The 56836-nt window shown below is 69.1% G+C and carries 50 protein-coding genes (2 of these 50 only partly in view); 16 read left to right on the forward strand and 34 right to left on the reverse strand.

Annotated features, from left to right (window positions below; genetic code table 11):
- Together AC0685_RS32660 and AC0685_RS32665 are read right to left on the reverse strand one after the other, a co-directional pair.
- Positions 1 to 51: the 5' end (the start) of a BTAD domain-containing putative transcriptional regulator gene (locus tag AC0685_RS32660; RefSeq protein ID WP_478229022.1), read on the reverse strand. Its footprint begins 2322 nt before the window's first position; only the first 51 of its 2373 coding nucleotides appear in the window; its start codon is at positions 49 to 51; its stop codon lies off the left edge, out of view.
- A 208-nt stretch (positions 52 to 259) separates the two neighbouring features.
- Positions 260 to 3043 (reverse strand): AAA family ATPase, encoded by a 2784-nt coding sequence (locus tag AC0685_RS32665; protein WP_478229023.1) that lies wholly within the window; start codon positions 3041 to 3043, stop codon positions 260 to 262.
- A gap of 173 nt (positions 3044 to 3216) precedes the next feature.
- Between AC0685_RS32665 and AC0685_RS32670 the strand changes: the two genes are divergently transcribed.
- Positions 3217 to 3834, forward strand: coding sequence for a TetR/AcrR family transcriptional regulator (locus tag AC0685_RS32670; RefSeq protein ID WP_192745156.1), 618 nt, complete (start codon positions 3217 to 3219; stop codon positions 3832 to 3834).
- A gap of 3 nt (positions 3835 to 3837) precedes the next feature.
- Here AC0685_RS32670 and AC0685_RS32675 read toward each other — a convergent pair whose 3' ends face one another.
- The 15 genes from AC0685_RS32675 to AC0685_RS32745 all read right to left on the reverse strand — a co-directional run bounded on the left by AC0685_RS32675 (position 3838) and on the right by AC0685_RS32745 (position 21483).
- Positions 3838 to 4224, reverse strand: coding sequence for a DUF7715 family protein (locus AC0685_RS32675; RefSeq protein WP_478229024.1), 387 nt, complete (start codon positions 4222 to 4224; stop codon positions 3838 to 3840).
- Positions 4225 to 4306: 82 nt separating this feature from the next.
- A complete protein-coding gene (locus AC0685_RS32680) occupies positions 4307 to 5422 on the reverse strand; it encodes an acyl-CoA dehydrogenase family protein (protein WP_478229025.1) in 1116 nt (371 codons plus the stop codon).
- Positions 5419 to 6600, reverse strand: coding sequence for an acyl-CoA dehydrogenase family protein (locus tag AC0685_RS32685; RefSeq protein ID WP_478229026.1), 1182 nt, complete (start codon positions 6598 to 6600; stop codon positions 5419 to 5421). Before AC0685_RS32685 ends, AC0685_RS32680 begins: the two co-directional genes overlap by 4 nt.
- An 11-nt stretch (positions 6601 to 6611) precedes the next feature.
- Positions 6612 to 7835: an acyl-CoA dehydrogenase family protein gene (locus AC0685_RS32690; protein WP_478229027.1), complete on the reverse strand. Its 1224-nt coding sequence runs from the start codon at positions 7833 to 7835 to the stop codon at positions 6612 to 6614.
- Between the two features lie 136 nt (positions 7836 to 7971).
- Positions 7972 to 8994, reverse strand: a complete 1023-nt coding sequence (locus AC0685_RS32695; protein WP_478229028.1) for a phosphotransferase family protein — start codon at positions 8992 to 8994, stop codon at positions 7972 to 7974.
- Between the two features lie 92 nt (positions 8995 to 9086).
- Positions 9087 to 9539 carry a MaoC family dehydratase gene (locus AC0685_RS32700; RefSeq protein WP_478229029.1) on the reverse strand — a complete coding sequence of 151 codons (453 nt, stop codon included), beginning with the start codon at positions 9537 to 9539 and terminating at the stop codon, positions 9087 to 9089.
- A 3-nt stretch (positions 9540 to 9542) separates the two neighbouring features.
- Positions 9543 to 10304, reverse strand: a complete 762-nt coding sequence (gene fabG, locus AC0685_RS32705; protein WP_340683010.1) for a 3-oxoacyl-ACP reductase FabG — start codon at positions 10302 to 10304, stop codon at positions 9543 to 9545.
- Positions 10305 to 10794: 490 nt separating this feature from the next.
- Positions 10795 to 12216 (reverse strand): nitrosuccinate lyase, encoded by a 1422-nt coding sequence (locus tag AC0685_RS32710; RefSeq protein WP_478229030.1) that lies wholly within the window; start codon positions 12214 to 12216, stop codon positions 10795 to 10797.
- Entirely contained in the window at positions 12213 to 13871 is a 1659-nt protein-coding gene (locus AC0685_RS32715) for an FAD-dependent monooxygenase (protein WP_478229031.1), read from the reverse strand. The genes AC0685_RS32710 and AC0685_RS32715 overlap by 4 nt, the downstream gene beginning before the upstream one ends.
- 12 nt (positions 13872 to 13883) lie before the next feature.
- A complete protein-coding gene (locus AC0685_RS32720) occupies positions 13884 to 14690 on the reverse strand; it encodes an SDR family NAD(P)-dependent oxidoreductase (RefSeq protein ID WP_478229032.1) in 807 nt (268 codons plus the stop codon).
- Positions 14675 to 16654 (reverse strand): FAD/NAD(P)-binding protein, encoded by a 1980-nt coding sequence (locus tag AC0685_RS32725; protein WP_478229033.1) that lies wholly within the window; start codon positions 16652 to 16654, stop codon positions 14675 to 14677. The genes AC0685_RS32720 and AC0685_RS32725 overlap by 16 nt, the downstream gene beginning before the upstream one ends.
- 7 nt (positions 16655 to 16661) lie before the next feature.
- Complete coding sequence (locus AC0685_RS32730; RefSeq protein WP_478229034.1) at positions 16662 to 17723, reverse strand: methyltransferase; 1062 nt, start codon at positions 17721 to 17723, stop codon at positions 16662 to 16664.
- Positions 17720 to 19372, reverse strand: coding sequence for a class I adenylate-forming enzyme family protein (locus AC0685_RS32735; protein ID WP_478229035.1), 1653 nt, complete (start codon positions 19370 to 19372; stop codon positions 17720 to 17722). Before AC0685_RS32735 ends, AC0685_RS32730 begins: the two co-directional genes overlap by 4 nt.
- A gap of 15 nt (positions 19373 to 19387) precedes the next feature.
- Entirely contained in the window at positions 19388 to 20974 is a 1587-nt protein-coding gene (locus AC0685_RS32740) for a 4-hydroxyphenylacetate 3-hydroxylase family protein (RefSeq protein WP_478229036.1), read from the reverse strand.
- Positions 20971 to 21483, reverse strand: coding sequence for a flavin reductase family protein (locus AC0685_RS32745; protein WP_478229037.1), 513 nt, complete (start codon positions 21481 to 21483; stop codon positions 20971 to 20973). The genes AC0685_RS32740 and AC0685_RS32745 overlap by 4 nt, the downstream gene beginning before the upstream one ends.
- Positions 21484 to 21778: 295 nt before the next feature.
- Between AC0685_RS32745 and AC0685_RS32750 the strand changes: the two genes are divergently transcribed.
- Positions 21779 to 23224, forward strand: coding sequence for an MFS transporter (locus tag AC0685_RS32750; RefSeq protein WP_478229038.1), 1446 nt, complete (start codon positions 21779 to 21781; stop codon positions 23222 to 23224).
- 56 nt (positions 23225 to 23280) lie between these two features.
- Positions 23281 to 24075 (forward strand): AfsR/SARP family transcriptional regulator, encoded by a 795-nt coding sequence (locus AC0685_RS32755; protein ID WP_478229039.1) that lies wholly within the window; start codon positions 23281 to 23283, stop codon positions 24073 to 24075.
- Here the strand turns inward: AC0685_RS32755 and AC0685_RS32760 are convergent, their stop codons facing one another.
- From AC0685_RS32760 to AC0685_RS32800, 9 genes are all read right to left on the reverse strand, one after another.
- Positions 24076 to 25419 carry a class I adenylate-forming enzyme family protein gene (locus AC0685_RS32760; RefSeq protein ID WP_478229040.1) on the reverse strand — a complete coding sequence of 448 codons (1344 nt, stop codon included), beginning with the start codon at positions 25417 to 25419 and terminating at the stop codon, positions 24076 to 24078.
- A gap of 61 nt (positions 25420 to 25480) precedes the next feature.
- Positions 25481 to 26584 (reverse strand): 3-dehydroquinate synthase II family protein, encoded by a 1104-nt coding sequence (locus AC0685_RS32765; RefSeq protein ID WP_478229041.1) that lies wholly within the window; start codon positions 26582 to 26584, stop codon positions 25481 to 25483.
- Positions 26581 to 27390, reverse strand: a complete 810-nt coding sequence (locus AC0685_RS32770; protein WP_478229042.1) for a 2-amino-3,7-dideoxy-D-threo-hept-6-ulosonate synthase — start codon at positions 27388 to 27390, stop codon at positions 26581 to 26583. Before AC0685_RS32770 ends, AC0685_RS32765 begins: the two co-directional genes overlap by 4 nt.
- A 137-nt stretch (positions 27391 to 27527) precedes the next feature.
- Entirely contained in the window at positions 27528 to 28403 is an 876-nt protein-coding gene (locus AC0685_RS32775; RefSeq protein ID WP_340682996.1) for a helix-turn-helix transcriptional regulator, read from the reverse strand.
- 710 nt (positions 28404 to 29113) lie between these two features.
- Complete coding sequence (locus tag AC0685_RS32780; protein WP_478229043.1) at positions 29114 to 29983, reverse strand: AfsR/SARP family transcriptional regulator; 870 nt, start codon at positions 29981 to 29983, stop codon at positions 29114 to 29116.
- Between the two features lie 308 nt (positions 29984 to 30291).
- Positions 30292 to 31374, reverse strand: coding sequence for a thiamine-phosphate kinase (locus AC0685_RS32785; RefSeq protein WP_478229044.1), 1083 nt, complete (start codon positions 31372 to 31374; stop codon positions 30292 to 30294).
- Positions 31358 to 31954 (reverse strand): dCTP deaminase, encoded by a 597-nt coding sequence (gene dcd / locus AC0685_RS32790; protein WP_340682993.1) that lies wholly within the window; start codon positions 31952 to 31954, stop codon positions 31358 to 31360. The genes AC0685_RS32785 and dcd overlap by 17 nt, the downstream gene beginning before the upstream one ends.
- A complete protein-coding gene (locus tag AC0685_RS32795; RefSeq protein ID WP_478229045.1) occupies positions 31945 to 32682 on the reverse strand; it encodes a hypothetical protein in 738 nt (245 codons plus the stop codon). Before AC0685_RS32795 ends, dcd begins: the two co-directional genes overlap by 10 nt.
- On the reverse strand, positions 32679 to 33968 hold the full coding sequence (locus AC0685_RS32800) for a helix-turn-helix transcriptional regulator (protein WP_478229046.1): 1290 nt from the start codon (positions 33966 to 33968) through the stop codon (positions 32679 to 32681). Before AC0685_RS32800 ends, AC0685_RS32795 begins: the two co-directional genes overlap by 4 nt.
- 362 nt (positions 33969 to 34330) lie before the next feature.
- On the opposite strand from AC0685_RS32800, the gene AC0685_RS32805 reads away from it, so the two are divergent.
- Positions 34331 to 34663, forward strand: coding sequence for a hypothetical protein (locus AC0685_RS32805; protein ID WP_478229047.1), 333 nt, complete (start codon positions 34331 to 34333; stop codon positions 34661 to 34663).
- Positions 34660 to 35310: a hypothetical protein gene (locus tag AC0685_RS32810; protein WP_478229048.1), complete on the forward strand. Its 651-nt coding sequence runs from the start codon at positions 34660 to 34662 to the stop codon at positions 35308 to 35310. Before AC0685_RS32805 ends, AC0685_RS32810 begins: the two co-directional genes overlap by 4 nt.
- On the opposite strand, the gene AC0685_RS32815 is transcribed toward AC0685_RS32810, so the two are convergent.
- Positions 35204 to 35881: a class I SAM-dependent methyltransferase gene (locus AC0685_RS32815; protein ID WP_478229049.1), complete on the reverse strand. Its 678-nt coding sequence runs from the start codon at positions 35879 to 35881 to the stop codon at positions 35204 to 35206. The two genes, AC0685_RS32810 and AC0685_RS32815, sit on opposite strands and share 107 nt — an antisense overlap.
- Positions 35882 to 35973: 92 nt before the next feature.
- Positions 35974 to 36663, reverse strand: a complete 690-nt coding sequence (locus AC0685_RS32820) for a DUF998 domain-containing protein (RefSeq protein WP_478229050.1) — start codon at positions 36661 to 36663, stop codon at positions 35974 to 35976.
- Between the two features lie 235 nt (positions 36664 to 36898).
- On the opposite strand from AC0685_RS32820, the gene AC0685_RS32825 reads away from it, so the two are divergent.
- Positions 36899 to 39397 (forward strand): M14 family zinc carboxypeptidase, encoded by a 2499-nt coding sequence (locus tag AC0685_RS32825; protein ID WP_478229051.1) that lies wholly within the window; start codon positions 36899 to 36901, stop codon positions 39395 to 39397.
- A 155-nt stretch (positions 39398 to 39552) separates the two neighbouring features.
- On the opposite strand, the gene AC0685_RS32830 is transcribed toward AC0685_RS32825, so the two are convergent.
- Positions 39553 to 40632 carry a J domain-containing protein gene (locus tag AC0685_RS32830; protein WP_478229052.1) on the reverse strand — a complete coding sequence of 360 codons (1080 nt, stop codon included), beginning with the start codon at positions 40630 to 40632 and terminating at the stop codon, positions 39553 to 39555.
- A 184-nt stretch (positions 40633 to 40816) separates the two neighbouring features.
- On the opposite strand from AC0685_RS32830, the gene AC0685_RS32835 reads away from it, so the two are divergent.
- The 6 genes from AC0685_RS32835 (at position 40817) to AC0685_RS32860 (ending at position 47054) form a co-directional block, all read left to right on the forward strand.
- Positions 40817 to 41650, forward strand: a complete 834-nt coding sequence (locus tag AC0685_RS32835; protein ID WP_478229053.1) for an alpha/beta hydrolase family protein — start codon at positions 40817 to 40819, stop codon at positions 41648 to 41650.
- 573 nt (positions 41651 to 42223) lie between these two features.
- The gene (locus AC0685_RS32840; RefSeq protein ID WP_478229054.1) at positions 42224 to 43633 is read left to right on the forward strand and encodes an APC family permease; all 1410 of its coding nucleotides are present in this window, start codon (positions 42224 to 42226) and stop codon (positions 43631 to 43633) included.
- Positions 43630 to 44529 (forward strand): ROK family protein, encoded by a 900-nt coding sequence (locus AC0685_RS32845; RefSeq protein WP_478229055.1) that lies wholly within the window; start codon positions 43630 to 43632, stop codon positions 44527 to 44529. The genes AC0685_RS32840 and AC0685_RS32845 overlap by 4 nt, the downstream gene beginning before the upstream one ends.
- A 101-nt stretch (positions 44530 to 44630) precedes the next feature.
- On the forward strand, positions 44631 to 45203 hold the full coding sequence (locus AC0685_RS32850) for an NADPH-dependent FMN reductase (protein ID WP_478229056.1): 573 nt from the start codon (positions 44631 to 44633) through the stop codon (positions 45201 to 45203).
- A 22-nt stretch (positions 45204 to 45225) separates the two neighbouring features.
- Positions 45226 to 46206 carry an ATP-binding cassette domain-containing protein gene (locus AC0685_RS32855; RefSeq protein WP_340682980.1) on the forward strand — a complete coding sequence of 327 codons (981 nt, stop codon included), beginning with the start codon at positions 45226 to 45228 and terminating at the stop codon, positions 46204 to 46206.
- The gene (locus tag AC0685_RS32860; RefSeq protein ID WP_340682979.1) at positions 46203 to 47054 is read left to right on the forward strand and encodes an ABC transporter permease; all 852 of its coding nucleotides are present in this window, start codon (positions 46203 to 46205) and stop codon (positions 47052 to 47054) included. Before AC0685_RS32855 ends, AC0685_RS32860 begins: the two co-directional genes overlap by 4 nt.
- 374 nt (positions 47055 to 47428) lie before the next feature.
- Here the strand turns inward: AC0685_RS32860 and AC0685_RS32865 are convergent, their stop codons facing one another.
- Entirely contained in the window at positions 47429 to 50554 is a 3126-nt protein-coding gene (locus tag AC0685_RS32865) for an ATP-binding protein (protein WP_478229057.1), read from the reverse strand.
- Between the two features lie 250 nt (positions 50555 to 50804).
- Between AC0685_RS32865 and AC0685_RS32870 the strand changes: the two genes are divergently transcribed.
- The gene (locus AC0685_RS32870; RefSeq protein WP_478229058.1) at positions 50805 to 52079 is read left to right on the forward strand and encodes a cytochrome P450; all 1275 of its coding nucleotides are present in this window, start codon (positions 50805 to 50807) and stop codon (positions 52077 to 52079) included.
- A 2-nt stretch (positions 52080 to 52081) separates the two neighbouring features.
- Here the strand turns inward: AC0685_RS32870 and AC0685_RS32875 are convergent, their stop codons facing one another.
- The gene (locus AC0685_RS32875; protein ID WP_478229059.1) at positions 52082 to 52708 is read right to left on the reverse strand and encodes an alpha-ketoglutarate-dependent dioxygenase AlkB; all 627 of its coding nucleotides are present in this window, start codon (positions 52706 to 52708) and stop codon (positions 52082 to 52084) included.
- A gap of 66 nt (positions 52709 to 52774) precedes the next feature.
- Between AC0685_RS32875 and AC0685_RS32880 the strand changes: the two genes are divergently transcribed.
- The gene (locus tag AC0685_RS32880) at positions 52775 to 53554 is read left to right on the forward strand and encodes an alpha/beta fold hydrolase (protein WP_478229060.1); all 780 of its coding nucleotides are present in this window, start codon (positions 52775 to 52777) and stop codon (positions 53552 to 53554) included.
- Here AC0685_RS32880 and AC0685_RS32885 read toward each other — a convergent pair.
- Positions 53526 to 54113 (reverse strand): ASCH domain-containing protein, encoded by a 588-nt coding sequence (locus AC0685_RS32885; protein WP_478229061.1) that lies wholly within the window; start codon positions 54111 to 54113, stop codon positions 53526 to 53528. The two genes, AC0685_RS32880 and AC0685_RS32885, sit on opposite strands and share 29 nt — an antisense overlap.
- 126 nt (positions 54114 to 54239) lie before the next feature.
- Between AC0685_RS32885 and AC0685_RS32890 the strand changes: the two genes are divergently transcribed.
- Positions 54240 to 54845: a hypothetical protein gene (locus tag AC0685_RS32890; protein ID WP_478229062.1), complete on the forward strand. Its 606-nt coding sequence runs from the start codon at positions 54240 to 54242 to the stop codon at positions 54843 to 54845.
- A 64-nt stretch (positions 54846 to 54909) separates the two neighbouring features.
- Here the strand turns inward: AC0685_RS32890 and AC0685_RS32895 are convergent, their stop codons facing one another.
- Together AC0685_RS32895 and AC0685_RS32900 are read right to left on the reverse strand one after the other, a co-directional pair.
- Positions 54910 to 55851 carry an RluA family pseudouridine synthase gene (locus tag AC0685_RS32895; RefSeq protein ID WP_478229063.1) on the reverse strand — a complete coding sequence of 314 codons (942 nt, stop codon included), beginning with the start codon at positions 55849 to 55851 and terminating at the stop codon, positions 54910 to 54912.
- 143 nt (positions 55852 to 55994) lie between these two features.
- Complete coding sequence (locus AC0685_RS32900) at positions 55995 to 56387, reverse strand: DUF5313 domain-containing protein (protein ID WP_478229064.1); 393 nt, start codon at positions 56385 to 56387, stop codon at positions 55995 to 55997.
- Between the two features lie 104 nt (positions 56388 to 56491).
- On the opposite strand from AC0685_RS32900, the gene AC0685_RS32905 reads away from it, so the two are divergent.
- Positions 56492 to 56836, forward strand: partial view of a MarR family winged helix-turn-helix transcriptional regulator gene (locus AC0685_RS32905; RefSeq protein WP_073847073.1) — the 5' portion only. Its footprint extends 99 nt past the window's final position; the window shows 345 of its 444 coding nt (coding positions 1–345); its start codon is at positions 56492 to 56494; its stop codon lies off the right edge, out of view.

Consider the following 56836-nt stretch of genomic DNA (forward strand, 5'->3'; position numbering starts at 1 on the left):
CGGACGTCCGTCGTGCACGACGTTGAAGGGGCCGAGGAGGTCGAAACGCACAGGGTCACCACCTTGTTCGGGACTTGCGAAGACGATCTCCACCGTGGCCCCGCACCCCGCCCACGGACAACGCCGCGGCGCGGATACTGGCTCGGTGCCAGTGGCACCCGAGAACGATGCCAGTTACCGCCCGATGTGTTGACTGTGGACGTTCGCACCTGCTAGACGCGCGCACCACTCTCGCAATCAGTCCTCTGAATGCGTCGGGTCAGGTCAGGTAGTCGCCGGTCAGGATCGCCGCCGCGAGTTCCACCCGGGACGTGTACCCGGTCCGTGAGAAAAGCCTGCTGAGCCTGCCTTCCACGCTTTTCTCACTGGTTTCGAGGACGACCGCCAGTTGCCGGTTGGTGAGGCCCTCGGCGACGAGGATCGCCAGCAGGCGTTCGTTCTCGGCGGTCGTCTCCGTCCGGCCGGGTCCGGCGAAGCCATTGTCGCGCAACAACTTCCGAACGCGGCCGCGCCAGTACCAGGCACCGACCTCGCCGAACAGTTCGTACGCCTCAGTCCATGACCGCTCCGGCCGGTGCCCGGCGAGCCCTGCCCGCAGGAGGGTCATCGCCGACTCGTAGGGAACCTCCCGGCGTTCGCGCGCGATGGCCGCGGCGCGCCGGGCCGAGGCGGGTTCGCGATGGACCGCCGCGCGGGCGAGGTAGTGGTTCTGGTGCGCGCGGGCGGTGTCGAGCTGGGTCGCCGTGCGCGCGGAGCGCCGTACCCAATGTTCACCTTCGCGTTGCTTGTTCCGCGCCAGCGCGGAGCGCGCCAGGTCGGCCCAGAGGTCTTCGGTGCCCAGGAGGTAGCCGCCCGCGTCGGCGCTGCGTGCGGCGGAGTACAGCAACGCGTCGGCGCCCTCGGTGTCACCGAGTTCGCCGAGCACGGTGGATTCGGCGTGGTCGATCGTGTGCTGTATCCCGGCCGGGCGGCTGTCGGCGGCCAGCGCCCTGGCCCTGGCGAGCCGGCCCTGCGCGCCGAGGAGCCGGATCGCGCAGTGCGTCAGCAGGCAATGCAGCGGCCGAGCCGGATCGGTGCCGCCCAGCATCGTCCGCCGGGCCAGTTCCATCGCCTCGGCCCAGTCACCGCCGAGGTAGTTCAGCGCGAACAGGTTGGGTCCCGGCAACTGGTCCAAGGGCATCCCGGCGTCGGTGATCAGCCGCCGCGCCTGCCGGAGTTCTCCCAACTGCAGCAGCATCTCCACTTCGAACCGGCGCTGTTCGATGTTGTACTGCGGAAGATGCCCGGAACGCCACAGTTCCGGATGCGCGATGAGCGTGTGCAGCTGGGACGTGTCGCCGAGCACGACGCCGCAGGCCGCGAGGAACATCGTGCCGAAGTCGGCGGTGATGTGGTTGCTGCCGGTCCACACCGCGCGCGCCCGCTCCAGGAGGTCGCGCGCCTCGATCCAGCGATGGCTCAGTACCAGGGCATACGCGCGGTTGATCACCATCAGTGCCGGGTCGTCCGGCAGCACCGGCGACGCGCCCGCGGCGATTTCGGCGAGTTCACCGAGGTCACCGCGGGCGGCGAGCCCGGAGATGAACAGGACCGAAAGTTCCTGTGCCTCCGCGGGTTCGAGGTGGCCGAGATGCTTGCAGAGCACCTGCCGCGCGCAGTCCCCGGCCTCGGCCGCCCGGTAGTGCAACGCCTTCGCCGCGCTCAACAGCATCAGCACGACCGTCCGCGCCGGCGGTTCGGTCACCCAGGACAGCGTCGCGTGGAGCCAGCGTTCCGCCTTCGCGCCGTCGGTGAACAGGACCCGCTTGCCGTTTTCGAGGAGTTCGTCCGCCGCGCGGCGCGTGTCGACGAGCGACCCGGCCTGGGTGATCCAGTCGAGCACCAGATCCGGATCCGAGACGGACGCGGAGCCGGACCACACCGCCTGGACCGCTTGAGCGGCCAGGCTGCGCGAGGCGTACGGCCCGATCTTGGTCAGCAAGGCGTCACGCACGGCGGGGACCCGGAACCGATGCCCGCCGTCGTGCCGCCGCACCAGGACACGTTCGGCGACAAGCCTGTCGAGCACCGCCCGCAGATCGTCTTCACGCCATCCGAGCGCGGTCGCGGCCAGGCCGGGTGCGGCGGTGCCGAGCGGGCAGAGCATCGCCATCGTCTCGGCCACCTCCCTGACGCCGCCACCGGCCTCGGCCACCGCCAGCAGGAGCGGATGGTCCTCGGTGGCCACCGGCCGGTCGACCCGCTCGACGCGGTACGCGGTGCGGTCGATGATCCGCAGCGCTCCGGCCTTCCGGTAGCCGTGCACGAGCGCGGTCAGGGCGGCGGGATTGCCCCGGGCGGCGGTGTGCAGCTCGCTCACCAGGCCATCGTTCGGCAGGGCCGAGACCAGTCCCGTCAGCAGTGACCGCGATTGCGCACGCGAAAGCGGCCGGAGTAACCGCGACTTCGCGCGCCCGCTCGCCCGGAGCCGCGCGAAGGCTCCTCTCAGCGCGGGGCTCTCGGACAGGTCGTCTCCCGCGCCTGTCCGCACTGTCGCGACCACGCTGATCGATGTCTCCGCCGTGCAACGGTGCAGCAGCGCGCTCACCAGCCGGGCGGTGTGCTCGTCGAGCCACTGCGCGTCGTCGACCAGGACCACCAACGGGGTCTGGACGCGGAGAAGCGCGAACACGGCGGTCGCGATCTTCGCGACGGTCTCCGGGGTCGGCGTGGTCTCGCCCGCCCTGGCGAGCATGGCCAGCACCGAGCGCCGCGCGGGTTCCTCCTCGGCCCGGTCCCCGCCGAGAAGGACGAGAAGCCGGAACATCGCCCCGTACGGGAGTGTCCGGTCGAGCTTGGCCAGCCGCAGCACCAGCACTTTGGCCGACGGGGTGAGCTCCTCGGCGAGCCTGTCCAGTACCGTGCCGCGGCCGCAACCCGGCTCCCCGGCGAGCACCGTCAGCGGGGTCGTGCCCAGAGCGACTCCGTCTCGCAGGGCTCCGACCTCCTCGACGCGGACGTCCGCCCGCGATCCCGTCCCGGTGCCCGGGTGCCTGGTGCTCATATGCCCAGTTCACCAGGACGGGGCCCGGCTGGCCGTCACCCAACCGTATGAACCGGGCGGTCGAGGCCCTCCCAGGCGCCCAGTGGCCGGTAATCCTTCCCGGGAACCGGCGCTTCTCCGGCCGTCGACAAACCGGCCGGTATGCTGAGTGTCCGCACGAGAAGGGGCCGGCCATGACACGAGCGACCACCAGGAAGGCCGAGGCCGGCGGTGAGGACCAGGCCGCCGTCCCGCGCCGTCTGCTGTCGCACGCCACGAAGCTCTTCGCCAAGAAGGGTTTCGACCGCACCTCCGTGCAGGAGATCGTCGAGGCGGCCGGGGTCACCAAGGGCGCTATGTACCACTACTTCGGCTCCAAGGACGACCTCCTTTACGAGATCTACGCCCGGGTGCTGCGCGCGCAGACCGAGCAACTGGAAAAAGTGGTCTCGAGCGAGGCTCCGCTGCGGGAACGGCTGCGTTCCGCCGCCTCCGACGTCGTCGTCAGCACGATCGACAACCTCGACGACAACACGATCTTCATGCAGTCCATGCACCAGCTCAGCGTGGAGAAGCAGAAGGCCGTCCGCGCGGAACGCCGCAAGTACCACGAGCGGTTCCGCACGCTGATCGAGGAAGGCCAGGAGTCCGGCGAGTTCCGCGCGGACAAACCGGCCGACGTGATCGTCGACTTCTTCTTCGGGTCGGTGCACCACCTCGGATCGTGGTACCGGCGCGGCGGCGCGCTCTCGGCCCGCCAGATCGGCGACCACTTCGCCGATCTCCTGCTGGCCGCGCTGCGACCCGAGTAGTGCTCAGCCCGCGGGCACGAGCCGCTCGGCGAAACAGTCGTTGCGGCGTTCGAGCACCGTTCCCACCTCCCATCCGGAGGCGAAGGCGAGCAAGCCCGCCGCCAGCTCTTCGGCGGCTTCGGGTGGCCAGCCTTGGGCGGCCAGACTCGACCGCAACGCTTCGGCGTAGTCGGAATAGGTGAAGCCGGGCAGTTCCGCGACGAGCGCCGTCGTCGTCCCGCGATGCGAACTCAGGCCGCCGAACGCCCTTCCACAGCCGCAATCGGAATCGGGCGAGCTCTCGCCGTCGTCACAGCACGGGGCGATCCAGAGCAGCTCGCCCTCGACGCAGTGGTCGAAGTCGTTTTTCCGGGTGCCCTGGGTCTTCGAGGTGGCCACGAGCAGTTTCATGATGACTCCCTGTTCGATCTGATGTTCGAACAGGTCTACCGGCGGGGTCCGACACTTTCCGGGACGGACCCCGCCGGGGAGATCAGGCCGGCAGGTCGATCAGCGGCGCGAGGGCGGCGCGATGCCGCCCAGGAGTGCCGAACGCGATCTCGTCGCTCTTCGCGCGCTTCAGGTACAGGTGCGCGGGGTGCTCCCAGGTCATGCCGATCCCGCCGTGCAGCTGGATCGCTTCTTCGGCGGCGTGGACGGCGATGGGGGAGTTGCGGGCCTGCGCGACCGCGACGGCGATCGCGATGTCGTCGCCGGAGGCCAGGCAGTCGGCGGCGTAGCGCGCGGTCGCCCTGGCGTTGACCAGATCCGTGTACAGGTTCGCCAACCGGTGCTTCAGCGACTGGAACGAACCGACCTGACGGCCGAACTGGTAGCGCTCCTTGAGATAGCGCACCGTTTCGGTCAGCGCCCATTCGGCGATCCCGAGTTGTTCCGAGGCGAGCAGCCCCGCCGCGGTCACGAGTGCCGTGTCCAGCGCGGACGCCGCCACCGAGGGGCCGGCGACACGCTTCGCAGCAACCTTCTCCAAGGTGACGTCGGCGATGCGCCGGGTGAGGTCGAGGGAAATCGCCTCGGCGACCGTCACTCCCGCCGCCGAAGCGTCGACCGTGTACAGGCCGGGGCCGTCGGGTCCCACCGCCGGAACGACGATCAGTTCGGCCACCGAAGCGTCGGCGACGCTGCGGACCCGGCCGCTGACCGTGCCGTCGGCGGCCGCGGTGACCGTCGAGGGGAACTCGGCGCCGGGCGCGGCCGACAGCGGGACGGCCAGGGCGCCGATGAGCGTGCCCGCGGCCAGTTTCCCGAGCGTTTCGGCCACTTCCGCCTGTGACGTGTCGGCCGCCAGCAGGGCCGACGTCGCCAGGACGGCGCTGCCGAGGTACGGGACCGGGGCGACGCTGCGCCCGAGTTCCTCCATCACGACGGCGACTTCCCGCGCCGAAGCGCCGTGCCCGCCCAGCGCCTCCGGGACGGCGAGGCCCGCCGCGCCGAGGTCGGCGGCGAGCGTGCGCCACAACTTCAGGTCGTACGGTTCCGCCGTCTCGGTCCTGGCGATCAGGGCCGCCGGTTCCGCGCGGTCGGAGAACAGAGCCCGGACGCTGGCGCGAAGGTCCTCTTCGACCTCGGAATACAGCAGGTCGGTCATCGGGGCAGGTCCTTCCAGGCGACGTCCTTGTCGATCCGCGGCTCGGACGGCAGCCCCAGCACGCGCTCGGCGATGATGTTGCGCAGGATCTCCGAGGTGCCACCCTCGATGGAGTTGCCCTTCGCGCGCAGGTAGCGGTAACCGGACTCGCGGCCGAGGAAGTTCACGCCGTCGGGACGACGCATCGTCCAGTCGTCGTAACGCAGGCCCTCGTCGCCGAGCAACTCGATCTCCAGCCCGGACGCGGCCTGGTTCAGTTCGGAGAACGCGACCTTGACCGCGGAACCTTCCGGTCCCGGCGCGCCCGCGGCGAGCTGCTGCCGCAGCCGCGAACTCACCAGGCGCAGGCTTTCCCCCTCCACCCACAGTTTCAGCAGCCTGTCGTGCAGTTCGGACGTGCGCAGCTCCGGGCGCTCCCGCCAGGTTTCCGCGACGACGCCGACCATGCCGCCGTCGCGCGGGAACTCGGTGCCGCCGATCGCGACCCGTTCGTTCATCAGCGTGGTCTGCGCGACCTTCCAGCCCTCGCCGACCGCGCCGAGGCGGTGCGCGTCGGGGATGCGGACCTCGCTGAGGAAGACCTCGTTGAACTCGGCCTCCCCGGTGATCTGGCGCAGCGGCCGGACTTCGACGCCCGGAGCGGTCATGTCGCACAGGAAGTACGTCATGCCACGGTGTTTCGGCACGTCGGGATCGGTGCGGGTGACCAGGATGGCCCACTGGGACTTGTGCGCGCCCGACGTCCAGACCTTCTGCCCGGTGACCACCCAGTCGTCGCCGTCGCGTACCGCGCGGGTGCCCAGCGCGGCCAGGTCGGATCCGGCGCCGGGCTCGCTGAACAGCTGGCACCACACCTCGCGCTCGGTCCACAGTGGACGTAGGAAGCGCTGGTGCTGTTCGGGTGTGCCGAAGGCGAGAATGGTCGGCGCGGCCATGCCGAGACCGATTCCGATCCGCCGCTTGTCGTTGTCCGGTGCGCCCGCCGCGGCGAGCTCCTTGTCCACGACGGACTGGAGCGAACGCGGTGCGTTCAGGCCGCCGAGACCTTCGGGGAAGTGGATCCACGCCAGTCCGGCGTCGAACCGCGCGTCGAGGAAGTCTTGACGCGGCGTGCTTTCCGGCGGATACGCGGCCAGCAGATCGGCCACGTGCCGCTTGAGATCGTCCACAGTGGTCATGTTCTTGAATGTCACCGTGAGGCCTCCCCGCGATATTTCTTCAGTTCACGGTGCGCCAGCGAGCGCTTGTGCACCTCGTCCGGGCCGTCGGCGAGCCGCAGCGTCCGCACCTGCGCCCACATCTCGGCGATCGGGAAGTCCTGGCTGACGCCGCCCGCGCCGAACAGCTGCACGGCCTTGTCGAGGATCCACTCGACGGTGATCGGCGTGGAGATCTTGATCGCCTGGATCTCGGTGTGCGCGCCCTGGTTGCCGACGGTGTCCATCAGCCACGCGGTCTTGAGCACCAGCAAGCGCTGCTGCTCGATCTTGACCCTGGCCTCGGCGATCCAGTCCTGCACCACGCCCTGTTCGGCGATCGGCTTGCCGAAGGTCTCGCGCGAAAGCGCCCGGCGGCACATCAGTTCCAGCGCGCGTTCGGCCATGCCGATGGCACGCATGCAGTGGTGGATCCGGCCGGGACCGAGGCGGGCCTGCGCGATGGCGAACCCGTCACCCTCGCCGGCGATGAGGTTCTCCGCGGGCACGCGGACGTCCTCGAAGACCACTTCGGCGTGGCCGCCGTGATCGCCGTCGGTGTAGCCGAACACGTGCATACCGCGTTTCACGGTCATGCCTGGAGTGTCGCGGGGGACCAGGATCATGCTCTGCTGCTTGTGCGGCGGGCCGTCCGGATCGGTCTTGCCCATCACGATGAAGATCCTGCAGTTCGGGTTCATCGCGCCGGAGATGTACCACTTCCGGCCGTTGATGACGTACTCGTCGCCGTCGCGGCGGATGCTGGTGGCGATGTTGCGCGCGTCGGAGGAGGCGACGTCGGGCTCGGTCATCGCGAACGCGGACCTGATCTCGCCGTCCAGCAGCGGCTGGAGCCACTGCTTCTGCTGCTGGTCGGTGCCGAACATGGTGAGGACTTCCATGTTCCCGGTGTCCGGCGCCGCGCAGTTCAGCGCGGTCGGCGCGAGCCGGAGGCTGCGGCCGGTGATCTCGGCCAGCGGCGCGTACTGCAGGTTCGTCAGCCCCGCGCCGTGGTCACCGGGGAGGAAGAAGTTCCACAGCCCGCGCTCGCGGGCCTCGGCCTTCAGCTCTTCGACGATCGGCGGCTGCGACCATTCGCTGTCGCGCTCGGCCAGCTGCCGCTCGAAGACGGCCTCGGCCGGGTAGATGTGCGAGTCCATGAACTCGAGGAGCTTTCTCCGCAGTTCCTCGGTTTTCGCGTCGAAGGCGAAGTCCATCTCTATCCCTCTTCCTTGTTTTCAGGGGCGCGTCGACGAATGCGTAGCCGGGCTGCGGCTTCCGATGACTTCTCTCGTTCGCGACGAGAGCGGCGCGCCGCTTGGCCACCTTTCGAGCAAGTCATCGCACGTCCCGTCATTCGGCCTTGAGAGTCTCGTTGCCGTGCGCGATCAACGGGACGACGCCCGAGCCGATGCCGTCGAAGCCGGCGCCGACGGTCTGTCCCTTGCTGTAGCGGAGGTGGATGCCTTCCAGGATCACCGCGAGTTTGAAGAACGCGAAGCTCACATACCAGTTGAGCCGGGAGACGTCGCGGCCGGAACGTTCGGCGTACCGCGCGATGACCTCGTCGTTGCGTGGGTAGCCCGGCGCCGAGCTGGCGTTGGACACGAACTGCAGCGAGACCTTGTCGCGTTCGGCGTAGGCCACCAGCAGCGCGAGGTCGGTCAGCGGGTCGCCGAGGGTGGACATCTCCCAGTCCAGCACCGCGGTGATCCGGTCGTCCGCGTTCACCAGCACGTTGTCCAGGCGGTAGTCGCCGTGCACGATCGACGGCCTGCCCGATTCGGGGACCGACGAGGCGAGCCGGTCGTGGAGTTCGTCGACGCCGGGGAGGTCGCGGCTGCGGTTGCCGTCGAGTTGCTTCTTCCAGCGCCGCAGCTGGCGTTCGAGGAAGCCCTCCGGGCGGCCGAAGTCGCCCAGCCCCACCGATTCCGGATCGACGGCGTGCAATTCGACCAGGGTGTCGACCAGTTCCTCCGCGATCGCCCTGGTCCGGGCCGGGCCGAGCGCGGCGAGTTCGGTGTCCGAGCGGAAGGGGGTGCCCTCCACGAACTCCATCACGTAGAACCGCGAGCCGATGACGTCGGTGTCTTCACACAGCAGCACGGTTTCCGGCACCGGGACCGCCGTGCCGTGCAGTCCGGAGATCACCCGGAATTCGCGGCTCATGTCGTGCGCGGTCGGCAGGACGTGGCCCAGCGGCGGGCGGCGGACCACCCAGCGGGACCGGCCGTCGCCCACGATGTAGGTCAGGTTGGACCGGCCCCCTTCCACGACCTGGCCGCTCAGGTCGCCCTGGACGAGACCCGGCCGGTGCTCGTCCAGATGGGCCTTGAGCCTGGCCAGGTCGAGGCCCGGCAGGTCGGACTGGTTCATGGTGCCTCCAGCGGCTCGCTTTCCGGTTACAGTACCGACCAGTCGGTATGTCGGGTAGGGGTGGTCCGGCGAGGTGCCGGACGTCACCCTTCTCAGGCGATCAGCCGGACGACCATCTCCGCGACGCACGCCGGTTTGGGCTCGCCGTCGATCTCGATCGTCCACCGGACGACGGCCTGCTTGCCGCCTGCCACGTCGGTGACCTCGACCAGCTCGGCGCCCGCCCGGATCTTCGCGCCGACCTTGACCGGCTGGGGGAACCGGACCTTGTTCAGCCCGTAGTTGATGCCCATTTTGAGCCCGTTGACGCGGTAGAGCTTCCCGACGAAGCCCGAAATGAGCGACAGCGTCAGGAAACCGTGGGCGATCGGGGCGCCGAACGGCCCTTCGGCCGCCTTCTCGACGTCGACGTGGATCCACTGGTGGTCGTCGGTGGCGTCGGCGAACAGGTTCACCCGGTCCTGGGTGAGCGTCAGCCAGTCGCTGTGGCCGAAGTGCTCGCCGACGGCGTCCTCGAACTCCTGCAGAGAGGCGAATTCGCGCATGGCTCAGTCCTTCGGTCCGCCGGCGACGTAGATGACCTGGCCGGAGATGAAGCCGGCGCCGTCGCTCACCAGGAACGACGCGAGGTTGGCGATGTCCTCGGGCGTGCCGACGCGCTGCACCGGGATCTGCGACGCGGCCGCCGCCTTGAAGTCCTCGAACGACATGCCGATCCGCTCGGCGGTCGCCGCGGTCATGTCGGTGGCGATGAACCCGGGGGCGATGGCGTTCGCGGTGACGTTGAACTTGCCCAGTTCGATCGCGAGGGTCTTGGTGAAGCCCTGCATGCCCGCCTTGGCCGCGGAGTAGTTGGCCTGGCCGCGGTTGCCCAGCGCCGAGGTGCTGGAGAGGTTGACGATGCGGCCCCACTTCTCCTGCGTCTGGTACTTCTGCACCTCGCGGGTCATCAGGAACGACCCCTTCAGGTGCACGCCCAGCACCGAGTCCCAGTCCTGTTCGGTCATCTTGAACAGCAGGTTGTCGCGGGTGATGCCGGCGTTGTTGATCAGCACGGTCGGCGCGCCGAGCTCCTCGGCCACCCGCGTCACCGCGGCTTCGACCTGTGCGGCGTCATTGACGTCCAGCGCGACACCGACGGCCTTGCCGCCCTCGGCGACGATCGCTTCGGCCCCCTGCTTGACGCCTGCCTCGTCGAGATCCAGCAGTCCGACGGCGAACCCGTCGGAAGCGAGGCGTTCGGCCACGGCCGCGCCGATGCCGCGGCCGGCGCCGGTGACGATCGCTACACGGGAGGGGTGTTCGGTCACGGGTGACTCCTCGTCGTCGAGTTGAAGTGACGTCGAGTCTGCCGTACTGAGCGGTCGGTTTGTAGGGATGCCGGGCATGGAGTCTCGCTGTGATCGTCATCACTGTGGATGCCGCCGGTGTCCGAACGGATACTCCGGACAACCTGATCGTCCCGACGTCCAGCGCTTCGACCTGCACTTCCGAAAGCCTCGGCGCGCCGATATGAGCGCAAACGGAGGTGCCACACGCGCCGAAGAGGCCATGCCCTGACCGGTCTGCTCGGAGCGTCCGGCAGGTCACCGCCGAAGCGTCGTTCGGCGGCGGCGGTTTCGCGTGACTGACCGGACGACACGCGTGATCCGGCGGACGACACGCGTGACTGGATGGACGACACGACCGCGGCCGGGTTCTGTCGCGAGTCGTTCGCGACATGAGAACCAGGGCCCAGGCGGAAGAACGCGCACCGCTGAGGTGCCGGCCCCGGCACCTTTGCCGCATCCCTCGATAACGTCACTCACGAAGACTCGATCGGCGCTGCCGGTAGTCGGCCAGCGCCCGGTCCACCAGCCGGGCGGCCGCGCCGGTGTACCGCTCCGGAGCCAAGAGCCCGGCCAGATCCTCGCCGTCGAAGCGGGCGGCGAGGGGCGGGCCGGCCAGCAGTGTCTCGCGGAGCGAACGGCCCGTGCGCGTGGCTTCGGCCGCCACTTCGGTCATCAAGGCTTTCGCCGCGACCCGTCCCAACGACGGTGTCAGCACCGCGGCCAGCCGCTCGGTCACCAGCAGGCCGCCGGTGCGGTCCAGGTTCTCCCGCATCCGGTCCGGATGCACCACCAGGCCTTCCACGAGTTCGGCGGCGGTGGTGGCCGCACCTCCGGCCAGCCGGAGGCAGTCTCGCAACGGCAGCCACTCGGCGTGCCACGCGCCGCCTGGCCGCTCGTCTTCGGCGAGCATGGACTGGGCCAGGATCAGGGCGAGCGGCGGCACCTGGAGCGCGGCCGCTCGGATCAGGGTGGACAGTACCGGATTTCGTTTGTGCGGCATCGCCGAAGACACGCCCCGCGCGGCGCCCGCGGGTTCCGATACCTCGCCGATTTCCGTGCGGGACAGCGTCTGGACGTCGATGGCCAGTTTGCCGAGCGCCCCGGAGACCACCGCCAGCGACGAACCCAGCTCCGCCAGCGGGGCGCGGGCGGTATGCCATGGCAGCACCGGCGTGGCGAGGCCCAGCGCGTCGGCGAACCCGGCGAGGAGGTCTTCGGGATAGCGTTCGACGCGCGCGGCGCCGGTGTCCTCGCCGAACCGCAGACGGGCGAACTCGACGTAGCCGGCGAGTGTGCCCGCGGCGCCGCCGAGCTGAGCGGGAAGCGTGTCCCTCACCCGGCGGAGTCCGTCCGCGGCGGCCGCTACCGACTGAAGCCAGCCTGCCGCTTTCAGGCCGAAGGTCACCGGTACCGCCTGCAACGCCAGTGTGCGCCCCGGCATGACGAGGTTCCGGTGTTCCTCCGCGAGCCTGGCCAGTCCCTCGGTCACTCGCTCCAGTTCGGCCAGCAGCAGGCCGGTGGCCCGGTGTGCGAACAGCATCGCGGCACTGTCGGCGATGTCCTGGCTGGTCGACCCCCGGTGGACGTACTCGGCGGCCTCCGGATCGCTCTCGGCGACCAGCGCGCTCAGGTCGGCGACCAGCGCCACCACGGGGTTCGCGGATTCACGGCTCCGCCTCGCCAGACTCACCAGGTCGACGGCCTCCGCCCGGGCGATCTCGCCGATCCGTTCGGCGGCTTCTTCGGGGACGACGCCGAGTCCGGCCTGGACACGGGCCAGACAGACCTCCGCGTCCAAGAGCGCCTGGAGCCAGGCTTCGTCGGACGTCGCCGCTTCCACCGGTGTCCCGGCCCGCGCCGGGGCGAGCAGTCCGGAGTCGAGGGCGTTCATCGTCCGCCCGTCACGGTGGTGAGGAGCCGGTCGGGGCGGTCGAGACCGTTGCCTCGCCACGCCACATGCTGGTCGGGACGGATCAGCACCAGATCCCTTTCGTAGAGGTCGCGGGCCAGCGGATCGGGCAGGTCGAGCACCTTGAGGGGGATGTTCCGCCGTGCCGCCTCGGCGCGCAGACCGTTGGCGGGCGGCGCCTTCGGCCCCAGCCGGAGCAGGGTGAAGCCGACGCCGAAGTGGTCGAAGAGCGAGCTGCCGCTGACGCGTGTGTCGTCCAGCCACAGATGCGGTGCCCGCCCGCCCGGCACACTGCTCGGGGTGTAGGTGTCGGGAGAGTCCGCGGGTGGGGTGTCCTGGCCGTCGACGATCGGGGAACCGTCATACCGCGCGCCGAGCTGGACACCGAGGGTGTCGAGCGTCCGGTCGCCGTAGTCCGCCAGCATCCGGCCGAGCCGACGGCGTTCCGCCCTGCCTTCGGCGGTGTCCTGCTCCACGCAGTGGGGCCGTGCGACGTTCGCCAGACCCAGATTGAGTTCACGCGCGGCGCCGGTGTTGCGGATCGCGACCGGCCGTCGTTCGTGGTGGTAGGACGCGAGCAGCCCTGGTCCGCCCCAGCCCTGTACCGCGGCGGCCAGCTTCCAGGCCAGGTTCGCCGCGTCGTCCAGTCCGGTGTTCATCCCGAACCCGCCGTTCGGCGTGAACAGGTGTGCCGCGTCTCCGGCGAGGAACACCCGGTCGGTGCCGAAGTTGTCGGCGACGAGCGCCATCCCCGACGTCCACGGCCGTCTGGCGAGCACGGTGACCGGGATCGGCGCGCCCGCCGCCCGCCGTACCGCCGAGACCAGCGCGTCGTCGGGTGCCGAGTCCGGGTCGACCGAGCTGGTGAGCAGAAAGAACTCGTCCTTGCCGTTGAGCGCGATGAGGTTCAGCACCAGATCGGTGTTCACCGCCCAGTGACTCCACGCCCCGCCGTCGACGAGGAAGTCCCGGTACAGCGTGGGGATCCGCAGATGCGCAGCGACCGTGCGGCCGCCGAGGACCTCCTGCTCGACGCGGTCCGCTCCGGCGTACCGAGCGCCGAGGTGGCCCCGTACGACGCCGCGGGCACCGTCACACCCCGCGACATAGCCCGCCCGCCAGGCCTGGACCCGGCCGCCGGCGTCCTCGGCGAGGATGTCGGCACCGCCGGGGTCGGCGGCGATCCCGGTCACCCGCCAGCCGAACCGCAGCTCGATGTTCGCCGCGGCGCGAGCCCGGCGGAAGAGCAGCCGTTCGACGTACATCTGGTTGGCGCGGTGCATGGGCTCGGGCACCTGCGCCGTGCGGGGCCCCGAGGCGACCTGGCGCAGCAGGTCCCGCACGGCCGGGCGGCGATTGCGGGCGAGCCGGAACCCGTTGTAGCGGGTGTAGAACGCGATGTCCGTCGAGTGGTCCCAAGGCAGGCCGAGTTCGCGGACCTCACCCGCCAGGCCGAGCCGCCGGTAGTGCTCCATGCTGCGGGCGCTGTGCGTGCTGCCGCGGGGCTGGTCCGAAGTGGACTCGGCGAGTTCGAACACCACCGACCGGACGCCGTGCCGGTCGAGGAACAAGGCGAGCAACAGGCCCACCGGTCCGCCGCCCACGATGGCGACCGGGGTCCTCACCGGAGAGTTCATGGGCGTTCCGCCTCAGATGGTCTTGACGAATCCGGAATCCACCGCGAACTCCGCCCCGGTGGTGTTGGCGGAAAGGGGCGAGGCCAGCAGCGCGACCAGGGCGGCGACCTCGCCCGGGTCGGCGATCCGGCCGGTCGCCAGCCGCATCATCTCCGGGACGACCTCGGTCATCACGGTTTCGGGGTCCGTCCCGGTCTTGGCCGCGAAGAGGTCCGCGACGCCGCCCTCCTCGGTCCACCACGCCGTGCGGACCGGACCGGGGGAGACCACGTTCACCCGGATGCCCTGCGGACCGAACTCCTCGGAGAGCACCTTGCTCACGTTGTTCATGCCCGCCTTGGCGGCGCCGTAGTCGACGTTGATGGGGGAGGGCTGCCGCGCGTTGCACGAGGAGATGTTGACGATCGATCCGCCACCACGCTCGATCATCAGCGGCAGCGCGGCCCGGATGGCGCGGACCGCGGAGAACAGGTTGAACTCGAACATCTTCCGCCATTCCTCGTCCGTCGCGTCCAGGAACGAGGAGCGCGGAAGGATCACCCCCGGTGGTGGCCCGCCCGCGTTGTTCACCAGGATGTCGAGGCCGCCGTAGAGGTCCGCCGCCCGCGCCACGACGTCCGCGGGCGCGTCGGGATCCATCAGGTCGGCCGCGACGTGGGTCAGCCCGGCCCCGGCGAGCAGGTCGAGTTCGGGGCTGCTCTTCCGTGACACCGCGACGACACGGGCGCCTTCCTCGCGCAGTGTCCGGGCGATCGCGAGTCCGATTCCCTTGGAAGCACCGGTGACCACCGCGACACGGCCGGTCAGCTGTAGATCCATGATTCTCCTGATTCCTTCGGTCGGGATGACGGTGAGTTCGGCAGCGCGATCTGCAGAGCGGCTCTGGCCACTGCGTCGGCGTCGGTCAGGATGACCGAGTTGACGCCGGGCCGGATTCCCGCCGCCGTCACCCAGTGGACGGTCTCGGTGGGTACCCCGAAGGCGAACCGGCGGGCGTGCGGCCTCCCGCTGAGGTCCACCAGGCGATACGGGCGGCGGGTGACGGCGAGGCCGCCGGTCGGATAGGAACCGCCGTGGGTGATCGGGATCCGGTGAAGGCGGCATTCGCCTCGTGCCAGCAGGTTCCGCAGCAGCAGGTCCTGGGTCCGCCGCAGGTCGGCCTCGGGCAGGCGGGCCTCGATCAAGGTGGTGGCGATCTCGGTGACATCGGGTACCCGCGCCGAATTCGCGATGAATCGGCGGGCGTCCGGCGAGGCCCGCACGCGCAGTTGCGGACCGAGGACGCTCAGCACGCCGCTGTCGATCAACGCCGCCATCTCCTCGACGCGTCGCACCGGCGGACCGATCGAGAGGAACGCGTTCAGCGGCGTGTACCAGCGCTGGAGGTCGTCACGGTAGGAGTCGCCGGAGAGGCCGCCGTGATCGACCACGAGCCGGATCTCGTTGCGCAGGTCCCGGAGCACGTCGAGTGCGGCCTTGAGCGGGCTGGACACATTGCCGCGCTTCGCTTCCGCGATGTCTTCGTCCAGATAGGACCGTAGCCATCGCCGGAACCGGCAGGTGCCGGTGAGCCCGGCCTCCGGGATCGGATACGCCACGCGGCGCCAGTCCCACCGTTCCTCGAGCCCGAATTCGGCGAGCACTCGTTCTTCCCGAGCCGATGGTGCCGGCGCCAGCGGATCCGTGAGCACGGGCGGCGATGGCCGATCGCCCGCCGCCGTGACGAAAGCGCGAGTGAACTCCCGCGCCCTCTCCGGTGATCCGCGGTCGCGCACCAGCGCGCCGTAGAAGACGGTGCGGACCTCGCGGTCGATGAGCGGCCAGATGTCCACGCGGAATTCGGCGGGCTCCGCGCGCCCGCGAAACCGTTCGAGCACCGCCGGGGTAAGGAACAACGGCTCGTGCCTGCCGTACGCGCCCTTCTGGTTCTCGCCGCGTGCGTGATACGGAACGCCGCGCCGGGATCCCGTGACCAGCCGTGGCTCCCGGCCGGACGGGCGGTAGACCAGCCCGTCGGCGGTGCGGAGGAAACGTCCGCCCCTTCCTTCGGTGAACAGAGCGAGATAGTCGAAGAAGGCCAGTCCCATTCCTCTGAGGACGGTGGTTTCACCCGGCCCGATGTCTTCGAGCGCGGCGTCCGCCGGGTTGCCCGGCGGGAGGTAGCGCAGACCGTGCCGCTTGGCGAACCGCGCCATCGCCGACTCTTCACGGTCCGGGAGCGTGTCGAGATGGCCCTGGGTGAGCACCACGGCGTCCTGACCGTCGAGCACGGTTCCGCCGGACAGCCAGACGCGCTGAGAACCGTCTTCGGCGTCCCGCAGGTCGACGGCCTTCTCCGCGCACAGCACGATCCGCACCGAGGCCGGAGCGGTCCTGACGATCCGCCGCAGGGTCCAGTACAGATACGAGCCGTAGAAGGCCCTCGACGGATAGCTGTCCGGCCCGAGCAGCGCGGCCTCCCGGTGGACGCCGTCCGGGATGTCGGCGGACGACGGCGCGGCCGCGATCGACCTCGCCCAGTCGTGAAGGCTCGGGCCGTGCAGTACCGGGCCCGCCGCCTCGACGGTGTCGTCGAGGAACATGGTGATCTGGGCTGCCACGGTGTTCATCAGCAGTTTCGGATCCTGGCGCCGGTGCCACACCTGCCCGCCGTCGTGCACATGCGAGTCGAGGACGGTCACCACGAGTTCTCGGTCGGCGGGCGCCAGGACGGACGCGTTGGCGCACAACCGTTCCAGCACGGAGAGTCCACGGGGGCCGAGGCCGATGATGCAGATCCGCATGACGTCGTCACCGGGACCGGCCCGGCGCCACCGGCGCCGCGACCAGCAACCTGGTCTCCAGTGCCAGTGGATGGACGGCCTCGAGCCGGAGACCCGCACCGTCCAGAATGGACTCGTAGCTCGCCAGGGTCCGCTCCCGCCCGCCCGCCATCATCAGCAGGTGCAGATCCCACAGCAGCGGCAGGACCTCGGTCCCGGAATCGGGGATGACCCGCTCCAGGATCAGCACCCGCGCGGACTCGTCCGCCATGGCGCGGCGGCAGTGCGTGAGCAGCGTGATGCACTCGCCGTCGTCCCAGTCCTGCAGGATCCGGGACAGCAGATAGAAATCGACGCCCTTGGGAACGGCACGGAAGATGTCTCCCGCCACCACTTCGCAGCGGTCCGCGCAGCCGCGCGCGACGAGCTGGTTCCTGGCCACCGGCAGCATGTGCTCCTTGTCCACCAGCAGCCCGCGGAGATGGGGATGGGCCTCCAGCACGGTGGACAGCAGGTTGCCGCTGCCGCCGCCGAGATCCGCGACCGTCTTCCCGCGCGAGAAGTCGAACGCCTTGGGGACGTCCGCGAAGAAGGCGCTCCCGGCGTTCATGGCGTCGAGGAAGCGTTGCCCCGCCCCCGGTACCTCGGCGAGGTACTCGTGGAGCGTGCGGTCGAAGGCGTGCTCGAAGCCGGAACGCCCCGTTCGCACCGCGGTGACGACCGAACCCCAGGCCTGATGGAACTCCTCACCGTAGAGACGGCACATCTCGCGCATCGACATCGAGGTGCCGGTGCGCAGCAGCCGGGAAATCGGGGTAAGCCGGTAGCCGGTGCGGTCGTCGCCGTCGAACACGCCGATCGCGACGAGCAACCGCATCAGCCTGAGCACGCCGTCGGGGTCGGCTTGCGCGCGTGCGGCCAGGGAAGCGCTCGTGACGTGCCCCTCGGCGAGGTGATCGGGCAGACCGAGCGCGACCGCCGCGTAGAGTGCCTGTGAACGCCAGGTCCCGGTGACGATGTCGACCACGGCGCGCGCGGCCGTCTCGTCCGTCCCGTTCCCGGCGGCCACGTCGGCGTCGACCACGGTCATCCGTTCCGTCCCTTCTGTTCGGCACTGCTCGACGTGCGGGTGAGGAGTTCCCGATGCCTTTCCCGAAGCTCGCGTTTGAGCACCTTCCCGGTGACCCCCACCGGCAAATCGCTCCGTGAGCCGGCCACGACCACGGCGGCGAGTTCCGCGAGTCCCGCTCGCGCGAGCGCGCGGTTGCACGAGGCTCGGATCTCCTCGGCGCCCGGCGGATCGCCGTGTCCGAAGAGCACCACGGCGGCGGGCAGCGACCGGTCCGGGACGGCGGGATCGGCCACCGCGATCACGGCGGCGTCCAAGGCCTTCGTCTCGTTGAGCACGACCTCTTCCACCGGCAGGCTGTACACCGGGCCATCGACGGTCTCGATGACATCCGGCGTCCGGTCGAGGTGGTACCAGGTCCCGTTCTCGTCGTGGCGCACGACGTCGCCGGTGAGGAAGAAGCCGCCGCGGCGGGCCAGGTGGTTCAGCGTCTCGTCGTTCACATATCCCGGGGTGACGCTCGGCGTGCGCACCCCCAGCAGGCCGGCCCGGCCCGGCGGCAGGACCCGGCCCGCGTCGTCGAGGGCTGCGGCCTCGCGGACCACCCGTACCGGCTTGCCGATCGCCCGCGCGTAAGTGGTGGAGTCGGCGGTGTAGGCGTGTTTGAACAGCACCATGCCCATTTCGGACGAACCGAGACCGTCCACATAGGTCGAACCGGCGGTCACGGCGCCGTTCGTCCGGGTGTGACCGAGTGCCACCAACGGGCGGATGTGGCGTTCGTGCGACGCGTCCCCCATGCCCATCCAGGTGTGGACGGCGTCGGCGGCTTCCGTTGTCAGCGCGCCGATCGGCAACTCCGCGAGGGTACCGGGGAAGCCGAGCACGAGTGTGGGCTCGAACGCGTTCATCGCCGCCGCGACCGCCGCGCCCGACGTCCCGTCGGCCAGCATGGTCGGCAGTCCGAGCATCAGGGCGAGGCTCAGATAGCTGATCCCGGACGAGTGGCTGTGCGGCAGCGCGGTGAGCATTCGATCCGTTCGCAGGGAAGGGAACTTCCAGAGCCGTTCCCGTTTGCCGACGGAGAACGTGCGGTGCGCGAAGGCCGTCGGCTTGGGTACACCGGTGGTGCCGGAGGAATGGGAGATCAGCACCAGGTCGTCGTCCCGGTGCCGGTGCCGATCCGGCAGCGGCGGAGCCGGGCCGTCCCCGGGAACGCCGACCGCTTCCTCGCCGACGAACCGCGTGCCGTCCGTGGCCGGTCGTTCGAGGTCGGTGACCACGAGCGTGGTGCCCGTGCGGGCGAAATAGTGGGCCGCGGTCTCCGGCGGCATCCGCGGGTTGGTGAGCGTGGTGACCCCGCCGAGCGCGGTGATCGCGATGTGGTGCACGAAACCGGCGAGCCCGTCAGTCAGGTGGACGCCGACCCGTGTTCCGGGTTTCACCCCTTCTTCGGCGTACCACCGCGCGCACCGCAGAACCCGGTCACGCAGTCCGCCGAGGGAATGGCCCGATGTCTTCCCGCCGCCCTCGTGCCGGAAGAGCAGCGGCCGGTCGAGGTCGCGGGCGATTTCGCAGACGTGCCAGAAGAAGTTCCCCGCACCCAGATCACGACGGGTCGAAAGTTTCAGCCGGTCGGTGACGGACCGGTGCGTTCCCAGCAGATACACGATGTCCCTCCCGGCTCAAGACCTACGGCCCAGGCCGCGCATGACGTGTTTCAGCTCGTCGAAGGAGTCGAGGTCCGGCACCGTCCAGCCGTCGAGGTCGTATTCACGCAGGCACTGCTCGGCGAAGCCCTTGTAGCCGTCGACCTGTCCGCTTTCGGTCTGCGCCGCGAGTATCTCGGTCCGGATCGACTCGTGGTTCCCCGAGGAGTTGCGCTCGTACAGTTCGTGCCTGCTGCCGAACTCCGTGCCGATCGCGTCCCACAGCAGTTTCATCAGCTTCACCCGGCTGACCGCGTCGTGCCCGTTCGAACCGCGGACGTACTTGTCGAGATAGGGGCGGATCGCGGGGTTCTTGAAGTCGTCCGCGCTCGAGTTCACATAGATGAGGCCGCTGGCGACGTCCTGCTCGATGATCTCCTTGATCCGCGGGTAGCCGAGGGTCATGAACCAGCGGTACGCGAGCCCGTAGTCCTTCCGTGGCAGCAGTGACCCGTCCCGCCACTCCCGAGGATTCCGGGCCATCGCCTCGCTGAGGGCCCAGAACAGGTTCCGCCAGGCGAGGACCTCGCCCGCCCGGGCCTGCACGCCGCGGAAATCCTTGGTCCCGGTCATCTCGATCGCCTTGAGCAGGAGACCGGCGATGAAATCGATCTTCACCGCCAGCCGGATGCAACTCTGGAAGGTCAGCCGCTCCAGTGAACCGGATTCGGCGACGAATTCGTTCACCTTGCCGGCGTCGCCGTAGATGAACACGTTCTCCCACGGGATGAGCACCTTGTCCATCACGAAGATCGTGTCGTTTTCGTCGAACCGGCTGGACAAGGGATGGTCGTAGGGACTGCCCATCACCGCGGCGGTGGCCGCGTAGGACGGGCGGCAGATGAGTTTGAGCCCCGGCGCCGTCATCGGCAGGGTCGCGATCAGCGCGAATTCGCGTTCCTTGATGGGCATGCCGTAATGCGAGATGAAGTTCAGGTTGGTGATCGCGGATCCCGTCGCGACGACCTTCGCGCCGCTGACGATCAGGCCGCTGTCAGTCTCCTTCTCCACGTGGACGAAGACGTCCTTCACCGCTTCGGACGGCAGATGCCGGTCCACCGGCGGATGCACGATCGCGTGGTCCCAGAACAGCACCTTCTCCTGGGACTCCCGGTACCAGCGGCGGGCGTTGTCCTGGAACGGAGAATAGAAGTCGGCGTTGGCGCCGAGGGTGCCGAGGAAACTCGCCTTGTAGTCGGGACTCCGCCCCATCCAGCCGTAGGTGAGCCTCGCCCATTCGGCGATGGCTTCGCGATCGTCGAGGAGATCCTGCTGGCTCCGCGGGGTGCGGAAGAAGCTGTGCGTGTACCCGCCGCTTCCCGTGTCGGTCGCCGTGGTCAGCACGTCCTGTTTGGCCGGATCGTGCAACGCGTCGTAGAGCCGCGCGGTCATCAGGGCGGAATTGCGGAACGCCGGATGCTTCGTGACGTCGGCGACGCGATCGCCGTAGAGGTAGATTTCCCGGTCGTCGCGCAGGCTTTCCAGGTATTCCTTCCCGTTCATCGGCCGGGGGACCGGGCGGCTGCCGTTCGCCGTACCGGCGGTTTCCTGCTGCAGTGTCATCGAAGAATTCCTGTCCCGTCGGTGGTGGGGGCGAGCGTGGCGGTCTGGCGCAGTTCGTGGAAGTCACCGCGGTGGAAGATGAGCGGGGGTCCGCCGCGGATGTCGAAGTTCCGTACTTCGCCGAGGTAGAGCACGTGATCGCCACCGTCGTAGGAGGCCCACGGCGCGCAGGTCAGATACGCGGCGCAGCCGGCGAGGCGGAGGGAATGCGGAAGCGTGTCCCAGCGGATCTCGGCTGCCGGATCCGTGTCGTTACCCGCGAAATGCCGGGCGATTCCTTGTTGCCACGACGAAAGAATGTTGATTTCGAATGAAGCTCCCGCCAGTCGCCCGCACAATCTGCTGCGGCGGTCCAGCGAGACCATCACGAGCGGTGGTTCGAGGGAAATCGAGGCGAAAGCGTTGACCGTCGCACCGTGGACGGCGCCTTCGTGGCGAACGGTCACCACGGTGACGCCGGTGGCGAACTGGCCCAAACAGTCCCTGAGCCCGTGGATCGCCCGGTTCACCGCCCACTTCCGGTTCGCCGGGGAAAAGGCGGGTGAGGTTCTTGGCCGGACACCGGTATCTCCCTCCTTGGCCGGACTGGTACGTGACCCATGCTCACGACGCCCGATGAAAAATCGAGCAAGGTCCGCTATAGCCCCGTCGGCGATTCCTGGTATTTCGTTGACTAGCCCGCCGATTACTAGGAAAGACAGAGCACTATCTGCGGGGCGCGTGGCCTGCGAGGCTGGCCGAATCCCCGAATCGATCGGCATCGGTCCGGGCTGTCGCGTCAGTCACCATTCGAGGAGCGTTCTAGTGACCAAGCAAGTGCCGCGCGTCGAGGAACTGGGCGCCGGTTTCACGCCACGCCTGTGGTGGACCCTGATCCTGCTCGCGGCGGCGGTGGCGCTCGACGTCGGCAGCGTGGCGGTGGTCAACCCGGCGCTGCCCGACATCGGGCGGGATCTGCGGATGGACGACGCCCTGCTCCAGTGGACGATGACCGGCTACGGGATCACGTTCGCGGGCTGTCTGCTGTTCGGCGGCAGGCTGGCCGACGTCTTCAGCAGACGACTGGTGCTGGCGGCGGGTATCGGTGTCTTCGCGGTGGGCGCGCTCGCTCCGGTCGTCGTGCCCACGGCGGAGGTGCTGATCGCGGCCAGGGCGGCGCAGGGGATGGGCGCGGCCTTGTCCGTACCCGCGGCGATGGCGTTGCTGTTCCAGGTCTTTCCGCCGGGCCGCCTGCGCAACCGCGCACTGGGCGTCTACACCGCCGTGGGCGCGGCGAGCTTCGGCGTGGGCCTGGTGCTCGGCGGAGTGCTCACCAGCGCGTTCGGCTGGCACGCGGTGTTCGCGTTCAGCGCGGTGATGAGCGCGCTGGTCCTGCTCGGCATCCGGCCGTTGCTGCCCAGTTCGACCGGAGACCGGCGTCCGGTCGACCTGCCTGGCGCGGCGATGGTCACCGCCGGCTTGCTGGCGGGCATCTTCGCGGTGACCAGGGCGGGCGAAGTCGGCGTCGCGGACACTGGCACGGTCGTGTCGGCACTGCTGGCGATCCTTCTCATCGTCGGTTTCGTGCTCTGGGAGCGCCGGGCGCCGGAGCCGCTGTTCTCGGTCGGCATCCTGCGTTCCCGGCCGGTCCGGGCGGCGACCCTCGCCGGTGGCCTGTTCTTCTTCGCACTCAACGGGGTCCTGTTCTTCGCGCCGCTCTACATGCAGGGCATGCTCGGCTACACCCCCCTGCAGTCGGGGCTGGCGGTGCTCCCGATGAGCCTGCTCGTGGCCGTATCGTCGAACGTCGCGGGCCGCCTGCTGTCGCGGTTCGGTCAGCGGCGAGTCCTCGTCGTCGGGCTTCTCCTGCTCGCCGCGGGCGTCGCGCTCTGGCTCCGCACTCCGCTGGACGGCGACTACCTGACACATATCCTGCCGGGAGTCGCGGTGATGGCCATCGGGCAGGGACTGGCCTACACCGCTCTCACCGCGGCGTCGCTCACCGGCGTCCCCGGTGCGCGGCACGGCGTCGCCGGCGCGTTCAACATCACCGCGCAGCAGATCGGCTCGAGCGTCGGCATCGCCGCACTGGTGGCGTTCGCCTCGGCGCTCTCCGGGGCGGGGGAGCAGTCCGAACGCCTGTCCACATATCACGCGGTCTACCTGGTCATCAGTTGCACCGTGGTCGTGGGCGCGCTCTTCACCGCCGCCTTGTTCGGCCGCCGCACCGACGATCGGGCGCCGGAGGTGAGCACCCCGGTCACCGGATGAGCGGCGTGGACCGCCGGATCACTGCCAGTACAGAGATCGAAGGGAGTCGAGTCACCGTGAGGATCGCTTTGCTGGGCCCGCTCGAGGTGGTTCACGACGGAAGGCCGATCGTGCCTTCGGCGCCGAAGCAGCGGACGCTGCTGGCGCTGCTGTTGCTGAACGCCAACCACGAGGTGAGCGTCACCCAGTGCGCCAGAGAGCTCGGGGACGGGGCATCGAAGACCTGTTCGGTGTCGACCGTGCACACGCACATCCTGCAGCTGCGCAAGGCTCTCGGCCCCGCGGCGGGACGTCTGCGTACCACTGGAGCCGGTCCCGACGCGGGCTATCTGTTCACCACCGAGCCGATGGAACTCGATCTCGACCGGTTCGACAAGCTCGTGGCGCTCGCGCGGATCCGGCGCGCGGACGGGAAACTCGGCGAAGCGGCCAGGGTGATCACCGAGGCACTGGATCTGTGGCGCACCGAGGCACTCGTCGACGTCAAGACCGGGCCAGGGACCCAGCGGACGCTGGTCGGGTTGCGATCGAAGCGCATGGAGGCCGTCGTGATCTGCGCCGACCTGGCGCTCCGGCTGGGCCGTCATCGCCAGGTGCTCGGCAAGCTCGCCGCACTGGTACACCGGCATCCGGCGGAGGAACAGCTCACCGCGTATCTGATGACGGCGCTCTACCGCAGCGGCAGGCAGGCCGACGCCTTGGCGGTGTATCAACGATTCCTGGCCACCGCCGAGAGAGGCTCCCGCGCGCTGAGCGAACTCCAGACGGCCATCCTGCTCGCCGATCCGGTGCTGGAAGGGCCCGCGGCGACACCGGCCGGTCTCGCCGCGGACCTCATCTCCGCCGGATAGTCACCGAGACCGTCCGGCGGTCCGGAGCGCGTTCCGGTCCCGCAGATACTTTCCGTTGGTGGTGCGGGGGAGCGCGGGAAGGACGTGGTAACGCGATGGTGTCTTCTCCGCTCCCAGAAGCCGGCGACACCACGACCCGAGGTGATCCGGGTCCAGCGCCGTCGTTCCGGCCACGTGGGCCTCTATGACGTCGGAACCGAGAACGATCACGTCGGTGACCTCGCGGTGCGCCGCCAGTACCCGTTCGATCTCGAGCAGGTCCAGATCCCGGTGGTCCCCGCCGGCGCGTTCGGTCCGGCCGAGGAGCTGCAGCGAGCCGGTGACCGGGTCCCGCCGGACCCGGTCACCGGTGGAGAGCCAGCCACCGAACCAGGGGTCGGCCTCGATGACGTACGGCGAACAGGCCAGGTGCACGTCCAGCACGCCGTCCGCGACGCGGGCCCGGATCCCGGGGACCGGTTTCCCGACACCGGAGATCGCGAACCGGCCCGCGACGTCCATCGCGATCACGCCGGTCTCGGTGGTGCCGTAGGCCTGGCCGATGCGCACACCGTGCCGGTCCAGGAAGCGGTCGAAGACATCGTGATGCAGGACGTCTCCGCTGGAGACCGCCGCGCGCAGCGAGGTGAAAGGGGCGACGGTTTCTTCGCTGAGCCGCGCGAAGTCCCGCGGTTCACCGAGGACGACGTCCGCTGTCCGCACCGCCGACGAGCGGGCGGGGAACAGCAGGGAAGCCCCGGTGTCGAGCCCGTGCAGGACACCACCGACCATGCCGAAGGAATGCGCGAGGGAGTTCAGCAGCAGCACCCGTTCCCCCGGTCCGGGAACGCCTTCCACCGCCGCGATCCGCCCGAGCTCGGCGAGGATCGACTCCGGCGTCCGGCCGATGAGCTTCCCCGTTCCGGTGGTACCCGAGGAGAGCTGGAGCAGACAGTGGCCGGTCGAGGCGGGTTCGCCGTCGGGCAGCCGCCTCACCAGCACTTCGCATTCATCGGTGAACGGGCGGCTCCTGCGCCCGCTGCCGCCGAAGGTGACGAAATACCGCGGACGCCACCGGCCGAGCAGACAGGTCATCTCGGCGAGGCAGGTCTTCTGCTCGACCAGGGCGACTTGCGCACCCAGCTCCCACAACGCGAACACGGACCACAACTGGGTGAAACTGGGGGTCCCGTGCAGGGCGACCGTGGTACCCGCCCCGATGCCGTGATGGCGGTACACGCCCGCGAGCCAGGCCACCTCCGCGCGGAGGCGGCCGCGGGTGACGGCATGTTCCCCGTACGCCCAGAGTTCGTCGTCGGCACCGCGGCCGAGAAGGTCCTCTCCCCACCAGGATCGCGTTTTCATGCCCACCACCGTCCGAAGGCCGGTCCCGCCCGGTTCGCCGTCCGGGCGGGACCGGCGGAGGTCACTTTTCCAGACAGAATTCGCCGACGGGCCAGCCGACATGGCGCTGGTCGGTGGCCAGGTGGCCCAGTACCTGCGTGCCCGGCGTGAGCTCGGTGACGTTGAGCACCGTGCCACCGGGACCGAGGACCCGCACGTGCCAGTCGTCCTGGACGATCAGGTTGACGACGACGCCCTCTTCGGAAACGGCCTTGATGCTCAACAGCGGCCGGGACTCGAGTTTGATCCGCCCGACCACGATGCGGCGGGTCCGGCCGTCGGCGCCGACACCGAGCACCGTGCTTCCGGCCTTGAGCTCGCTCAGGTAGTTCGTCCGGTTGTCCTGCCCGAACACGTAGGAGTGCAACGCCCCGGCGTTGATCCGGAACGGCCGCGTCGGCATGTAGGGCAACGGATGGGTTTCGCTGCAGCACAGGATGAAACCCTGAGAGTACGAGCCGACCAGCATGCCCTCGTCCTCGCCGAAATGGGTGCAGGTGTCGATGCAGACCCGGTCGCCGAGCCCGCAGTGCTCGATCGACTCGACGGTCAGCTTGGTCAGGCTCAGCTGTGGTGTCTTGTCCCGCAAGATCTCCATCAGGCCGAAGACGTCGTTGGCGTCGCGAGGCGCCAGCAACACACCTTCGGAGCCCTTTTCGAGGACGTCCACGATGATCTGCGCCTCTTCGAGATCGGCGGCCTGGCAGATCAGCTGCCCTGGCGAGCCGTCCGCGGCCGCGATGACGATTTCGAGCGGGATCTTCGTCGGGTCGCGGAATTCCACCACCGTGTAGGGCAGTGAGCGCGCGGATTCGCAGGCAAGGGTCAGCGTCGCGTCGTCACGCACATGCACCAGTCCGGCGATGTCGGTCTTTTCGTCGTACCAGGCGCTTTTGAGGGCGTTCAGGTCGGCTTCCCCGCCCACGGCGCGGAGGTGCACCAAACCCTCGCCTGCGCCGTTCTGGTCCGGCCGGACCAGAACGCGTTTGACTGTCGCGGGAAGGGTGTCGAGGAGCCGCACGTCGTCGTGCACCAAGGCGTCCACCCTCGCGTGCACGGCCGCGTCGACGACCGCCTCTCGCTGGGCGTCGGGCACGGTACGGAGATCGATCCAGGCGAATTTCACGGGGCACCAACCAGTTCCTTGCGCAGGGAGTCGGTCGTCTGAGGGCCGTGGATCGCCGCGGCCAGTTCACGCACGGCGTGGCGCGGGTCGGGGCTTTCGAAGACCCGCCTGCCCACGGCCACGCCCCGGCAACCCGCCGCCAGCGCCGAGGTGGCGAACTCGGCGAGGCCTCCTTCGGCGGCGGCACCGCCCGCGACCACGACCGGGATCGGTGAGCTCAGCACTACCTGGGCCATCCGCTCGACGGGGGAGGCGAGCACCGTTTTGACGATGTCCGCGCCGAGGTCGGCCGCGATGCCGACCACGTGCGCGAGCAGTTCCGGATCGCCCGGATCGCTGATCCGCGGGCCACGGGGGTAGATCATGGCCAGCAACGGCATGCCCCAGTTCGTGCAGGCCGAAGCGACGGCGCCCAGATCCGCCAGTTGCGCTGCTTCGGTCTCGGATCCGATGTTGACGTGCACGCTGACCGCGTCCGCGCCCAGCCGCACCGCTTCGTCGACGCCACCGACGAGCACTTTGGCGTCGCGGTCGCTGGCGTGCGTGGTGCTGGCGGAAAGGTGTACCACGAGGGAACAATCGCCCAGCGAGGCCGGATCGACCATTCGCGCGCGGCCCTTGTGCACGACGATCGCGTCGCCGCCGCCGTCCGAGATGTCTTCTATCAAGCGATTGAAAGCCGCCGCGGTGCCGATGGGCCCATCGGATATCGAGTGGTCGAGCGGCACGAAGAGGTATCTGTTGTCGGCGCGCCGGGAAAGGCGCGCCATGCGTAGTGATTTCCCGGTGAGAAGAGTGACTGACATCTGCCCGCCTAGCGTGTCGTGTCCGAAGTACCTGCCTTTGGCTCCGGGCTCCGCATCCGGCATTCGAGCGGTGCGGGAGTCTCCCTGCAGCCAGGCTGGCAGCGCACGCTGAAGAATCGGGCGAAAATCGACGGAAGTCAGCCGCTCGGCGCGGGATCGCGCTCCCCGTGCGCACGCTTCGTCTCGGCAGCCGCCGCCGCGAGCGTGTCGAGAGCGGCCTGGGAGGGGCTGCCCTTGTCCGCGGTGTAGGTCACGAGTTTCTGGTCGAGTACGCCGGGGACGGCGAGGGATTCATAGTGCAATTCGAGCCTGCCGACCAACGGGTGATCGAACTCCCGCAGGCCGTGGCTCCGGTCCTGGACGTCGTGGTTCTCCCACCACTGCCGGAAATCCTCGCTCTTCAGGAACAGTTCCCCGACCAGCGCGACGATGCCGGGATCGTCCGGGTAGCGGCCGACCGCCACCCGCAGGTGCGCCAGCTCCTGCCGGGCCATCTGTTCCCAGTCCACGTACAACTGCCGGGCCGCGGGATCGCAGAAACCGTGCCACACCATATTGCGCAACGGGGGACGGCAGGCCTCGAAATCGGTGAGCAGTGCGACCGCGAGATCGTTCCAGGCGAGGACTTCCATACGCCGCCCCACGACGAACGCGGGTGTGCTCGGGTTGAGCAGCTCGAGCAGCCTGCGCACGCTCGGCCGGACCTCCTCGTCGGAGTTCTCGCGCCGGGGCGCCGGTTCCGAGCGGGCGAGGGTGTACAGGTGACCGCGTTCGTCTTCGTCGAGACCCAGCACCCGCGACAGCGCCTCCAAGACCGTGGGCGACGGGCGCCCGTCACGGCCTTGCTCCATCCGCACGTAGTAATCGACGCTGATCCCGGCGAGGTGGGCGATTTCGGTACGGCGCAGGCCCGGGGTGCGCCGACGGCCGACGGACGTCAGTCCCACGTCCTCCGGCCGCAGCCGATCGCGCCGGGACCGCAGGAAATCGCTGAGTTCCTTCCTTGCCTGCACCTACCCATTATGGCGGAACCGTCGCGGCCGACAACCTCGGTAAGCTGGTAATGCCAGTACTAGGTTGACGATTACCACTACCGGGATCCGCGGTCAGGTGAGCCGAAGGCCCCTATAAGGTGGGAAGGAGGCCTTGTGGCATGGTTTTGACCGGCCGGCGGGTTCCTGCCGTGCTCCGAGTGTCCACAAAGGACTATTTCGGCCGTTTGGATGTCCGCTTTATGCCTATGTGTGGGTTCGCGTGGAGGTCGTGAGTGGCAAGGGTGGCTCTAATCCGATGCCACGTAGCTTAAGTTGATCTTGGGTAGGGGTCTTGATCGTAAGCGGTGAGGGTTGCCGCAGGTCACGCGCTCGGTTGCCCTGGCCGACAGGAGCCGGCCGCGCCCCTGAGTGTCCACTAAGGACATTTTCGCTGACTCAATGTCTGAGTGATGCCCGGGTGGGCGATTTCGCGAGGGGTCGTGAGTGGCGTTTCGGGTTCTAACCCGAAACGCCACTCACGACCAACCCGACCCACGACCAGGGCCGAAGGCGCCCCTTAAGCTACGTGGCATTGGGTTCTAACCCTCTTTGTCACTCACTACCCCGTCGCGAAATCATGCAAATCGGGCTAATCGGGCGCCGTCCCCTCGGGAAAGGTCCCTTATGGACAGCTGGAAGGTGTCGTTCTCGTTGGCGAGTCCGCTACCTCCTCATCGGGTCGACGATTATCAGGCGAGCCGCAGGCCGGACAGGCTGTCCGGCACTTCGCCGGTGGGCAGTTTGTCGGTTTTGAGAATGGCCTCGAACAGCCTTTTCGTCTGTGGGCTGGGTTCCAGTCCCAGGTCTTCGGCGAGAGTGCGGCGGAGCCGATGGAAGACCATCACCGATTCCGCGCGCTGGCCGGAACGATAATGTGCCACCATCAGCTGGGCGTGGATGTTCTCGTCCATCGGATGGGCGCACATGAGCTGCCGCAGTTCGGCGATCACCGCGCGGTGCCTTCCCAGCCTGAGATCGGCGTCGATGCGCTCGCCGAGGACGCTGAACCTGGTCTCCTTGATTTCCAGCCGGTAGGCGGCGATCGAGGGGCCCTGGCGTACGTCGGCGAGAACGGGCTCCTCGCACAATCGCAGCGCGGAGTGGAAGAGCGTGGCGGCCCGGCGCACGTTGTCCCGTCCTAGTTCTTCCCTCGCCGTTTCGACCAGTCTGTCGAAGAGTTCCTTGTCGAGGCTCTCCCGGGGTGCCACCAGTTGATACCCCTGGTGCCGGGTGCGCAGTTCCAGTGTCGCGTCCGGCGAGGTGGTGCTCACCGGAATGGACCGGAGGATCTTGCGCAACTGCAGCGTATAGGTCTGCAGCGTCGACAACGCACTCTTGGGCGGGTCCGTCGGCCACAATTCGTCGATGCAGCAGTCCGCCGAAACGACTTCGTTGGAGTTAATCATGAACAATGCGAGAAGGTGTCGTAACTTGGGTGCCGTCGGCGTGTAGTCAACGCCATTCACGGTCACTGAGAGACGGCCAAGTATACGCAACTTCATGGTACCCCCGTATGCGCAATGGATATGATGCTCGCATGGCGAAAACCGGCCAAACATCCTACGTTTTATCCTAGCAGGAACGCTCTGGGCTGAACGGGTGTTCCCAAGGGTGGAGAAGCGGCATCCCGCTGACACACGGCGACATAAGCGTGGTGGGATTTACCGATGGCTGGTCCATTCGTTCCTTCATGGCGGCGACCGTAGCCTTGCGTGACGCCCGCGCCGCCCGTGTTTTCGGGCGACCGTGGAACCCCGGTGATCTTCCGTATTCACGGAACGGCATCGACGCCGGTACTGTCAATGTCTTTTGAGGCGCCCTTTGGTGAATGCGGGCGCGGAACAATCGTTTCCGCGCCCGCAGGGGCTCAGCCCGCGCGCCTGCCGAGAACCTCGGTGATCAGCTTCGGCACCTCGCCGCCGTGCCAGGAACTGGGCGAGAACCGCTCCTGCGCGATCCCTTCCCAGCGTTCGCCGTCGTCCAGCGAAATGCCTTCCTCGCGGGGCACGAGGGAGCCGATTTCCTGTGCCGCGACGCCTTCACCGGCGAGGATCTTCTTGGCGAGTGCGACATCCTGCGCCCGCACCGCGACCACGAGCGTCCAGTCGCCCCAGGCCTGCGCGAGCTCGAACCGGTCGAGTCCCGACTGCGCGCAGACGTCGGCGGGCGCGTCGTCCAGCCGGAAGTCCGTGGTGATCCGCGCGCCGAGACCGTTGGCGCCACACAGGGTTCGCACGGTCGGGAAGAGACCGTCGGAGACGTCCATGGCGGCGCGTGCCAGCCCGGCCGTGGCGAGGATCCTGCCAGCGGCCACCTGGGCCATCGGACGGCAGGCGCGCTCACGGATGTCCGCGAAGAGAGGTCCGGGAAGCTGTGCCTGCTTTTCGACCAGCAGCGCGTACGCCCAGAGATAGCCGGGCGAACCGACCAGCAGCAGACGGTCGCCGGCTTCGGCGCCCGCGCGCCCGAGCCGCCCGCCGGGGACGCACCGGCCGATCGCGGTCGCGGTGAGCTGCCGGACCGGGCCGTCCCGGAGATCGCCGCCGACGACCTTGGTGCCGTGCACCTTCGTGCAGTCGTCCACGCCGTCGAGAAGCCGCCGGAACTCGCCCGCGGTGGTCGTCTTCGGCAGGGTGTAGTTGACGACCAGGCCGAGCGGGGTGGCCCCGGCCGCGGCCAGATCGGAGAGGTTGATCGTCGCCAGTAGCCATCCGGCGTGGTAGGGGTCCGTTTCACCCAGGATGGTGACCAGCGGCGTCGGGCAGCTGTCGGTGGTGGCGACCAGCTCGCCGCGAAGCCCTTCCGTGGCGTCGAGGACCGCGCAGTCGTCCCCGAACCCGCGGACACCGCCGTAGCGCGGCCGCAGGATGTGCTCCAGGATCGCGTGCTCGCCGAGGTCGCCGAGCCGGACGCCGTCGCCGATCGGCGAGAGTTCAGTTACGCCCGACATGATCCGCCAATCGGGACGGCGCGACGTTGTGGTCGCTGGAGTAGTTGTTCGGCATCGTGCCGTAGGGCTGTTCGCTTCCGGTGGAAGCGAACAGCATCAGGTTGCAGATCCGCGTTCCGGGGTGCAGGAGTACGGGATGCCGCAGGTGGTTCACGATTTCCAGGGTCAGCACGGCGCCGGTCTCGTTGCCGAAGCCAGGGCTGACCTGACCGCACAGGACGACGCTGATGCCGAGCCGCGCGTAGTCGCTCGTGCCGTCGACGAGCCCGGCGAGCTTCTCGGAAAGCCCGATCTTCTCCAGCGTCGGGGCGAGAACGACTTCGCCGGGTTCGACGCGCAGCCTGCCTTCGGCGTCGAGTTCCTTCGGCCGGAGCTCCGGATACGTGCTCCGGTCGGCGATGTCGACGGTCCCGGTCGATTCCAGCGCGAACGCCTGACGTCCGAGCCGCAGGCTGATCGCGGCGGGACGGACGAGGCCGGGCTCGAACGGGGTGATCGCGAGTTCCCCGGTGCGGTGCGCGCGTTTGATGGCCCGGTCGGTCAGGATCCCGCGGCGTGGGGCGGGCCAGGTCAACGGCATGACGCCACCGCTTTCGCGACGGCGCCGACCAGGACGCGGAAATCGGTCTCGGTCAGTTCGCCGTTGGGCTGGTCGTCGGACTCGCCGGGCTCGCAGTACACGACCGTGGTGCTGGTGCGGTGCGGTCCCTGGACCACCACGGTCGCGGTCAATCCCGCTTCGATGGGCCGGACGGTGTGCACGACGGCGGTGTCGCACGAGTAGACGTCGCCGAGCCGGACGTGCGGGGTCTTCTCCGCGGTGAGCCGGGCATCGCCGTCCGCGAGCAACGCGGCCGGATTCGCCGGATCGGCGCCGTAGCGGTACCGGGCGTACGGCTTCCCGCCTTCGGTCGTTTCGTGGAACTCGACCATGTGCAGGCCTTCGCCCGCGACGATGGTCGAAGCGAATTCCCACCGATGGCTGTGCGGATTGGACTCGCCGCGGGACGGCTCCGCGGATTCCGGCCAGACATGGAGCCGGATGCGGAAATCGGCAGAGGCGTGGAGCACCATTTTGGCGAATCCGTTCGGATGCCAGTAGGAACGCTTCGCCGCGACTCGGACGGCTTCCTCGTCGCCGAGGATTTCTTCGAGCCACGAAAGGAAGGTGCCGGGGGAATCCTGTACCCGGTGCGCGACCGTGCGCAGCCAGGGAAGGTCCGCGTCGCCGTGGCCGGGGCGGCTGCCGGTGATCTTACGGAGGAACGCGGGCGCGGCCGTGAGGGTCGAGGGCGGGGTGTCGATCATGGAGTTCCTGGAGTTCCTGGAGGGCTGAGCGGGGGCCCGGCGGCGGCCAAGGCGGCCGCGCGGAGCGCGGTGACGGCGTCCAACGTCTGCCAGATGGGTAGGTCGCCGCTTCCCCAGGCCCACAGTCCCTGATCGGCGTCGTAGCGCTCCCAAAGGGTTCCGAGCGCCCGGTTCAGCCGGGGGAGTGGCAGGAAGGGTGCGGTGGCGAGCGCTTGGACGATCCAGGCTGCGGTGAAGTGCCGGATGATGATCCGGGTCGTTCCTTCTCCGTCGGGACGAGGCCTTTCGAGATCCTCGGCCACGCCATCGTCCGAATGCGACCGGTCGATGAGCCATTGTGTGGCTTCGTCGGCCGCCTCTCGGACGTCATTGCGATCTTCGCGGCTGCGCAGGACTTCCCGCAAGGCGACGACCGATCGTGCGGTGTGCACCACCGAAGCCTCCGGGGCGACGAGCCCGGCCTCGTTCTTCTCCGGCCACAGCTGTGAGCCGTCGAAGTCGAGCCGGGCCGCCAGGAGGGCGTCGATCAGCCGGTCGGTCAGCGGGGCGTCCGGCCGGAGCCGGACCGCCGTGTGCAACACGGCGGACAACAGGTAGGGGCGGGTCCTGCTGTACGGGTCGAGTGACCCTTCGAGCTGTTCCAGCCCTTCGTCGGCGGACATGGTGCTGGTGCGGAAGAGCGCATCCACCACGGAAGCGGTCGTCTCCGGCCGCTTGCCGCCCGCGCGGCCCCGCCAGCCCTGGGCGGATTGCAGCCGGTACAGGTCTTCGGCAAGCGTATGTAGGTCGATGTAGGGATCGCCTACCACCAGCATGGTGTTGATCCCGTACGCGGTGCTGAGCGCCTTCGGCCCGGTGCTCTTCTGCAGGTTGTGCCGCCAGCCCAGCGGTTTCCCGTGCTCGTCCCGGATCAGGCGCTCGGCGAGTTTGGCGCCGACAGTGTGGAAGACCTCCAGCAGTGACCGCGAGGTGTCGACGACGGCGGCGTCACCGAGGGCGGGCGGAGTGTGGTGCTGGGGTGAACGGGCCGTCTCCACCAGGGTGAACAGCGCGTTCGAGGCGCGGAAGTGATCGTCGAGCTGACGCGCGTTGTGCGCCGACGGCAGGTATTTCCCGGTCTCCCACTGGGTCAGGTTCGCCCTGGTGACGCCGATGATCCGGGCGGTCTCCGCCTGCGTTTCGCCCGCGGCCTTGCGCAGCCGCCGCAGCTCACGTCCGACACCCGACGCGGTAACGGTTTCCGCATCAGGGCTTACCGGCCCCTGCCCGGCCGATGTAGGCTTCATGTAGGCACTAGACACAGGCTTACCTACCTTTGGTAGGCAATGTAGGGCGGTGACTGAACGTGCACACAACAGCGAGAGTACAGCAAGGGAATCGGACCGTGCTGGCGCGTGGGTCAACGTCGTGTCACAAGGTGTCGAGTGTCGCGGCAGACCCAGTTCTACCTGGTCCTGGTGTGCGTGACCCACCCGGCCACGAGGACCGGTCCGACCCGGGCACGACCGGAGAACGGATGCTGTCAGCCATCTGAATGTGACGCTGCGCATCTGACCTGTTCGCGTCGCCTGCGGGCCACACGAATGCCCGAGTAGGCGTCGTGTGTGCCGACCCGAGTCCGCGCTTCGCAGTATCGGGGGTGAACCTCATGTCCCACCACGAGAACCACATGGCAGCGCCCCGATCTTGGTTCGATCGACTTCTCGAACGCTTCCACGAATGGCTCTTCGCGACCGGCGAGGACACGCGCGCGGCCGCTCGCGGCTGGCAGGTGACGCGGGTGCCGGACAGCAGGCGCCGCGTCTACCGAGATCCCCGCTGGGACACCGTCCACGCCTGCGCGCCGTGCGGAGGCACGGGGTGGTGGCCCTATGAGGACGCCGTTTGCCCGGACTGCGCCGGTGCCGGTGTCGTCCGCTCCATTCCCGCGGCGGCCGTGGCCGCCGAGCAAACCGCCGGACGGACAGGAGGAAGGCCATGAGCCGTTGGCAGGAACCCCAGGCGATCGCCGAGCTGGCCAGGGAGATCACGGTGGTCAGGAGGCCGAACCCGGTCACCACCCTTTATCACTGGCGATACGAGATCGGCGCGCTACTCGTCCTCCCGTACGCGCTGATCTCGCTTTTCCAGGCGGTCGGCCCGATCTGGGGCGCGGTCGTGCTGTTCGGTGCCGCGAACTGGCTGTTCTACTGGCGCTCGGCGCGGCGATTCCTCCGCGACCGGCTCCGCTCGATCGTCGTGCAGCACCGGCTGCGGACCGGGTTCGCCCGTGCCCGGGTGTGCACGCTCGACGGCAAGCTGCCGGTGATCCTGTGGACCAAACCGCGCGGCGACGAGGTCGAGGTCACCGTGTTCTGCCCGGCAGGCGTCGGCTATGAGCGCATCGAGCAGCGGCGGGCCTTGCTGGCCGCGGCGTGCTTCGCCTCCGACGTCCACGTGTACCGCCATCACAAGCGCGCCAACGTCGTGCACCTTTCGGTCTGTACCGCACGCTTGCGCAAGGACGCGGCAGAGGACGAGGTCAAGCCCGGTCTGCCGCCCGCGCGACGATATGCCGGGCAGTCGGACGGTGCCGCCATTCCCCTGCCGGGGACCTTCGCAGGAATTCCGCGCGCATCTCGGCGATGAACTCTTCGCCGCGCGCGTCCGCCAGCGGCCGCATCGGCCCTGACCGGGTGTGCGCGGTGAAGAACGTGTCCGCGTCGGGGTGGACCATCGGGAACGACAAAGGCTCGTCCCGTTCGAGCACGGCGCCCTCCAGCGCGGGTACGAGCCGTTCCTCCCAGGACCGGTCGCCGGCGGGGACACGTTCCCGGAGCACGTCGGACAGCACCGTGAACGGCCCGCCCGGTTCGGTGCTGTGCGGCCAGTAGACGACCGAAAGCACGCCGCCCGGGCGCAGCGCGGCTGCCCAGGACCGGAGTGCGGCGTCGGGCTCGGGGAGTTGCTGGAGGCCGAAGACCGAAACGACCGCGGCGGCCGAGGCCGGTTCGAGTTCCGAGGCGTCACCCTCGACGACGCGTACGAGTGGATCGCCCGCGGCCCGTCGCCTTGCCCTCGCGACCATGCCGGCGGACAGATCGATGCCGGCGATCTCGCGGCCGGGCAGGTGCCCGCTGAGCACGTCGAGTTCCGGGAAGGTCCCGCAGCACGGGACGAAGACGGGGCCGTCGGGCAGTTCGGTGGGCAGGGCGCGCACCGCCGCGGAGACCCAAGGCGCGAACCGGGGGACGTAGTACGCCTCGTATCCGTCGGCGGCTTCGTCCCAGGCGCGGGCGAGGCGTTCGGCGTTCAGGACGCTGTCTCCAGTGCTTCGGCCTGCTCGGTCACCGGTGCGGTGACCACACGCGCGGGGATGAGCAGCGACGCCAGCGCGAGCAGCCCGGTCAGCGCCATCGCGCGCTCCACCAGCCCGAGCGGGATCGCCCGCCACCAGGGCTCGCCACCGTTCATCGAGATCACGATCGCTCCGAGGATCACACCGAACCAGGCCAAGGCCGCCACCGCGAGCACCCGTGTCACGGCGCGCCGCGCGCGGGAGGAGGGGAAGACGGCCTTCGCCGCGAACCACACGGCCAGCGGCAGGCAGACGAAGGCCACGACGCTCGCGATCCGGTGCACCGTCCCGCCGATGCTCGGCCCGATCGCCCAGTTGTTCTTGGGGAACGCCACGATCACCACCAGGCTCACCGTCCAGAGAGCGCAGAAGACCGAGGCCGCGGACAGCACGGGAAGGTGCTTGCGGCGGATCAGCGCGCCGAAGCCGATCGCCGAGCCCAGCGCGACCAGCAGGACCGCGACGTCGAAGATCCACTTGTTCTCGCTGAGCGCGTATTCGCTGATGGTGCGGCGGACCGGGCTGATGTCGCTGGTGGCGGGGAGGATCTGCAGGAGCAGGATCAGCAGCGCTCCGCCGGCGACCGAGGCCACGGCGGCCAGCAGGGCCAGCGGGGACCTGGTGGTGACCTGGGGCGTCGTCATGGTTGAAAGGTAACCACCCAACCTGAAGGTTTTCTTAGGCTTTCCTGTCGGAATCGACAGGATGACCCCCACCCGCGGCGCATACGCCGGTGATCGTTCCGGCACGGTCGGTGAGATCGTTGGGCCGAAAGGGGTGCAGGCGACTTGTGGCGGGTCCCTCCGGCGGTGTCCCGGGTCTAGGGTCTCGCTACCGGTGACCTCACCCGGTCACCGGACTGTCCAAGGAGGTCAGTCTGTGGGGTATTCACCAAACCGGCGAAGAGCGGGATGGACGGCGGCGACCCTGGTGCTCGCCGGCACCTTCGTGGCACTTCCGTCGGCCACGACGGCGGTGGCCGCGGACAACGTGGTCCGGGCCAACCAGGCCGTGGCGCGTTCCTGTTTCGCCGCGCTCCAGAAGCCGGGCACGGCAGGTACCGACCGGCGCGAGTTCACGTCCACAGTGGACGGTCTGCTGCAGGCGCGGATCGCGCCTCGTGGCGGCGCCGAGGGCGACTGGGACCTCGCGGTCTTCGACAAGGACACCGGCGCCGTGGTCGCCGCGTCCGCCGCGTTGCGCAGCCACGAACTCGCCGAAGGCTTCGTGAAGAAGGACCAGAAGCTGGTCGTGCAGACCTGCCGGTACGACGGCAAGACGCGCGACGCGCTGCTCGGGGTCGACTTCCTGGCCCTCACGCCGCAGGGGACACCGACCAGTGCCGCGCACGCGCCGCAGCGCGCCGAGCTGGTCCGCGTCGAAACCCCGGCCAAGCAGGACAAGGACAAGTTGCTCCGGCTCGGCCTCGACGTCACCGAGAAGGCCGACGCCAGCGGCGTGGAGGTCGTCCTCGCCAACGACGCCGACCGCAAGACGCTGGCGGACAACGGCTTCAAGTCGAAGGTGGTCGAGGCCGACCTTTCGGCCAAGTCGATCCAGAACGCCAAGACCGACCGTGAGTACGCCGCGAAGACGCCGGGCTCCACCCTGCCGTCCGGGCGTACGAGCTACCGGCACCTCTACGACTACCAGTTCGAGGTCAAGGAACTGGCCCGCAAGAACCCCAAGCTCGTCACGGCGTTCACGCTGCCGCAGCCGACCTGGGAAGGCCGTGACGTCATCGGCCTCGAGGTCGCGAGCGACGTCAAGAACATCGCGGACGGCAAACCCGTCAACTTCACCATGGGCGTGCACCACGCCCGGGAGTGGCCGGCGGGCGAGCACGCCATGGAATGGGCCCACGAGCTGGTCAAGGGCTACACCGGCGGCAACGCCGAGATCCGCGGCCTGGTCGGCCGGACGCGCAACATCATCGTGCCGATCGTCAACCCCGACGGCTTCGAAATCTCCCGTGAGGCCGAGCCCAAGGGTGACTTCTCGCGGTTCGACTATGAAATGAAGCGCAAGAACTGCAACGTCAACGACTCGCCCAAGGAATTCGCGACCGGTGTCTGCAAGGCCAACCCCGCGGGCCGCGAACGCGGAACCGACCCGAACCGCAACTACGCGGGTTTCTGGGGCGGCGCCGGCGCGTCGACCCTGTGGCGCAGTGACACGTTCCGTGGTTCCGGCCCGTTCTCCGAGCCCGAGACGCAGAACATCCGCTCGATCGTGTCCAACCGCCAGGTGACCAACCTGATCACGCTGCACACCTACTCCAACCTGGTGCTGCGTGTCCCGGGTGTCGCCGCCGTCCGCCCGCCGCTCGACGAGCCGGCGTACAAGGCGCTCGGCGACAAGATGGCCTCGCGCAACGGGTACACCAGCCAGCCGTCGTGGGCGCTCTACGACACGACCGGCTCGACCGAGGACTGGTCGTACTGGGCCACCGGTGGCTGGGGCTTCACCTTCGAGGTCGGCCCGAACGAGTTCCACCCGCCGTTCGCCGACGGTGTCGTGGCCGAGTACACCGGTGTCGCCCCCGCGGCGGGCGCGGGCAAGGGCGGCAACCGGGCCGCGTTCATCGACATGCTGGCCAACACCGCCGACCCGGCGGCCCATTCGACGCTGATCGGTACGGCGCCGAAGGGTTACCAGTTGAAGCTGCACAAGACGTTCCAGACGCCGACCTCGCCGGTGGTGCAGCCGGACGGCTCGACGAAGCCGCCGATCTACGTCACCGACGACCTGAACTCGTCGCTGTCCTCCACCGGCGGCCGGTTCGCGTGGTCGATCAACCCGTCGACCCGGCCCTACGTCGCGGGCCGCTACGGCCGCGAGCCACAGGGTCCGGCGCAGCCCGCGATCCAGGCCGTCAACCCGGCCGGGGTCCCGGCGATCAACACGAACTACCCGGCCGACCCGGCTTCGGAGAGCTTCACGTTCCACGTCGACGGGCTCCCCAAGGTCGACAACGGGAAGTTCAGCGTCGACGTCAAGTGGGCCAGCCAGGACACGGACTGGGACCTGTACGTCTTCGACTCCGCGGGCAACATGGTGTCGTCGTCGGCGAACGGTTCGACCACGGAAGAGCACGCGATCCTGTACGACCCGCCCGCCGGGGACTACACGGCCGTGCTGGTCAACTACTCGCAGGCGAATCCGTCCGCTGTGGACGACTGGACCGGCGGAGTGTCGTTCCAGTCGCCGATCCCGCCGACCTACGGCCCCAAGGAGGCGTACCAGCTGACCTGTACGTCGCCGAAGGGCAAGCTCGTCGGGCTGGCGGACGTCTACATCGACCGAGGCCAGACGGTCGACGTCGGTGAGGTCTGCACCCGTTCCGCGCGCGCCAAGAAGGAGCGCTCGGTCCGGTAGTTCTTCTTTTGCGCGTGAAGGCCCCCTTCCCCTTGGGTCAGCTGAGGGAAGGGGGCCTTCACGCGCTGGCCCCCGAATGCGTTTCGTCCTCTGAATGCGGTAGTTCACGTTGCCAACTACCGCATTCAGAGGACGAAATGCGGGCTGCCGCTGTCTCAGACGGTGCCGACCACCCGGTCCCGCACCACCCGCATCGTCGCCGAGTCCACAGTGGACGGCTCCGCCGCCAGCCACCCGCCGATCTCGTGCAGGAACTGTTCCGGCGTCATGGGTGGCGCGGGGGAGGGATCCTCGAGGTCCGTGGTGATCTCACCGGTCCGGCTCGGGTACACGATCATCGCCCCGCGCAACGCGACCCCCGGCAGGATCCGCCGGTATTCGGCGAGGCTTTCGGTCAGCCTGCTCCCACCGCCGCGGAAGGCACGGCCGTTGCGCAGCAGACGGTCGTCGTCATCGGTTTCGTAGTGCCCCGGCAGCCACAGCTTCGATTCGATGAGCACCAGCCGCTTTCCGCACAACACGGCGTGGTCGACGTCGGCGAACACCGAATCCGGCCACGAGAGGCCGTGGAAGATCCGGGCGCCGGGCAGCCGGGTCAGGTAGCGCTCGAGCAGGTCGGCGGTGAGCCGTTCGGCGAGTTCGTCGGTTTCGACGCCGGGGGTGCCGAACACGCGTTTCCCGCCGAATTCGGCGGCGAACCGGGTCTTGGCGCGGGAAGCCGCCAGGTAGCCGCGTGCGAGCCGTTGTACGAGCAGCGCGGTCCCGGCGGTCAGGATCAGCCAGACGATCAGCGTGGGGGCCGAGAATCCGACGCCGGTCAGCACCGGCAGCAGCACCAGCACCATCCCGCCGACCGCCGCCACCACCGGGGTGTGCCCGGGCCCGCGCCGCCGCCCGAGCCGCACGCGCGCGTCCTGCGCGGCGAATTCCCACCATTCGAGGTCGTCCGGATCGATCACGACCGGTTCGGGCTCGTAGCCCGGTTCTTCGCCGAAGCGACGCCGCGGGCGCGGCCGGATCGGGGCGCGCACCGAGCGGCCGCCCGCGTCGTAGCCGGCGCGCCGCATCGGATCGCTGAGCGTGTCGTAGGCCTCGCGGACCAGCTGGAAGGTGAGCGCGGATCCGCCGGTGTCCGGGTGGTGCGATTTCGCCAGCCGCCGGTACGCGGTCTTGATCTCGTTGACCGAGGCGGCCTTTCCCACGCCGAGCACCTCGTAGTAGTCGACATCGGGCACGGGCGGTTCACCTCCAAAGGGCCGGGCCGCAACACTATTCGGCCGCCGCCGGTCATCCGCAACCACCTCCGCGGCGCGTCGGGGTGACCCCGCGGGCATACTGTTTCGCTTGTGGCGGAACGAGGTCCGCCTCCGCTGCGTCCTGGATATCGTGGAGATCGACAGCACGCGAGGGGGGACAGCGGTGGGAGAACCGGTCACGGGCACGGCGGCGGGGGTACCGTTCACCGTCCTGCCGCCATCGGCCGAGGTCAGCGGCTCCGCGCCGGTGGTCGTCGCCTGGCACATGATCGACGCGCCCCGCACCGACGCCGCGTTCGCGGCCGCGCTGCCGCTGGCCGGGGTGCCCGCGTGGCGGGTGTATCTCGGAATGCCGTTGTGCGGCGCGAGAATGGTCGACGGCAGCATGGACGCGGTGGTCGAACGGGCCGTCCGTGACGCGGTGCTCGCCTACGCGGACCCGTTCGTCCGGCAGGCGGCGCTGGAATTCCCCGCCGCACTGGCTGAACTGCGGGAACGCTTCGGTTTCGACACCTCGCGGATGGCCGTCGTCGGCGGTTCCCTCGGTGGTGCCGTGGCGCTCACGATCCTGGCCACCAGGGAGATCCCGGTGCGGGCCGCCGCGCTGGTCAACCCCGCCGTCCGGGCGCGGTCGCTGGTCGGCGTGGTGGAAACCATGCTGGAACAGCCCTATACGTGGACGGACGAAGCGAACCAGGCGGCGGATCAGCTCGACTTCGTCGCACGATCGGGTGAAATTTCGGCCAGGGAACCGCAGGTTCCGCTGCTGGTCGTCAGCGGCGAAGAGGATTTCCCCGCGTTCCGCGCGGACGCCGACGAACTCGTCGACGCGGTGCGTGCCCGGTACGCGGTGTCGGAAGACGTCCGGTTACGTCGCCTCCCCGGTCTCGCCCACCCGCTCGCCGAAGACCCGGGCATCGATCCCGCGCCGCAGCTGCCGATCGCGAAGCTCGCCGACGAAGCGGTCACCGAGTGGCTGGAGCGCCACCTGCGCTGACCCGCGTCAGCAGCCTGGCGGCGGGGCCCATCGGGACGCCCGAATTCCAGGCGCAGCTCGTCGGTCTGGGGATCACGAACGCGACGCCGAAGACGTACTGGCCTGGACCGTGATCGTCGCGCCCGGGTTCACCGGATTCGGGCGGATGCGGTTCCCTTCGCCCACGATCACGACCGAAACGCCACACCGCCGGAACTCTTGCGGAGACGCTCGAGGTTCTGCTCGATCGCGCTCTTGGCGGTGCCGAGCAGGTCGCTGTTTTACCTGATCGGGCTCCCGGCGACGGCGCCAGGCGGACGGGCGTCTTCAGTGCGGCCGGTGTCCGGCCCGCCCGTCGGTCCCGCCGCAGGCCGCCGCGAACCCGAGTGCGGCGATCGCCATCGCCGCGCTGAACAGCCGTTTCATGGACCTCACCGTTCCTGGGGAAGACGTCCTTCCGGACAAGGACGCGGACCCACGGCTCCCTGATACGTCCCGGCTTGGTGGACCGGAGCACGACAACTTTGCGGACCGGCCTTCCGACACGCCCGAAATTATGTTAAGAAACTTTACTAACTAACAGGGAGGCGCGTTTTGAGTTCATCCCCGCGGCCGGGGCTCGAGCGGAAGATCGGGCCGCTCCAGGCGACCGCCATCAACATGACCCAGATGTGCGGCATCGGCCCGTTCGTCACCATCCCCGCGATGGTGGTGACGCTCGGCGGCCCGCAGGCCATGTTCGGCTGGCTCATCGGCGCGGTCATCGCGTTGGCCGACGGCCTGATCTGGGCCGAACTCGGCGCCGCCCTCCCCGGCGCCGGCGGCACCTACGTCTATCTGCGGGAGGCGTTCGGCTCCCGTACCGGCAGGCTCATGCCGTTCCTGTTCGCCTGGAGCGCGGTGCTGTTCATCCCGCTGATCATGTCGACCGGCATCATCGGGCTCGTCCAGTACCTCGGATACCTGGTCCCCGGGGTCGCCGACGACGGCGGGACGACGCCGCTCGGCAAGATCATCGGCCTCGGCGTCATCGTCCTGATCGTGCTGGCGTTGTTCCGCAAGATCGGCGAGATCGGGAAGCTGACCACCGTCCTGTTCGGGATCATGCTGTTCGCCGCCCTTTCGGTGATCGTCGCGGCCTTCACCCATTTCGACGGCGCGCAAGCGTTCGCCTTCACACCTGGCGCGTTCTCGTTCGACGGCGGCGCGTTCTGGGCCGGGCTCGGCGCCGGCCTGATCATCGCCATCTACGACTACCTCGGCTACAACACCAGCGCCTACCTCGGCGGCGAGGTTCGTGACCCAGGCCGGACGCTGCCACGGTCGATCATCCTCTCGATCCTCGGCATCATGAGCCTCTACTTCCTGCTGCAGCTCGGGGTGCTCGGCTCGATCCCGCTGGAGGAACTGAAGAACGCCACTTCGGTCGCCTCCACCGTGCTGGAACAGGCGTGGGGCACGGGCGCGGCCAAGGTCATCACCGTGTTCATCGTGATCGCCGCGATCGGTTCGGTGTTCGCCGGCCTGCTCGGGGGTTCGCGGGTCCCGTTCGAAGCGGCGCGCGACAAGGTGTTCCTGCCGGTGTTCGCCAGGCTGCACCCGAAGCTGAACCTGCCGACCGCCGGCGTGCTGACGATGGGCGTCATCGCCGCGATCGGCTCGCTCTTCACGCTGACCGCGGTGATCAACGCGGCGGTGACGGTGCTGGTGCTCATCCAGTCGCTCGCGCAGGTCGCGGCGATCGTCGTGCTGCGGCGACGGCGGCCGGAGCTGGAGCGGCCGTACCGGCAAGGGCTCTACCCGATCCCGACGGTCATCGCGCTGCTCGGCTGGATCTACATCTACTTCTCCGCCACCTGGCTTTCGATCGGGCTTTCGGTGGGGTGGATCGCGCTCGGCGTGGCGGCGTTCCTGGCCTATGCCAAGGCGGAGCGCGTGTGGCCGTTCGGGCCCAAGGGAATTCAGGAAGCGTTCGCAGGGGCGGCAGAGGGGAACGGAAAGTGACGGGGGAAGACCTGATCCTGGGGATCGACTTCGGCGGCACGAAGGTCGCGATCGGGCTGGCCGACCGGTCCGGGAGCCTCCTGGTCACCCGGAGGCTGGACACCGACGCGCAGGCGGGCGCCGAACAGGTGGTGAGCCGCGCGCTCGCCGCCGCGCGGAAACTGCTCGCCGACGAAGGCGCCGCGGACCGGCTCGTCGCGATCGGTGTGGTCAGCCCTGGCATCGTGCTGGAGGACCGCATCCTGCTCGCGCCCAACGTGCCGGGCTGGGAGGAACTGCGGCTGCGCGACCTCGTCGCCGCCGAGTTCGAGGACGTGCCGATCCAAGTGGGCACCGACGCCAAGGCGGCGGCGCTCGCGGAATGGCGATGGGGGGCGCTGGCGGACACCGATCCGGCGGTGTTCCTCTCGCTGGGGACCGGGATCGCAGCGGCGGTCCTGGTCGGTGGCCGGCTGCTGGCCGGCGCCAACGGCGCTGCGGGAGAGATCGGGTACAACCTCCTCTCGCCGCAGGACACCGACGGGTTCGCCAGTGGAGCGGCGCCACTGGAGGAAGCCGTCGGTGGGCGTGGGCTGGGCGGCCGGGCGAGTGTGCTGCTCGGCCGCCCGGTGACCGCGGGTGAACTGTTCGGCCTCGCCAGGGAGAACGCACAGGCCAAGGAACTGGTCGGCGCTGCGCTCGACGAACTGTCGATGCACGTCGCGAACCTCGCCATCGCGCTCGACCCACAGCGCGTCGCCGTCGGCGGGGGACTGGTGCGCTCGGCCGACATCCTGCTGCCCGCGCTGCGCGAGCGGCTCGCGCAAGCCGTGCCGTTCCCGCCGGAACTGGTCTCGGCGAAATTCGACCAGGACGCGTCCCTGCTGGGCGCGATCGCGATCGCGCTGGACGCCTAGCGAGATCACCGACCGAAGCCGCCGGGCGCCCGCTAGATCCGATCTAGCGAAAGTCCGGCGGCTTTCTCGCGCCCAAGAGGTGAAGCGAGAGGAGGTCGGTCATGGACACCAGTCCACTGCGGGTCGCGGTGATCATCGGAAGCACCCGCGAGGGGCGGGTGGGGGACGCCGTCGGCAAGTGGTTCACCGGCCGGGCGGAAAACCGGGAAGACCTCGTCACCGAAGTGCTCGACCTGGTCGACTTCGACCTGCCCACGGGGCTGCCGGAGCATCCGACGTCGGACATGAAGCGGTTCGCGAGGCTGGTCGACGAGGCCGAGGCGTTCGTCGTCGTCACCCCCGAGTACAACCGCAGTTTCCCGGCGTCGCTGAAGCAGGCGATCGACTGCGCCTACGACGAGTGGCGCGCGAAGCCGGTCGGTTTCGTCTCCTACGGCTACCGCTCGCAAGGGCTCTACGCCGTGGAGCAGTTGCGCACGATCTTCACCGAACTGCACACGGTGACCATGCGCGACACCGTGGCCTTCAACCTCCTCGACGGCACCTTCGCCCGCGACGGCACCCCCTTCGACAGCGACGGGCAGGGACAGGCCGTGACCACCCTGCTCGACGAGCTCGCCTGGTGGGGTCTCGCCCTGCGCGAAGCGCGCGCCGCTCGCCCCTACGTCTGCTGAATGCTTCTGAAAGGAAACGAAAATGAGTGAACTGGCCATCGAAGCCTCGGGGCTGGTCAAGGTGTTCGGGGAGAACCGGGCGGTCGACGGGATCGACCTGAAGGTCCCCGCCGGCACCGTGTACGGCGTCCTCGGGCCGAACGGCGCCGGCAAGACCACCGCCGTGAAGATGCTCGCGACCCTGCTCCGCCCCAACGGTGGAGAAGCGCGCGTCTTCGGCAAGGACGTCGTCCGCGAGGCCGACGCGGTCCGGTCCATGGTGAGCCTGACCGGGCAGTACGCCTCGGTCGACGAAGACCTGACCGGCACCGAGAACCTGGTGCTGATCGGCAGGCTGACCGGGCACCGCAAACCGGCCGCCCGCGCACGGGCGGAGGAGCTGCTGGCGGCGTTCGGCCTGACCGAGGCCGCGGGCAGGCAGGTGAAGAACTACTCCGGCGGGATGCGGCGGCGGATCGACATCGCCGCGAGCATCCTCAACACCCCGGACGTGCTCTTCCTCGACGAGCCGACGACCGGGCTCGATCCCCGCAGCCGCAACCAGGTCTGGGACATCGTGCGCGCGATCGTGCGGCACGGCACCACTGTCCTGCTGACCACGCAGTACCTCGACGAGGCCGACCAGCTGGCCTCGCGGATCGCGGTCATCGACCACGGCAAGGTGATCGCCGAAGGCACCAAGGGGCAGCTGAAGGCGTCGGTCGGCGCGGGCGCGATCCACGTCCGGCTTCGGGAGGCCGACCAGCGTGCCGAGGCCGAAGCGCTGCTCGTCCGCAACCTGGAGGCACAGGTGCTGCTGGAGCCGGACCCGGTCGCGCTCACCGCGCGGCTCACGGGCGAAAGCACCGAACAGGGTGCCGCCGAGCACGCCGCGCGCGCACTGTCCGAGCTCGCGCGCGCCGGCATCGTCGTCGACACCTTCTCCCTCGGCCAGCCGAGCCTCGACGAGGTCTTCCTGGCCCTGACCGACCGCACCGCCACGCCTGAGGAGAGTGCAGCTTGAGCACCACGGCAGTCAAAGACAACGAACCCGTTCTCGCGGCACCGAAGGCGGAGGATCTCGCCGCCGTCCTGATCGCGAAGAACCGTCCTCAGCGCCCCAGCGCGCTGTCGACTTCGGTCACCTTCGGGTGGCGCGCGATGCTGAAGATCAAGCACGTGCCCGAGCAGCTGTTCGACGTCACGGCGTTCCCGATCATGATGACGCTGATGTTCACCTACCTGTTCGGCGGCGCGCTGTCCGGCTCGCCGACGCAGTACCTGCAGTTCGTGCTGCCGGGCATCATGGCGAGCAGCATCCTGATGATCACCATGTACACCGGAATTTCGGTCAACACCGACATCGAGAAGGGCGTCTTCGACCGGTTCCGCACGCTGCCCATCTGGCGGCCGTCGGCGATGGTCGGCTATCTGCTCGGCGACATGCTGCGGTACCTCATCGCGTCGCTGGTGATCCTCGGCGTCGGGCTGATCATGGGCTTCCGCCCCGCCGGCGGATTCGGTGGCGTGGCCGCCGCGATCCTCCTGCTGCTGGCGTTCTCGTTCGCGTTCTCGTGGATCTGGACGATGTTCGGCCTGCTGCTGCGCAGCGAGAAGTCGGTGATGGGGGTCAGCATGATGGTGCTGTTCCCGCTGACCTTCCTCAGCAACATCTACGTCAACCCGGAGACGATGCCGGGCTGGCTGCAGGCCTTCGTCGACGTCAACCCGGTGACCCACGTGGTCGCGGCGGTCCGCTCGATGATGGACGGCAACTGGGACGGCGGCGAGATCACCTGGGTGCTGATCGCCGGAGCGGTCATCCTCGCGATCTTCGGCACCTTGACGATGCGGCTCTACAACCGCAAGTGAGCCCCAGCCTCGTGAGTGGCTAGGACGGTTCTAACCGTCCTAGCCACTCACGAGGCTTGACCGGCTCGGTACCGGTGTTCTTGCGCGCTCAAGTACGTGAAGGGGGCCTTCATGTACTCGGGAAGGTGTGAAGGTCGAGTTTCCTCGGCTGAGCCGAGGGAAGGGGGCCTTCACGCGCCGCCGCTGTGACTGCTGGTACTCGTAGGGCGAACGTGGCGACTTTCGAGTCCTTGAAGGCCTCCTTGAGGAACCCAGAGTCCCTCAAGGAGGCCCCTCACGGACCGGGCCAGGGATCAACCACCGCCGGAATCCACGTAGGTGCCTAAGACACCTTTGGCTCTAACCGTCCTGGCCACTCACGAGTCCCTGGCCGCTCACAGCCGCCAGGGAACCTTGTCTTCGGGCGCGTAGCGGCACGAGGAACCGGTGGTGACGGCCGCGCGCAGGTGCGCCGCCAGTGCCGGATGCTGCTCGTCGAGTTTGCGCAGGGTGTCCCGGATCCGCGCGGTCACCGTCTTGCGGGCGCGTTCCGCCTCGTCCCCGAGCCGCCGGGTGCGGCCGCCGAGCCCGGCCGCGGACCGCAGTTCGGCGAGCAGCGCGTCCCGTTCACGGTCCAGCGCCGCGGCGCGTGCGTCCTGGCCCATCCCGGTCGCGGTGTCGATCAGTTCGTCCAGCTCGTCGAGCCTCGCGCGGTACCGGGCCTTCGCCTCGTCGTCGAGGACGGCGTCTCCGCCGAGGCTCTTCGCGGCGACGACCACCTCGCCACCCTCGGGATCGAGCAGCCGGACGGCGGCGACCTCCGAACCCGGCCTGCCGAGCAGGAAATGCAGGTCCCGCAAGCCTTTCGAGTCCGGGAGGTGGGCGGTGACGCCGTCGAAGTGCAAGGTCCACACGACGTCGTCGCGACGGAACTCCGCCCTCGGCGTGGCCGGAGCCCGCGTCTCCTCGCGTGCTCTCGTCATCCTGGCCACGACCGGCCGCATGCCGAGCGCGGCGCCTTCTTCGGTCACTTCGGCCAGGAGCGCCGCCGCAGCCGCCGCGTCGCCTTCGAGGTTCCGGCCGAGCAGCGCCTTCGCCAGCCAGGACTTGGCTTCGGTCGCCCAGACCGTGGCCCGGAGCCGATCCGCGGAGAGCGCGGCACCGCGCAGCCGGTCCACCGCGTCGTTCCAGCGTTCCTGCGCCAGGTCGAGCCTGCCGAGCCAGAGGTCGACCGGGCCGGAGATCTCGCAGCCGTACAGGGAAACCAGCCACTCCCCGCTGTAGGGCACGAGCAGTGCGCGGGCCGCTTCACAGCGTTCGGGATCGCGCGAGACCGCCGCCGTCTGCGCCTGGCAGCGCAACCACAAGGCTTCCAGGTCGCGGGGATACGGCTTCGCGTCGGCCGCGAGATCGGTGAGCCGCACGGCCTCCCTGGCGTCCTCGCGCTGGGCCGCGGAGATCGCCTCCAGCATCCGGCCGTAGGAGTACCCGCTGCGCGAGATCTCGCGGTGGAGCCCGGCGAGCTCGTCGAACCGCCCCTCCAGGCACCACCGCATCCACCGCTGCAGCTGGTTCAGGTCGGCGAAATGGGGATGCTCGTCCCCCTCGTGGCACGAGATCACCTGCTCGATATACGCCTCGGCTTCGGCGAACCGGCCCTGAAGCGTGGCGATGATGCCCTGGTCGATCCGGGAAGCCAGCTGCGAACTCGGGGCCCTGCCGGTGGCCGCCAAGGCGAGAAACTCCTGATACTGCCCGAAATACCGGGGATCGCCCTGTTCGAGCTGCGCCACCCACTTGAAGGACGCCGCGTAGTGCTCCAATTCCGGATTCGCCGTGCGGCGGCCGACGGCGACCAGTTCGTCGGTGAGCCGTTCCCGTTCCGCGGCGCTGCCCGGCCCCCAGATCGAGTCGTGCCGGGCCCACAAACCGAACAACAGCGCGGAATCGTCGTGGTCGTCGCGGGCGGTCATCATGATGCGCGCGGAGAGTTCCTGCGTCATCTCCTCGGCCGTGAGCTCCTGGCCGGGCTCGCGGCCGCAAAGCCGCGCGTGCGCTTCGGTGAGCACCTCGACCGTCTCGTCGATCCGGAGGCTCTTGTGGTCGGCACGGACCAGGGTCAGCGCCAGCCGGGCGAGGAGATCGTCGTCGTCGAGTTCACGGATGAGCACCGAGACCTCGTCGAGGACCTGCCTGCCCTCGTCCGTCTCGTGGTGACGGGTCAGATGCGCGCCCAGTTCGAGGGCGATGACCGCCTTCCGTCGCCGGTCCTCGGCGATCTCCATCGCCCGCCGGTAGTGGGTGGTCGTCTCTTCGATCGCCATACGGCCGGTGGCGTCGACCGCGGCGGCCAGCAACAGGTCGATCGCCTCCTCCGGATCGACTTCCCGGCCGGCGAGCAGCGCGTGGCGGGCCAGGTCCGCGGCGAAGAGGCTGTCCCGTGACGCCGGCGTTTCCCGGACCGCCGCGACGACCGCGGCGTGCTGTTTCCGGCGGTCCGACTCGGACAGGCTCGCGTACAACGTTTCGCGGACCAGGTCGTGGGCGAAGGCGAACCGTCCTTGCCCTTGCACCACCACCAGCCGTGCCGCGACGGCCTGGTCGAGCAGCCGGTCCACCTGGGGCACGGGTGCCGACGCCACGCCCGCGAGCAGCCGGCGGTGGAACTCCCTGCCGAGTACCGACGCGGTGGTCAGCAGATCGAGGACCGGCTGGGGGAGCAGGGAAAGCCGTCGCTGCAGGGCGTCGGCCACGCCGGGCGCGATGGTCTCGGCGGAACCTCCGCTGTGCCAGAGGCGCGCCGTCTGCTCGACGAAGAACGGGTTGCCGCCGGTGCGGCGATGGACCTCGGCGACCAGCGCGTCGTCGGGTGCCGCGCCCGCCGTCCTGGTCATGAGCGTGCCGACCTCGTCCGGTTCGAGGCCGGTGAGAGTGACCGAAGTGGCCTTCGTGAGGAGCGGCATCATGAGCGAGCGAAGCGGGTGATCGGTCGCCTCGACCTCGACGTCCCGGTACGTGCCGATCAGCAGCAGCCGCTCGAACCAGGTGTGCTGCGCGGCGAACTCGAGCAACCGCAGCGACGCGGCGTCGGCCCAGTGCAGATCGTCGAGCACCACCACGATCGGCTGGTCCTGGGAGGCGGCCACCAGCACGCTCGTCACCGCGTCGTACAGCCGGAACCCGTCGGCCGCGCCGTCGCCGCGCGCCTCACCGAGCAGGACGTCCAATTCGCTGTCGGCCATCGCGGCCCAGCGGCCCTGCCCGACCGCGCGCCGCAACCCGCGGACCACCTGCGTCCACGGCCAATAGCCCGGTGCGCTCGCCGAGTCCCAGCAGGACCCGTTGAGCACCAGGGCGCCGAGGCGCTTCGCCTCTTCGGCGGCGCCGGTGACGAGCGTGGTCTTGCCGATCCCGGCCTCGCCGGTGACCAGCACCAGCCCGCCGTGGCTTTCGGCGGCACGGGAAATCTCCGCGCGGAGCACCCCCGCGGGATGGTCGCGTCCGATGAGCGCGGCTGACATGTCCGAATCCTCCCAGTAAGGTCCGACAATCTCACGACGCGCGCCCGATGTCAGGCGTTACCCGCGGTCCGTCGTGACCGACGGTGACGGACGTCTCCCGGTCGCCGGGAACCTCTCGGGCGGGAAAACCGACTTTCTGGACGTGACTAATCGAGTGGGACGGCGGGGTGAGGACGTCGGGCGTCCTGCCGGGCGAAGGCGGCCTGTTGTGCCAGGTCAGGTGGTCAGCGGCTGGAGTAGGGTGCAGGGTATGGGGAGCATTCGCTCGCGCGTGCTGGCTTGGCTCGGCCGTCGCTATCTCGCGCGTCAGCAGAAGAACGGTTTCGACCTGTCCAAGATGTCGATCATCCCGGACAACGCGCTGCTGCCGCTCAAGCGCGACGGTCTCGACCCGGTGGCCGAGCTGGGCCGGATCCGCGCGACGGAGCCGATCAGCAAGCTCGACCTGCCGTTCGGGATGAACGGCTGGCTGGTCACCGGCTACGACGAGGCCAAGGCCGTACTCGGCAAGGTGGGCGAGTTCAGCAACGACTTCACGAACCTGGTCGGGAACGCGGGCGTGACCGAGGACCAGAACCCCGGCGGGCTCGGGTTCGCCGATCCGCCGGTGCACACCCGGCTTCGGCGCCTGCTCACGCCGGAGTTCACCATGCGGCGGCTATCGCGCCTGGCGCCGCGGATCGACGAGATCGTCGCCGATCAGCTCGACGCGATGGCGAAGGCCGACGGTCCCGTCGACCTGTGGGAGGCCTTCGCGCTGCCGATCCCGTCGCTGACGATCTGCGAACTGCTGGGCGTCCCGTACGAGGACCGCGACGATTTCCAGCGGCTGAGCACCGCCCGGTTCGACCTCTTCGGTGGCGCGGGCGCGTCACTCGGAGCGATGACCGAGTCACTGTCCTATCTGGACGAGATCGTCAAAAAACAGCGCGAGAACCCGGGCGACGGCCTGCTCGGCATGCTCATCAAGGAGCACGGCGACGAGATCGACGACCGCGAACTCGCGGGCCTCGCCGACGGTGTGCTCACCGGCGGGCTGGAGACCACGGCGAGCATGATCGCGCTCGGCGCGCTCGTGCTGCTCAAGGACCGCTCGCTGTTCGAAGCCGTCCGCGGCGACGATGAGGCCGTCCACAGGTTCGTCGAGGAGCTGCTGCGGTACCTGACCGTCGTGCAGATGGCCTTCCCGCGGTTCGCCAAGGAGGACATGGAGGTCGCCGGCGTCCGGATCGCGAAGGGCGACATCGTGCTGGTCTCGCTCAGCGTCGCGAACCGAGACGGCGAACTCGGCGAGGAAATGGAGAAGTTCGACGCGACCCGCGAGCCGACGTCGCACCTCGCCTTCGGCTGGGGCATCCACCGGTGCATCGGTGCCGAACTGGCCAGGATGGAACTGCGCACCGCGTACCCCGCGCTGGTGCGCCGGTTCCCGGAGATGCGGCTGGCGATCGAACCGGACCAGGTGGGCTTCCGGAAGGTCTCGATCGTCTACGGCGTCGACGCGTTGCCCGTGCTGCTGGACTGACCTCAGGCGACTCCTCTCGGGCGGAACTGGATGCTGATCCTCGGCCCGACCGGTTTGGCGGTCTTGGGGACGGCGTGTTCCCAGGTCCGCTGGCAGCTGCCGCCCATGACGATCAGGTCGCCGTGGCCGAGGGCGTGCCGCACGGTCTCGCCCCCGCCACGCGGCCGCAGGGCCAGCTGGCGGGCGGCGCCGACCGAGACGATCGCCACCATGGTGTCCTCGGTGCGGGACCGGCCGGTGTCGTCGCCGTGCCAGGCGACGCTGTCGCGCCCGTCCCGGTAGAAGCACAGGCCCGACGTCACGAACGGCTCGCCGAGCTCTTCCGCGTAGTGCGCGGAGAGTGTCTCCCTCGCCTCCGTGAGGATCGGGTGGGGGAGCGGCATGCCTTCGCGGTAATAGCTCAACAGCCGGGGGACGGCGACGACGCGGTCGTACATCTGCCGCCTTTCGGCGTGCCATGGCACGTCTTCGGCGAGCCGGGTGAACAGCTCGTCCGCGCCGGAGAGCCAGCCCGGGAGCACGTCGATCCAGGCGCCACGGGTCAGCTCGGTGCGCCGGAGCCCGCCGAGCGAGCCCAGCCCGAGCGTGGCGCACTCGTCGAACAGCGAGGCTTGAAGCGCGGGGGTCATGGCAACCGAACCTACCCCGGTTCCGGCCATTTGTCGAACGGATGTTCGAGTGGCACGATGGCTCACATGATCCACACAGCGAAGTCCGCCGATGGGACGCCGATCGTGTTCGAACGCCGTGGTGCGGGGCCCGTCGTGGTCGTCGTCGCGGGCGCGGGCAACGACCGGCACGGCGACGAACCGCTGGTCGCGGAGCTGGCCTCCGAGTTCTCCGTGGTGACCTACGACCGCCGGGGCCGGGGCGGCAGTGGCGACACCGCGCCGTACGCGGTCGAGCGCGAGATCGAAGACCTGGCCGCGGTCGTCGCCGCGCTCGGCGAGCCGGTGATCGTCCACGGCATCTCCTCCGGTGGCGCGCTTGCCCTCCTCGCCGCCGCGGCCGGTGTGCCGATTGCGCGGTTGTCGGTTTTCGAGCCGCCCTATCGGGGCGAAACGGAAGAAGTCCCCGAGGGATATGCCGACGAGATGCGCGAGCTGGTCGCGGCGGACCGGTGGGACGACGCCGTCGCCCTGTTCATGATGTCCGCGGTCGGCTCCCCGGAGGAGACTGTCGCCGAGGCCAAGGAGACGCCGATGTGGCCCGAACTGCGGTCGTTCGCGCCCACGCTCGTTTACGACGCCTTCGTGATGAAGGACTCGAAGGTGCCTGATGAGCTGGCGTCGATCGCGACACCCGTCCTGGTGGTGAACAGCAACGGCAGTACGGACTGGCTGAAGGCCGCCGCTCTCGTCGCCGCGAAGGTGGTGCCGGGGGCGCGGCAGGTCGGGCTGGACGGCGAGTTCCACAGTGTCCCGCCGGAGCGGCTCACGCCGGAGCTCAGCGCGTTTTACCGGGATCCTCGGTAAGACGCAGGTATGCCGCGCCGCGCGGCGAGATCCGGTAGCCGACTTCGAGGCTGAGCGTGAGGCCGAGGTTCTTGAGCTTGCGGATGTCGACCTTCAACGGATCCTTCTCGCGGCCGAGGAGATCGGCGAGCTCCTGGGCGCGGCGTCCGGGATTGTCGTGAATGAGGCGCAAGGTCTGGTGCGTCCACGGGCGTCGCCTGTCCATCTTGGACAGTCGATGGCGGATCTCCTCGAAGTCCTTTTCGGACAGTTCGGCGTCCGCGCTGAGCGCGCGCCGGAGATCGGGGCCGAGGTGGCGCAGGCCGATGCGGTACACCGGGGCGTCCGCGGGGCCGCGCAGCGTGCCCCGCACCGCGTTCGCCGACTCCGCGCCGGACCGGCGGGCGTCGGCGTCGGTGATGGCGGCGGGGTCGGCGATCTCGACCGAGACGACCTCGATCACCCCGGCCTCCAGGCGCATCACGTCGCCAGGGTGGACGTTCTGTTTCGACCAGCGCCGGAAGGCCAGGTCGATCGTCCCGGCCGCCAGTCCTTCGAGGACCGTCAAGGAGAGGATCACCGTCGTTACCCAATCAGCGGGACGCCGGGGCGTCAACGTCTTGTCCTACGACGGTTCGTACTCGTACAGTCGCAGCCTGGTCCTGGTCTGGACCATCACCGCCGCCCTGAGTGTGCAGGAGGCAGGATGCGGAGACGACTTCGGACCGCCGGGGTGGCCGCGGCGGCCGTGCTCGGCCTGATCGCGTCGGCGATGCCGGCGAACGCCCAGGGCGGCACCGGGCCGTGGACGGCGGAGAACCCGTCGTTCAACGTCCAGGAACGCGGCTGCGGCACCGTCGACGGGCTGAACTTCGAACTGACCTGCTCCACCGGAAGCGGGGATCAGCGGGCGGAACGGCGCTACGCGACCTACACCGGCGGGACCCGGCAGTTCGAGGGATCGTTCCGGATCACCAGCATGGCGGGCACCCGGATCAGCCTGAAGCAGACCTTCCGCGACGCGCCGACCGCCGGGCCGTACTTCATGCTCGCGGTCGAACGCGGCGGGCGGCTCTACGCCGTCCATGGCGGGGACACGCTGGGGAGCGGGGCGACCGTCGGGACGTCCGTGCGGGTCAACACCGTGCATCAGGTCGGGAGCACGCACAAGGTGTACATCAACGGTTCGCTGAAGCAGACCGTGAGCAGTAGCGGCGGGAGCTACTACGACAAGTTCGGCGCCTATCGGACGGCGAGTGGCGCCGGACCGGTCAAGGTGACCTGGAGCGGGATCAAGTTCTGGCGGAAGTAAGCCTTCCGTGAGCCGAAGTCCGTGAAGGCCTCCTTCACTACCTTCAGGGTAGGTAAGGAGGCCTTCACGGCAAGGGCCCGCGGCGCCACGCGTCGAGGTCCGTCCACGCCTGGAGCGTCTGCCTGCTCTCGAACCGGCGGCGTTCCCCGGAGACCGGATCGGTGAACTCGAGGACCTTTGCCAGCAGTTGCAAGGGTTCGGTGAAGTCGTCGAGCGGGGTTTCGGTCAGCTCCGGGTAGAAGTCGTCGCCGAGGATCGGCAACCCGAGACCGCTCATGTGCAGCCTGAGCTGGTGGGTACGGCCGGTCGCGGGGATCAGGCGATACCGGCCGAGGCCGTCGCGGTGCTCGATGAGCTCGACGCGCGTTTCCGCGTTGGGCGGCCCGTCGACCTCCTGCGCGGCGATGACTCCGCGTTCCTTGACGATGCGGCTGCTGATCTCGCGCGGCAGCACGACATCAGGGTCGTAGGGGGCGATCGCCTCGTATTCCTTGTGCACCAGGCGATCCCGGAACATCGTCTGGTACTTGCCGCGGACTTCGGGAGTGATCACGAACAGGATGAGCCCCGCGGTGACCCGGTCGAGCCGGTGGGCGGGGCTGAGCTGGGGAAGGCCGAATTCACGGCGCAGGCGGACCAGCGCGGTCTGCAGGATGTGCCGCCCGCGCGGGATCGTCGCGAGGAAATGCGGCTTGTCGGCGATCAGGAAATGCTCGTCGCGGTGCACGACGGAGACCTCGAACGGCACCTCGACCTCGTCGGGCAGGTCGCGATGGAACCAGATGAACGAGTCCGGCACGAACGGGGAATCGACGCCCAGCGGCCCGTCGAGCCCGACGATGCGCTCCTCCCGGAGCATCTCCTCGATCCGCTCGGGCGCGACCCGGGGGAGCCGCTCGACGAGGTGCTCCCGCAACGTCGTCCAGGGGCCCTTGGCGGGCATCTTGAGCCTCGCGGGATCGAGCCCGTGACGGGGCGGGAGCGGCGGGCGGAGCTTGCGTCTCATCACCGCGCACTCTAGCCGCGGCGGCTCGTCCGTCCTGGTCGCGGGCGGCTTCCTGGGGTGCCGGCTGTGCGCGTGTGTCGCGAAAGCATCTTTCGCAACACTGGGCCGGTGCCGGGGCGGTGCCCGCCGAAGGTATCAGGAGATCAGGCCTGGTTCCGGTACCGCGCGAGGTATCGCTCGGTCACCTCGGCTTCCGCGACCGCGACGGCCTCCGCGCGCGTCCGGCGCCCGATGCCGGGCGGGAAGCCGTTCTTGGCCAGCCGGTGCTCGATGCTCTCCTCCATGTAGGCCATCGAGTAGAAGTACGCGACCAGCGCGGCCATCAGCACGATCGCCAGCCGCAGCGTGAGCGGGCCGGGCAGGAGCAGCCATACGGCGCAGAGCGGGGCGATCATCACCGTGCTGCGGGCGACGTGCCGCCAGCGCCAGCTTCCCGTGGTCGCGTCGTGGAGGATCCAGGCTTGGTAGCGCTCGGGCAGCCTGCCGCCGAGTGAGTACCACAGCCAGCGGAACACGTCCGGGCGCTTGCGGGGCATCGGGCGACTCCTTCCGTCGATGCTGCCACAGTACACTAATGATTAGCACGCTAAACGTTAGCGTCGCGGCTAGGATCGGCGGCATGAACTCGGAGGGGCCGGAGATGAAGTCGATCGATCTGGGCGAGGATCCGCTCGCGCTGGAGCGTCAGGTGTGTTTCGCGCTGTCGGTCGCTTCGCGCAGCGTCATCGCCATCTACCGTCCGCTGCTGGAACCCCATGGGCTCACCCATCCGCAGTACCTGGTCATGCTGGCGCTGTGGGAGCGAGGCCCGCAGGCCGTCAAGGACCTGAGTGTCGCTCTGCGTGCCGAGCCCGCGACGCTGTCACCGCTGCTCAAGCGCCTGGAGACGATCGGGTACGTCACGCGCAGGCGCAGCTCCGAGGACGAGCGGCTGCTGACGGTCGAGCTGACGGAATCCGGTCGCGCGTTGCGCGCGGAGGCGGAA

This window comes from Amycolatopsis sp. NPDC043889 (genome assembly GCF_056435645.1).

Coding starts and splice junctions, on each gene's coding strand:
- AC0685_RS32880 (WP_478229060.1), top strand. CDS start 52,775: ATGATCCACACAGCGAAGTCCGCCGATGGGACGCCGATCGTGTTCGAA.
- AC0685_RS32850 (WP_478229056.1), top strand. CDS start 44,631: ATGGACACCAGTCCACTGCGGGTCGCGGTGATCATCGGAAGCACCCGC.
- AC0685_RS32870 (WP_478229058.1), top strand. CDS start 50,805: ATGGGGAGCATTCGCTCGCGCGTGCTGGCTTGGCTCGGCCGTCGCTAT.
- AC0685_RS32715 (WP_478229031.1), bottom strand. CDS start 13,871: ATGAACTCTCCGGTGAGGACCCCGGTCGCCATCGTGGGCGGCGGACCG.
- AC0685_RS32895 (WP_478229063.1), bottom strand. CDS start 55,851: ATGAGACGCAAGCTCCGCCCGCCGCTCCCGCCCCGTCACGGGCTCGAT.
- AC0685_RS32900 (WP_478229064.1), bottom strand. CDS start 56,387: ATGCCCCGCAAGCGCCCGGACGTGTTCCGCTGGCTGTGGTACTCACTC.
- AC0685_RS32685 (WP_478229026.1), bottom strand. CDS start 6,600: ATGACCACTGTGGACGATCTCAAGCGGCACGTGGCCGATCTGCTGGCC.
- AC0685_RS32770 (WP_478229042.1), bottom strand. CDS start 27,390: ATGTCAGTCACTCTTCTCACCGGGAAATCACTACGCATGGCGCGCCTT.
- AC0685_RS32855 (WP_340682980.1), top strand. CDS start 45,226: ATGAGTGAACTGGCCATCGAAGCCTCGGGGCTGGTCAAGGTGTTCGGG.
- AC0685_RS32805 (WP_478229047.1), top strand. CDS start 34,331: ATGTCCCACCACGAGAACCACATGGCAGCGCCCCGATCTTGGTTCGAT.
- AC0685_RS32725 (WP_478229033.1), bottom strand. CDS start 16,654: ATGCGGATCTGCATCATCGGCCTCGGCCCCCGTGGACTCTCCGTGCTG.
- AC0685_RS32720 (WP_478229032.1), bottom strand. CDS start 14,690: ATGGATCTACAGCTGACCGGCCGTGTCGCGGTGGTCACCGGTGCTTCC.
- AC0685_RS32865 (WP_478229057.1), bottom strand. CDS start 50,554: ATGTCAGCCGCGCTCATCGGACGCGACCATCCCGCGGGGGTGCTCCGC.
- AC0685_RS32665 (WP_478229023.1), bottom strand. CDS start 3,043: ATGAGCACCAGGCACCCGGGCACCGGGACGGGATCGCGGGCGGACGTC.
- AC0685_RS32690 (WP_478229027.1), bottom strand. CDS start 7,835: ATGGACTTCGCCTTCGACGCGAAAACCGAGGAACTGCGGAGAAAGCTC.
- AC0685_RS32760 (WP_478229040.1), bottom strand. CDS start 25,419: ATGAAAACGCGATCCTGGTGGGGAGAGGACCTTCTCGGCCGCGGTGCC.
- AC0685_RS32785 (WP_478229044.1), bottom strand. CDS start 31,374: ATGTCGGGCGTAACTGAACTCTCGCCGATCGGCGACGGCGTCCGGCTC.
- AC0685_RS32800 (WP_478229046.1), bottom strand. CDS start 33,968: ATGAAGCCTACATCGGCCGGGCAGGGGCCGGTAAGCCCTGATGCGGAA.
- AC0685_RS32670 (WP_192745156.1), top strand. CDS start 3,217: ATGACACGAGCGACCACCAGGAAGGCCGAGGCCGGCGGTGAGGACCAG.
- AC0685_RS32740 (WP_478229036.1), bottom strand. CDS start 20,974: ATGACACTGCAGCAGGAAACCGCCGGTACGGCGAACGGCAGCCGCCCG.
- AC0685_RS32780 (WP_478229043.1), bottom strand. CDS start 29,983: ATGTTTGGCCGGTTTTCGCCATGCGAGCATCATATCCATTGCGCATAC.
- AC0685_RS32820 (WP_478229050.1), bottom strand. CDS start 36,663: ATGACGACGCCCCAGGTCACCACCAGGTCCCCGCTGGCCCTGCTGGCC.
- AC0685_RS32890 (WP_478229062.1), top strand. CDS start 54,240: ATGCGGAGACGACTTCGGACCGCCGGGGTGGCCGCGGCGGCCGTGCTC.
- AC0685_RS32675 (WP_478229024.1), bottom strand. CDS start 4,224: ATGAAACTGCTCGTGGCCACCTCGAAGACCCAGGGCACCCGGAAAAAC.
- AC0685_RS32700 (WP_478229029.1), bottom strand. CDS start 9,539: ATGCGCGAATTCGCCTCTCTGCAGGAGTTCGAGGACGCCGTCGGCGAG.
- AC0685_RS32710 (WP_478229030.1), bottom strand. CDS start 12,216: ATGAACGCCCTCGACTCCGGACTGCTCGCCCCGGCGCGGGCCGGGACA.
- AC0685_RS32680 (WP_478229025.1), bottom strand. CDS start 5,422: ATGACCGACCTGCTGTATTCCGAGGTCGAAGAGGACCTTCGCGCCAGC.
- AC0685_RS32875 (WP_478229059.1), bottom strand. CDS start 52,708: ATGACCCCCGCGCTTCAAGCCTCGCTGTTCGACGAGTGCGCCACGCTC.
- dcd (WP_340682993.1), bottom strand. CDS start 31,954: ATGCCGTTGACCTGGCCCGCCCCACGCCGCGGGATCCTGACCGACCGG.
- AC0685_RS32810 (WP_478229048.1), top strand. CDS start 34,660: ATGAGCCGTTGGCAGGAACCCCAGGCGATCGCCGAGCTGGCCAGGGAG.
- AC0685_RS32730 (WP_478229034.1), bottom strand. CDS start 17,723: ATGACCGTGGTCGACGCCGACGTGGCCGCCGGGAACGGGACGGACGAG.
- AC0685_RS32795 (WP_478229045.1), bottom strand. CDS start 32,682: ATGATCGACACCCCGCCCTCGACCCTCACGGCCGCGCCCGCGTTCCTC.
- AC0685_RS32695 (WP_478229028.1), bottom strand. CDS start 8,994: ATGAACCAGTCCGACCTGCCGGGCCTCGACCTGGCCAGGCTCAAGGCC.